Source organism: Paenibacillus dendritiformis (assembly GCF_015845845.1).
Taxonomy (GTDB): Bacteria; Bacillota; Bacilli; order Paenibacillales; family Paenibacillaceae; genus Paenibacillus_B; species Paenibacillus_B dendritiformis_C.
This window is the reverse complement of the sequence record NZ_LDIG01000274.1, coordinates 1-56389: the sequence shown is the minus strand read 5'-3', so window position 1 is coordinate 56389 and position 56389 is coordinate 1. Positions and strand designations below refer to the sequence as shown.

Sequence of the window (56389 nt, the reverse complement as noted above, 5' to 3'; positions counted from 1 at the left end):
CAAGCCGCGTATCCGTTGTCATCGCCGCCTGCCGCACCGCCTCGTTATATTCGTCGAGCCAGGCCTGCGCCCCGGAGGGCGACTCGTACCAAGCCTGGGGATGCCTCCGATAATAATAGGAGGCATCCGATCCCTCGATGATGGAATGAAGCGTGCACAGAATCGGAACGCAGCGGTTCGACTTCAGCGCCTGCACGATGCGCACCAGATTGCTTCGGAATTCTTCCACGGGAACCGTCGGGCGGTTCGGCCCAATCGCGACGTGATCATTCATTCCGAATAATACGGTGCATACATCGGGATGCCGGCCCAGCACATCCTCCTCTATGCGCCGCAGACCTTGCGCGCTCGTATTGCCGGGCACGCCCGCGTTCACGATTTCCATGCGATAGCGCTGGCCCAATAGGTAGAGGAACGTATCCTCCGGCCGCAAAAAGACACCTGCCGTTATACTGTCTCCCAATCCGATAAGCCGCATGATGCCCCTCCTTCTCAGGGCGGAGCGCTCGCTCAGGCACGCCTTCGCATGCCTTCCTCCTTCAGCGAACGCAACCGCGTCTTCGCTTCCCGTTCCGCCGTTATTCCTCGTCCCGTCCCGCGGGGCTGTCCGCCGGCTCCTATGCCTTCTTCTTCGGCTTGCCTGCCAGCCCATATACCTCGTCATAGGCGTCGAAGATAGCCCTCCCGATCGGAGCGGCTCCGTAAGCGCCGAATCCTCCCTCCGGAACGACGACCGCTACGGCGAGCTTCGGCTTATCCTGCGGCGCATAAGCGATGAACACCGCATTGTCGAGCATTTCGCCGTTCACCCCTTGCTGCTGCGAGGTTCCGGTCTTCCGGTAATAAGGATACGGGAAGCCGTCGAAGCCATGCGCAGTCACTTTGGACATGCCTTCCTCGACGATGCGCCAGTATTCATCTTCAATGTTCGTCCGGTTCAGGACTTCACGGCCGAAGGTCCGAATCACCTGTCCGTTCCCATCGGTAATCTTGCTGACGAGTTGCGGCTTAATCCGCTCGCCGCGGTTCGCCAGCGTCGCGGCGTATTGGGCCAACTGAAGCGTCGTATATTTGCCCATCTGCCCGAAGGACGCTCCGGCAAGCGCGGATTGGGCGCTGTTCTGTTCCGCGTCAATGAGGTAATCCTTCCTTCCCGGCTGCTCAAGCGGCAGGCCGCTCCCCGTCAGCACGCCGAGACCGAACGCCTCCATATACTCATCCCAGATCGTCAGGCCATTCCTGCCATTGACAGACGGGAGACTATAAAGCCGCTTGCCGACCATGTCGATCATGAAGGAGTTCGACGACACCTGCAAAGCTCTCGCTGCTCTGATGGGGCCGTAGGACGCATTGCCCGAGTTCCAGATCCGCCGGACTGACCCGGCGCGCCCGATCTCGGCATACCCGTAATCGGAATAAGTCTCGCCCGGCGAGAACAGCTTCTCCTGCAAGCCGATCAAGACGGTCAACGGCTTCATCGTCGAGCCGAGGTAGACGACCGAGCCGGGATGCTTCATGCGCTCGTCATTGTCCTCGTAGGGAGCAGGCACGTCCCGGATCGCCCCGTTCAACAGATAATATTGATATTTTTTATAGTTCTCGGGACTGATCGAGCCGTTCTTCCATACATCCGGATTATAATCCGGCATGCTGGCGATGGCCACGACATGGCCCGTCTCGACTTCCATCGCGACCGCGAACCCGGTGCGGGCGTTCGGCGCACGCTCCGAGCGGTTGGTCGAATCGCGGATTTTCTCCAATGTCCGCATAATCGCTTCCTCGGTCGCTTTTTGAATATCCCGGTGGATCGTCAGATGAATGTCGTTGCCGCGCTGCGGCTTCGTCACTTCCATCGGCCCGATGACGCGGTTGGCCACATTGACAGGGAACTTCTTCACCCCGTTCAGCCCCCGCAGCTCTTCCTGATACATCCGTTCGATGCCGTCGAAACCGACATCCTCATAGTCCAGATACAGCTTTTCCTGCGGCAGCTTGTTCCGGTTGTCGAACATGTCCTGATAGAAGCCCGGCTCCGCGCGCACGCCTTTGAACTTCTTCAGATACCCCACCGTCTGCACCGCCATCGGATTGTAATTGCGCACGCTGTCCTCCACAATATCGATTCCCGGGAACTCCGGCTTATGCTCCAGAAAATAGGCGACCTCCTGCCGGGTCAAGCCGGTCTTGATAATGCGGGGCGTATACGAATAATTGACCCGGGAGGACAAGTCCATCAGCACATGGTAAATGCGGTTGGCCGTCAGCGGCTTCTCCTCCGGTTCGCCGTACTTCCGGAACGCCTCGGCCAGACGCTTCGCCAGCGCATAAGCCTCTGTCCGGTTCTCCTGCTGCGCCTTCGTCAGCTTGCCGCTGGACGGATCGCCATAATTTTTCTCAATATTGAAGTATAACGACTGGGTCGATGTGGAATAAGCGATCGGTTGGCCGGAAGCGTCAAAAATCGTTCCCCGAAGCGGCGCGATCGGAGCCGCCTTATAGCTGAGATCGTATTCCTGCTTCTTGAGGCTCGGACCTTCCACGAACTGCAGAATCGCCAGCCGGACAATAAGCACGCTGAAAATGGCAAAGGTCATAAAAAAGAAAATATTCAAGCGGAAGGAAAATTTGCGTCGGTTCACCAGTTCCCGCTTATCCGGATCATCATGGGGATGAATCACTGGTCGGGTCATCCTTTCTGCCCATGAATTTGTCTTGATACATTATTTTACCACATCCTTATGACTTGATGCCAAAGCACCCGAACCGAAGAAAAACAAAAAAGACGCTGACCGTTCGCAGCGTTGTCCTCAAGGTTCCCCCAAGAAGGCCAACCGCTTATGCGAACGCATCAGCGTCCTCGCATCCTGCGTAATTATGGGATTATTCCGCACCCTGCCCGGCGGACGCATCCGCCTGCTCGTCCTTCAACTCATCCGGCTTCTTCTTCGGCGTGCCGTCCAAGCCATACGCCTCATCATACGCGTCGAACATCGCCCGCGCAATCGGCGCCGCACCGTACGAACCGAAGCCGCCCTCCGGCACGACGACGGCGACGGCCAGCTTCGGCTTCTCCGCCGGGGCATACGCGATGAACACCGCGTTGTCGACCCGTCCTCCGGCGACGTCCATCTGCGACGTCCCCGTCTTGCGGTAGAATGAGTAAGGGAAGCCGTCGAAGCCGTGGACTCTAACCTTCAGCATGCCGTCCTCGACGACATTCCAGTAGGCATCGTCGATTTTCGTCTTGTTCAGCTCCTCGCGGCCGAATGTCTTCACGACTTGGCCGTTGCCGTCGGTAATCTTGCTCACGAGCTGCGGCTTGATGCGCGTGCCGCGGTTCGCCAGCGTGGCGGCATATTGGGCAAGCTGCAAGGTCGTATATTTCCCCTGCTGGCCGAAGGAAGCGTAGACCAGCGCGGATTGCGCGTTATTGCGCTCGGCCTCGAGCAAGTAATCCTTGGCTCCCGCCTGCTCGCGCGGCAGGCCGCTTCCCGTCAGGACGCCGAGCCCGAAGGCGTCCATATACTCATCCCATACCTTCAGCCCGTTGCGCCCGTTGACCGTCGGCATGGAATAGAGCCGCTTCCCGATCATATCGACCATGAAGGCGTTGGAGGACACTTCCAATGCGCGCGAAGCTCCGATGCGTCCGTAGCCGACATTGCCCGAGTTCCACACCTTGGTCTCGTAGCCGACCCGTCCGAACTGGGCGTATCCGCCGTCGTAATAGGTCTCGCCGAGAGCGAACAGCTTCTCCTGGAGACCGATCAGCACCGACAGCGGCTTCATCGTCGAGCCGAGATAGACGACGGAGCCCGGATGCTTCATCCGCTCTTTGTCGTCCTCATAGGGCGCCGGGACGTCGCGGATCGCTCCGTTCATCAAATAGTATTGGTATTGGTCATAATCCTCCGGAGTAATCGACCCGTTCCGCCACACGTTCGGATTGTAATCCGGCATGCTCGCCATCGCGACGATGTTCCCGGTATCGACCTCCATCGCGACCGCATAGCCGGTACGCGCGTGCGGCGCACGCTCCGAGCGGTTCGAAGAGTTCCTGATCCGCTCCAGCGTCTGCATAATGGCATCCTCGGTCGCCTTCTGCACATGGCGATGAATCGTCAGATGGATATCGTTGCCGCGCTGCGGCTTCGTCAGCTCCATCGGCCCGATGATGCGGTTCGCCACATTGACGGGAAACTTCTTCACCCCGTTCAATCCCCGCAGCTCTTCCTGATACATCAGCTCAATGCCGTCGAAGCCGACATCCTCGTAATCAAGATATTGCTTCTCGGACGGCGTCGAGGCGCGATTATTATAAATATCGTTATAATACCCAGGATTGTCGCGCACGCCCTTGAACTTTTTCAAATACCCGACCGTCTGCACCGCCATCGGTTCGTAGTGGCGCACGCTGTCCTCCACGATATCGATGCCCGGGAACTCCGGCTTGTGCTCCAGGAAGTAGGCCACTTCCTTCCGGGTCAGGCCGGTCTTGATGATGCGCGGCGTATACGTGAAATTGACGCGCGCCGACAGATCCATCAGATCATTGTAAATGACGTCGGCCGTCAGCGGCTTGTCTTCGGGATCGCCATACTTCTCGAAGACATCGGCCAACCGCTCAGCCAAGCGTTTCGCCTCTTCCCGGTTCTTCTTCTGCGCGTCGGTCAATTCGGCCTTCTTCGGATCCCCGTAATTTTTCTCAATATTGAAATATAAGGACTGGGTCGAGGTCGAATAGGCGACCTGCGTTCCGGACGCATCATAGATCGAGCCCCGAAGCGGCGGGATCGGCGTCTCCTTGTAACCGAGCTGCGCTTCCTTCTCCTTCAGGCTCGGGCCTTCCACGAACTGCAATATCGCTAACCGCACGATAAGTACGGAGAATACCGCAAATGTAACAAAAAAGAATATATTCAACCGATGCGAAAAATTGCGCCGGTTGAGAACTTCACGCTTTTCCGGATCATGATGAGGATGAGTCACTGCTCTATCAACCTTTCTCCCGCTGTAACTTGCTTCCCAACCATTTTAGCATAGATAGGAATTCCCCTTCAAAGCCCTAAATAGTGGATTAGCCAGCCGCGATCTTGTCCGGCACATGCGTCTTGGCGAAATCCGGCGGGTTGAACCAATCGCCCGAGCTCGCCCAGGTGGCATCCAGCGGAATCCAGCGCTCCTCTTCCGAGAGCCAGACCTCATTCCAGGCGTGGGGGCCATACCCGCCTTGGCCGTTATAGCCGAGCCCGGTCACGACCTTTACCTTCAAATCCGCCGCCCGGGCCATGACCGCATACAGGCGGGCGTAATCGATGCAGACGCCCTGCTTGGTGGCGAACGTATCCTGCGGAGTCTGTTCCTTCCAGACCCGCTTCGTCTCATACTGCTTCGCCTTGTCCCAGTCATACTGAACGCGGCTTCCGATCCAGTCGTACAGCTTGCGCGCCTTCTCCTCATCCGAGCGCGCGCCGGCCGTAATGTCCGCGGCAGCCTGTTCAATGTCGTCCGGGATATGGGAATCGACGACTTCATATTTGCGCTGCATGAGCGCCGTCAGCTCTTCGGCGACCTGGGAAGTAAATACCGGCCATTGGGACGCGATGAAGTCGCCGGCGACGGGTTCGATCAGCTCCTGGGCTGCCAGCCGGTATGCCTCCGAATCGCGGATAATCGCGCTCGCCTTCGTATCCGGCTGCCACGTCACATAAGCGAACAGCACGAGGATGACGAGCAGCGCCCGCGCCATGCCGATGATCCCGCCCAGCACCGCGCCAGCGAGCCAATTCCCGACCGTCTTCAACGGTCCGGCCTGCGCCGCTCCCCGCGGATGCTCAGCCCGTTCCCTGCCGGCCGCCGGCACCAGAGCGCCCAGCGTCCAGCCGGCTATCCAGCGGATTATCATATAAATCAACGCGAACAGCACGGCGAAGCGAAGCAGGGGGAAGTCGCGGATCCCGGTCAGCAGCGTATAGCCGATCTGCTCCCACCACGCCAGCTCCCGCGCCGGAATCGCGATGCTCCATTCGGCCATCTGGCGCTGCACAAGCGGGGACAGCGTCATCGCTATCCAATAGGAAGCCAGCACAGAGACGACGACGGCCGCGGTATCCAGCACAAATGACAAAAGGTGACGAGCCGAGCCGGAAGCCCCTCTCCTCACCCCTAGCAGCACCGAGAGGAGCACGATGACGCCAAGCAATATCGTCACCGCATTCCCGTCTGTCAGCCTCTGCGCGCTCATTGGTTCTGCTTCGCCTTGTCGATGAATTGGCGCAGCGTGTCGTTCAGATCCCATTCGCCGAGCGGCACGCCGCTGAACGACACATTCACCTTGCCGCTGTCCGCCTTCCCTGTCAGCACGAGACTCGGCGTCTTGACGGTGTACGTACCGTCCTTCTCGACCGTATACGTCGCCTTTTTGGCTTCATCGAGCATCGCTTGGGTCGCCTGCTCCTTCAGCTTCTGGACCGTTTCATCCTTCACGTTCGTGACCACCTGATCGATATTATCCCATGTGATGCCGCTGTACACGGCGACCGCGGCGATAATGACCAACACAAGCGCCCATTTGACCATCGTCTTCACGAAGCTCACGATAACGAACAAAACGATAAGCGCAATGAGGAAAATGAGCCAGTTCTGCTTAATAAATTCAAACCACATATCCATCTGATTCACTGATAACCACCCTTTCCACCACGTATTATAGCATCATTCCCATTATTTGTGGCAATCAGCCCCGCCTTCAGCGGCATATCGCATCTTGGGGTACTAAGTTCGTCCCTTCCAACGTACAAGTATAGCATAGCGATTTGGAGGTGACTGAACTTTGCGCTCAGTGCTGTGGCTCTATTTGTTCTTGTTCGTTGCTTTCTTTGATTTGCACGCGCAATACCCGATTCTAACCCCGTTTGCCATCTCAATAGGTGCGGCGCCCTCCTTCATCGGACTGATGATGGGGATGTACTCCTTCACCCATCTGCCGGGCAACCTGCTGGCCGGTTACGGAATCGACCGATTCGGTAGCCGGATTTTTATTGTGTTCAGTCTGATCGGCGCCGGGGTAATCATGATTTTGCAGGCCCATGTCGTCAACCCATGGGAGCTGCTCGTGCTTCGCTCTATCAGCGGGTTCGTGCTCGCCTTCCTGTCACCGGCCTGCTTGTCCCTCCTCGCACGCATGGCCCGGGATCATGTGCATCAAGGGAAGCTGATGGCAGGCAACGGCCTCATTCATACGCTCGCCTCGGTCGTCTCCCCGGCCGCCGGCGCCTATCTCGTCGCCAAAATCGGGTTCGGCATGGCCTTCCAGGCGCTCGGCATTATGCTGCTCATCGTCGGCGTGCTGGCCTGGTTCTTCATTCGGGATATCAGCCAAGATGCCGTTTCTTTGACGCCGCAGGCGGAGGGCGTTCCTTCAGAGCCGATCAAGCAGCCGGAAGCCGTGCCGGTCCCATGGCGCTTTTATTTCATGCCGCTTGCCATCTCGCTGTCCCAGGGCATCCTGTTCTTCGAGCTTCCGCTGATGGCGGACGCGCTCGAATCGATTATGCGGGCCGGCATCCTGTTCTCGGCCGTCAGCTTGGGCGCATTGTTCACGTTGAGCCTGCTGTTCCTGAACCATTATCAACCGTATACGAGGACGTGGATGGGCGCATTCGCTTTGGCGCTGCTCTTTTTCGGACTGGCCATCCATTGGCCGGTGCCGCTGCTGGCGACGCTGTTCCTTATCGGAATGACCAAAGGAATCATTTTGCCCGCGATGTCCTCCCATTTGATTTTATTAAGCGGAGGAACCCGTTTTGGACGGATATTTTCCATCCTGGCGATTTCCTCTTCCATCGGTTCCTTCCTTGGCCCGATGATCGCGGGGCAGATTAGAGATACGATATCCCCTTATTTTATCGCATTCGTCGTTCTCATGATTGCAGTCACGCTGCTGCCGGCGAAGCAAGCTTTTCTGCCGCCTTCACTTCTTCCCGCAACGCGCACGACGACGCGGATATAGAGGCCGCGTCTCGCGCATCCGCCCATTCGGGCGGATCTGGGTATATGCACATGCCCCGAGGCAGGCGCCGACATAGTATAGCATTGTAACAAATGACCCCTCGGGAAAGCGAGGTGAAACGAGATGAGCCACGGTTACAACCCTTGCGGACCTGGTCCTGCGGCTGTGGCCCCCGCAGCGAAGCCTGCTCCTGTTTACCCCGGATTCTGGACATCGACCGGCACCATCCTCGTCCTTTACATCTTGCTCGTCATTATTTTGCGGGCGCCATATTGCTAGCAGTCATTTCTGTTACGCTCTCACCTCATGCGGCTTGCCAATCCCGGCAAGCCTCTTTTGTGCGGTCACGGGAAGCCTCTTGCAGGCGGTTCGCTTCATTGTGGTACATTATAAGTAGAGAAGCATGGCGGTAATGGATACAGCAGGGGGTGGCACTTTTGGATATTGTCATCATCGTGGAAGGAAAGAATGACCGCAGCCGGCTGCGGCGGCTTCTAAGCGAGGAAGTGGGCATCTTGTGCACATTCGGCACCTTGAATACGCTCCGGGCCGAGCAGCTCCGCAAGGAAGCGCAGGACAAGGACGTCTACTTGTTCATGGATAACGACGCATCGGGCAAGCGGATACGCGGCATATTGCGGGACGCGTTCCCGGATGCCGAACATATTTACACGCGCCGCGGCTACGCCGGGGTCGAGGGCACACCGGATGAGTACTTGATTCAGCAGCTTGAAAAGGCAGGGCTGGACGAATATATCATATATCCGGATCCAGCCCCGCCTCTGTGAGCTTCCTATATATAATTAAGCTTTGACGAGACGCGCGACATCTTTGGCGATATTTTCAGGGGAAGCCGTCTCCAGATCATTCGCGTTATAATACTTGCGAATATTGCCGTCCCGATCGACCAAGGTGATGACGTTCAGATGCGTGAAATTCCCGTCCTCGTCCTTAAAGACGCTGGATCCGAACTCCGGCATCATCTTCGCGACATCCTCTTCCTTGCCCCTCAGGAAGTACCAGCCGCTATAGTCGGCATTGTACTTCTCCGACCATTTCTTAATCTCCTCCAACGTATCGCGTTCCGGATCGAAGGAAATCGATACGATGCTCGCCTCGGTGCCGAACATCCCCTTGTCCTGAAGCAGCTTCTGCACTTCAGACAAGCGGTATGTCGTCGGCGGGCAGACATCCGGGCAGTTGGTGAAATAGAAATAGAACAAACGAACCTTGCCGTTCGTGTCCGCCAGCGTCACCGTGCTGCCGTCCACATTTTGCATGCTGAAGTCCGGCGCCTTTTTGTCGGTCATCGGAATGTCCGGTTCCCGCGGCCAATACAGAATGGCCACCACAATCGCAAAGACCGCCACCAGCGCGCCCAGAAAAATCTGAAAAGAATACTTCTTCGCCCACGACATGCTCCGTTCCTCCCCTTGGCTTCCCATGCTATAAGTTGCAGAAATGCGTCCTTACGCTTTCCCCATCGTGTCCAGAATCATGACCAGCATATTCAGCATCAGGACATTAATGGACCAAATGAAGTTCTTCTTCGCCCAGGCATCGGTGTCCTTCGCGCGGAAGCCCGCAATGCAGATGAACAGCCAAATCGCATTGATGACGGTGCCGAGGATGCCATAAATGATGCCGGTATAGCCGTACGAATAGAACAACCACGATACCGGCAGCAGCAAGACGACATACGGGAGCATCTGCCACTTCGTGCGGGTAATGCCCTTCACGACGGGCAGAAGCGGATAGCCGGCTGCGCGGTATTCTTCCACGCGGCGGATGCCGAGCGCCCAGAAATGCGGCGGCTGCCACAGGAACAGCAGCGCGAACAGCAGCGCAGCCCCCATATCAAGCTGGCCCGTGACGGCAACATAGCCGATGACGGGAGGCATCGCTCCGGAAATGCCGCCTACAGACGTGCTCCAGGTGGAAGTGCGCTTGAGCCACAACGTATATATGACAACATAGAAGAACATGCCTGCGATGCCCACGAGTCCCGATAAGGCATTGACGAGGCCGAACAGCACCGCCAGTCCGGCTGCTCCCAGGATGATGGCATAGCCCAGCACGGTATTCGGCTTCAATCGTCCTTCCGGCAGGGCGCGCTTCTTCGTCCGCTCCATCTTCATATCGAAATCCCGATCGAAATAATTGTTGAATACGCATGAGGATGCGAGGACCAGCGTCGTTCCGACAAGCATCCACAGCAATGTAAGCCAAGGAATATCCCATTTGGCCGCTACCCAAAAGCCGGCAAACGCCGCCATCAGGTTCGAGCGGATAATGCCCGGCTTCGTTAATTGAATAAACTCTTTCCATAATCCGACCCGTATCGGCCCCGGCGTCAATGTAACGGAATCGGAAGGCCCCCGATAAGTCATTTGTTTATCCACGCGACCCGTTCCTCCTTGTTGTGTTCAGAGAAAAGCAGAATCTTTTTCTTTCTGCTGTAATTTTTATCATAGCAAATATATCCGAACAATGACAACGTTTCGAGGAATCGTTCATCAATTTGACACCGACTTCAGCCAGTTATTCCTCCGGTACGATCGGAGAGCGCCGGAACTCCCATATATGCAGTTTGTCTGCGCCTCCGGCAATGCATGCGGTGACCGCATCCCATCCTTCCGCCCCCTCTCTTCTGAGCTTCTTCAGCGAGGCATAGTCATCCGCGGTCGTTCCGAGCCACTGCTCGACAAATACATTCGGCTGGTCGGTGCCTTCATACAGCACAACGTCATGCCGATCCTTCAGCAAGCGGCGGATCGCGGTCAAGTACATCTCTCTCGCCTCCGGCAGGATGCGGTATTCCACAAATATAATTCGATCTGTTTGCGTCATCCTCTTCCTCATCCTTTCCTAATTTGAAAATGGCTTTCTAGCGAGCCTTGGGCTTTCACTTAATGATTTCAGGCGGGAAGTTATTGCCTCCCCGTCATATTTTGGTACAATCCTGCTCACAATACAAGCGAGGTGATCGAAGTGGACACAAGCACTCATGTCGTCATGGGAATAGGTCTGGCGGGATTGTCGCAGTGCGACCCGGTCGTCGCTTCCGAGCCGGCTACCGCGGCAGCCGTGCTTTTGGGGGTGATGATTGGATCGCAAGCACCGGACGCGGATACCTTTTTCAAGTGGAAAAGCAATATTTTATACATTCAGCAGCATCGGGGAATCTCCCATTCCCCGCCCATGGCGGTTGCCTGGTCCGTATTGATTGCTGCTGTGGCGATCGGCATTATGCCGGGGGCCTCCTTCCGGCACGTGCTGGCCTGGACGGCGCTGTCCGTCGTTATTCATATCGTCGCCGACCTGTTCAACCCGTATGGAACATTGGCGGCATGGCCGTTCGTGAACCGGTGGATCTGCTTGAATATTATCGCGCTGTTCGACCCGATTATCTTCTCGACCCATCTCGCCGCCATCGCCCTGTGGGTGACCGGGCTTGTCTCTCCCCGCGTCGTCTTTCCGATTCTGTACGGCGTGCTCGTTCTGTACTATGTCTGGCGCATCCGCGCTCATCGCCAAGTCGTGCAAAGGCTGCCGGATCGGGATCCCGAGCGCGAGGAAGGGGAATCGTATACGGTCATGCCTACCGTTGCGCTCGCCCGCTGGAATGTCGTGAAGCAAAGAAGGGACGGCACTTTCCGGCTCGGACACTGGAAGCGGGGGACGGTGACCTGGACCGATACGGCCCGCTGCAGCGACCATCCGTTCGTCGAAGCTTCCCGATCTCATCCTGCCGTGCAGGCGCTGCTGGACACCTCCCGCTTCGTATGCGCCACCCTGGAGCCGACCCGCTACGGCTACGCCGTGCGCTGGGCAGACGTCCGCTACCGCCACCGGAAGCAATTTCCGCTCGTGGCGCTCGTCATGATGAATCGGGAAGGCGATATTCTCGATTATTTCGTCGGCTGGCTGAACAAGCCGGGCAGGGCCAAGCGGTATGGCCTGGAATGGGAGCGAAGCTGAAGGGGACGAATCCTAGGATCCGCCCCCTGTCTTCGATCCTTTCGGATCGTTCCACAGTTGCAGGTCATTGAAAAGCTCCTGCAGCTGGTTGATGGATCGATCGCTGAGACTGTATAGTGTATGGGACTGGTCCGCATTCATAAATGCGCCATATTGTTCATCTTTCGACAACCATACATAATAGTTGGTATTATTGTAATGAATGCGGAAATGGGGCTGCGCCACCTTCGGCACACCCTCGATCGGGCGGGCCGACGATATGGCCTCATCGATGAGTCGGAGATGACTCGGCTCCGTCAAAACGACAAGCAGACGGTCCTCCTCTCCCGATTTCAACGACATGGATTGGACATTGTAAATTTCGACCTCTTCCGGCTCGGGGTTGGCAAGGCTCGTGAGCGTGGACCACGGCCGGCCGGACGTTTCATGTATGTACCACAATACGGAGCAGCCTATAATAAGTGCGCCCAAGACCCATATGCTCAGCCGTTTCACTGCACTCATCGTTAGTCTTAACCGCATGCACTATCCCCTTTTTGAGTAAATGTTCATGATTATGAATCTAATTGTTAGACGACAAAATAGCGGAAAAGTTGTGTTTCCGCTCCATTTTGTCGACATATAAAAGGCTACTCCGCGCGCAGGAGTAGCCATAATCAGTGCATCAATTAACGGTTGCCGCCGGACAGGGATTGCTCGGCGATTTGAACCAGGCGCTTCGTCATGAAGCCCCCGATGGAACCTGTGTCACGGGTCGTGTAGTTACCATAGTACCCGTCTTGTGGAATCGGAATTCCCAATTCCTGTGCAATTTCGAATTTCATTTGTTGCAGGGCTGCAGTGGCTTGAGGAACGACCAAGTTATTCGTGCGGGATTGATTATTAGCCATGAGTAACGCTCCTTTCACATCGGTGGTTCTTGTTGTCGCAAGCTTGCAACCCTATTTTGTCCGATCTACGAAATGTTATACTTCATTCTGAGGCCATTTTTCTTTGAAAAGGAGCGGTAAGCGTGAGTAAAGGATTGGCATTATGGTTCGCGGTTTCTTCCATTGTGCTGTTGACGGCGACAGCCATCACGATCAGCCATAACATATGGCTCAGCATCCTCTTCGCCGTCCTGGCGGTGTTCAATATCGGCTTCGGCTTTATCGTCAAGGCGCGTCAGCGGCGCAAGTCGGCCTGACGCGCGCAGCAGGGCAGGAGCCCGGCAGGCACGCGTGCTCTGCATGGGACTCCTGCCCGCTATCATGGCCGCGGATGCGGCTTATACGACGAATCCCATCCGGCGCTTCACTTCGTCCAACTGCTTCTGGGCGACTTCCTTGGCCTTCTCCGCGCCGCGGCGCAGCGCCTCCAGATGCTCGCCGTTCCGGCGCACCTCTTCATACCGGTTCTGAAGCGGCTCCAGCAGCGCGACGACGCGCTCGCCCAATTCCTTCTTGAAGGCGCCATACATTTGCCCTTCGTACTCGGCCTCGATCTCGGCGACAGACTGTCCGGATGCGTACGAATAGATGCTGAGCAGATTGCTGATCTCGGGCTTGTTCACCGGATCATACTTGACGAGCGCTTCGGAATCCGTTTTGGCCCGGCTAATTTTTTTGCGGATGACATTCGGCGGATCCAGCAGGGAAATATAGCTTCCCGGATTCGGATTGCTTTTGCTCATCTTTTTGGATGCGTCATCCAGCGACATAATTCTCGCCCCGACCTCCGGAATATACGGCTCCGGCATCGTAAAAAATTCGCCGAACCGATGATTGAAGCGGTTCGCGATGTCGCGCGTCAGTTCCAAATGCTGCTTCTGATCGTCCCCTACCGGAACCAGGTCCGCATTGTATAACAAAATGTCGGCGGCCATCAGCGCCGGATAGACGAACAGGCCGGTGCCAACCGATTCTTTGCCTGCCGATTTATCCTTGAACTGGGTCATCCGCTCCAGCTCTCCCATGTAAGTGAGCGTCGTCAGCAACCATCCCAGCTCGGCATGCTGGTGCACCTGCGATTGGAGGAAGATGGCCGACTTGTCCGGGTCAATGCCTGCCGCCAAATAAATCGCCGCTACCGCCTCGGTCTGCTCCCGCAGCGCTTCGGGATTTTGGGGCACCGTAATCGCGTGCAGGTCGACGACCATGAAGAAGCATTCATGCTCATGCTGCAATTTTACGAAATTTTGAATTGCCCCGATGTAGTTGCCCATCGTCAACTGTCCGCTGGGCTGAATGCCGGATAATACCCGTGCCATAGATCATTCACACTCCTCGTCTTTTTTCTCAATGTGTTGAATAAGCAAGCGTTGAGTACACGCAAAAAAGGCCTTCCATCCCGGAAAGGGACGAAAGACCGTGGTGCCACCCTTATTCGTTCGCGCACGTCCTGGCCTATCGCGGCGGGACAGCCTCCGGCTGCCGAGCCCGTCATGCCATGGGGCCGTTAGCGAACCTTTCTTCCTTTAACGCAGGACTTACGGCAAAGCCTACTTCACGATTCGGCTCCGCACTCCAAGGTCCATTCAGTCATCGCAGGAAGCACCGGTTCTCACCAGCCACCGGTTCTCTGAAGCCCGCCGCGAAGCTTACTTGTCCTTATCATCGCTTTGTTCCGGCCGGATGCAACCCATCCGGATCGAGTTAGCCATTAGGATATCGAATATCGCCCCGCTTGTCAATGGGATGTCATTCTTCATATGACTTTGCCCGGTTGATTTGTTATCATTAGAACCATATCGTGCATTTTCGCACAGGCCGTTTCCCGGCGCCGCTAAGCCGGTTGAACGCGAAGCGAACCTGTGTGAACAAGGTGAATGGGAAGCTGTATGGGAAAAGGAGCAATGAACATGGTTCACGTGAACAAAGGGCAATGGAACGGTTATGAGACCGTCATACTCGAAAATGACACCTTGGCAGCTACGCTGCTCCCTGCGCTCGGCTGCAATGTGATCCGGCTGTGGGACAAGAAGGCGCAGCGGGATATTTTGCGCACGCCTGCCGAGAGCGACCTTGATTATTATCTGACCAAGCCTTACCACTTCGGCATTCCGATGCTGATGCCTCCGGGGCGAATCCGCCGGGGCTCGTTCACATATGACGGCGTCCGCTACCAATTCGATCGGAATACGGCGAACGACAATCATATTCACGGGCTGCACCGGCTTCAGCCGTGGACGGTGACCCGGTCCATGGCCGCTGGCGATGCTGCCGAAGTGACAGCCCGATTCCGCACCGCCGACGATGCGAACTGGATGCGGCAATACCCTACGCCGCTGGAGCTGGAGGTCACCTTCCGCCTTCAGGGAGGCACATTGACCCAGGAACTGACGGTCACCAATCAGGGCGAACAGTCGGCTCCGTTCGGGTTCGGCACCCATACCTGGTTCCTGATCGACGGAGAACCGGACCGTTGGACGCTGCAGGTGCCGGTGGCGGGAATATATGAGCTGGACGAGGAATTGATTACGACAGGCAAGACGCTGCCGCTCGGCGAACATAAGGCGCTGCTTGAAGGCATGAATCTGGAAGGCGCCGACTTCGATACGGTCTTCAGCGCCGGCGAAGGCAAGCCGGAGGCATGGTTGACCCGGGATGACGGTTACCGCATCCGCTATGCCGGCAACCAGCCTCACTTCAAGCATTGGGTGCTCTATACCCGCGGCGCCGCCGACGAGATCATTTGCGTCGAGCCGTATACATGGCTGACCGATGCGCCGAACCTGCCGTTCGGCAGCGAGACGACGGGACTGATCGATCTGAAGCCGCAAGCGCCCGTCACCTTGACCCTGGATCTCGAGATTATCCATCCATAACCGTATGCCAGGCTGTTCTTCAGCCTGGCATTATTTACATCCCTCGTCCCCCTCCCCGTCTGCATATTTCAACTCTCTTTCTCCATACTAACAATCACAGGGAGGTGAAACAGCATGCCGAATCAAGGTGGAAGCCGCACCAACAATCTCGTAGTACCTCAAGCGACTGCAGCTCTGCAGCAAATGAAGTTTGAGATCGCTCAAGAGCTGGGTATTCCGATTCCTCAAGACGGATACTATGGCAACTATACGACTCGCGATACAGGATCTATCGGGGGCTTCATCACGAAGCGTCTCGTTCAAATGGCCGAGCAGCAACTGGCAGGCCGTACGACTCGATAAGCTCAGCAGATCTCGAGCATCGTATACCATACTTACGTCAATTGCCTGATAAGAAGCTCTCGCCGACAGGCAGAGAGCTTCTATTGCTGTGTATATTATGATTCAAGCAGGCCCGACGTTACGGACCGGCCCATCAGGAGACGCGTCTATATGCGCGCGTCTCAGGCTTTTCTAACATATGTATCAGATTATAGTTCGATTCGAACCATGTATTGATGAGCAAGGTGTCCTGCTTCATGGCAAAATCAAACACAATCTCTCCGTGCGTCCACTGCTTCTTGTGCTTCAGAACTTCCATCGCCGTCTGCCGGAATTCCGCGACGTGCCGCTTCAGCAATCCTTGGCGCCGCTTGATGACCCCGTTCTGACTTTCCAGCGCATCATGCTTGACGCCGAATTTCCCGATGACATCGTTGCGAATGCACACAATCACCGTGCCTCCTGTCAGTCCAAGCAGTTCCGATTCCAGCTTATCAAAGACCATGCTCAATTGTCTGGCCAATGGTATTCCATAAGAGCCCATGACGAATCACACCTCCTTAAGAATATAGAACCATTTTCAATCGACATTAAAATAGTCCCTTAGACACATTATATAGGAGATATTACCTTTATTCAACAAATAAACACAGCATTTCCCTTCTGCCGCCACCCAGTTCTGCAATTGTAAAACTATGGCGGATTGCTAACAATTACATAGACCGGCCCTAAAGGCGATGCTATAATGTTGTTATATTATGGACGTATTGGGATGAAAGAAGGGGCGGTCATATGAATTGGTTCAATTCCTTGAATTTTAAGCAAAAGCTACTCTTTGGCTGTTATGGCATCGTCGGCTTGTTCGCTCTTACTACGATAGTCCTATTGACGACTCACGCCACGTTGATTCCAGGCCTGATCACCCTTGTCATCCTAGTTGGAATCAGCTATCCCATTATCAATATGCTGGAACGTTCGCTTAATGAACCGATCAAGGACATGTCGAATTCCGCCTTGCAGATTGCCAGAGGCGATTTCTCCCAGACCGTGCAAGTGACGAGCGATGACGCGCTTGGCGAATTGGGGCATTCCTTCAACTCCATGCTGCTCAAGCTCCGCGAAATATTGCAGCAGACGACCGATATTACCCGCCATGTGTCCGATTCCGGACGGGATATGTACCATAAGAACCAGAGCATGAAAATCGCCATGGAACAGGTTGCCGCATCCGCCAATGAGCTGGCCGTCGGCTCTGCCGAGATTTCCGAGGATATCTCTCAAATGTCCGAATCTATCAAGGAAATCGAACAGAAAGTGGAAGCCTATGCCCAGTCCACCCGCGAGATGAACAACCGGTCCGCCACGACGCTGGAGCTGGTGGCCAAGGGCCGCCAGGCGGTGGAGAGCCAGTCCGCCGGCATGGAGCGCAATATCGAGGCGACGGAGCAGGTCGCAGCCACTATCGAGCAGTTGGCCCGGCAAGCTGAAGGCATCTCCAAGATTACCCGCACCATTTCCGAGATTGCCGAGCAGACGAATCTGCTCTCGCTGAACGCCTCCATTGAGGCGGCCCGAGCCGGAGAGCATGGCCGCGGGTTCGCCGTCGTCGCGCAGGAAGTGCGTAATCTGGCGGAGGAGTCCTCCGCGTCCGCGAAGGAAGTCTTTTCGCTCGTCAAGGGCATCGAATCGGGGATGAAGCAGGCGATTGCGAATATCCAGGCCAATGAGGCGGTCGTACAAAGCCAGACCGAGTTGATCCGCGAGACCGAACGGGTCTTCCACGAGATCGTCGAGTCCATCCAGTTCATTACGGAAGAGATCGCCGCCTTCGCGCAGGAGAGCGATCTCATGCTGGAAAGCGCGAAGACGATTACCGGCTCCATCGTGAACATTTCCGCGATTACGCAGCAGGCGGCCGCGGGAACCGAGCAGATGTCGGCGTCGATGAGCGAACAGATCGCTTCCGTTCAGGCTACTGTCGAGTCGACCGAGCAACTGCAGCAAAAGGTGACCCAATTGCAGCGAACGATCCAAGTGTTCAAAATGTAAGTCCTGCGGGACATTTCCCATAGTCAACCATACAGGCGGCCGAAAATTCGGCCGCCTGCTTCATTTTATAAATCTATTCTAATAGGTTCTTGCCTCCGGAGATGCGGCTTGCATACGCTCAGCGCGCTCGCGCCGAAAGGCCCAGATGCCGAAGCCGATAGCGCTTACGCTCGCGCATACGACCCCATACAGATACATCCCGGTTCCGCCGTACGCTTCCTGAAGCGCTCCGCCGCTCATTCCCCCTGCGAGGCCGGCAAGGCCGAGGAACACCATGCCGAGCAGCGCCTGGGCAGTCGCCGCAAGCTTCCGGGGAAGCAGCGATGCCACGAATTCGATGGACAGCACCCACAAAGCGGCATACGTAACAGCCTGCCCTCCTTGCATGGCGATGACAACCCAAGGATCCTTCACAAAAGCGTACAGCAGCCATCGGATCGCATACAGCGCGCATACGATCGCGAACAACCTCAGCATCCGCTTCCGGGATACCCATCTCGCCATGACCGCGAAGCCAATGACCTCGGCCACCCCGGCGACCGACCAGGCCCAGGACATCTGGGCGGAGGTCGCTCCCAGGTCGCTCAGATGAAGCGACAGCAGCGCATCATTCATCCGATGCGGCATCGCCACAATGAAGACGAGCAGCAGGAACACCAGCAAGGCAGGCACCGACAGCGCCTTGCGCAAGACCATGAGATTGACCGCGGTCTCGGGCTCCTTCGCATCGGCCGGCGCCTCCCGCAGGAACCCGATGCCGATAAGCAAACTGATCCATATCGGCGCATACATCCACATGAGCGAATCGACGCCGCCCCAGGCATCGAACATTTTTCCGAGGACAAGGCCGGTCACGGTGAACCCTACCGATCCCCATAGGCGGATGCCGCTGTAGGACTGGCCCGCGGCGACCGCCGTCTTCACTGTCAAGGAATCGAGCAGAGAGACGGCCGGCAGGAAGAAAATATACAGCGCCAGCAGGCTGGACGCGGCCGCCACTCTCTCCGAAGACAGGAACAGGCAGGCGGCGGCCGCGCCTTGCGCGATCCAGCATGCGAACAGCAGCGGCCGGACGGCCTTCAGCCGATCGCTGAGAACGCCGGCCAATGGCTGCACGAACATCGCCAGAAATGGCCCGAGCATAAGAAGCGTCCCCGCTTCCCATGCATGAAATCCCCGCTCTGTCAGCAAGAGGGGCAAATAGGGAATCAGCAGCGCATTCGTCGAATAGAACACGGCATGGAATCCCTTCAAAAGGCGATTGGATGTCACGAATATGTCGTTCCTTTCCCGGATACGCTTATTCTGTCATCTGCAAGAAGAGCTCCACATCCTTGAGCGTTACATTAATGGCCGATTGCCAGAAATCCGGCTTCGTCAGATCGACGCCAAGATGCTTGCTCGCCAGGTCCTCCACCGTCATGACCGCCGTATCGCGCAGCAGCGCGTCGTATTTCGCCGCGAACGATTCGCCTTCTTCCAGCGCGCGCGCATACAAGCCGGTGCTGAACAAGTAGCCGAACGTATACGGGAAGTTGTAGAACGGCACATGCGTGAAATAGAAGTGCATTTTGGAAGCCCAGAAATGCGGATGCAGCGAACCGAGCGCACCGCAGTAGGCTTCTTGCTGCGCTTCCTCCATCAATGCGCAGATTTGATCGCTCGACAGCAGTCCGGCCTTCCGTTTCTCATAGAAGCGGGTCTCGAACAGGAAGCGCGCATGGATGTTCATGTAGAAAGCAATCGACCGCTGAATCTTGTCTTCGAGCAGTCCCAGCTTCTCCTGGTCATCCTTCGCGCCCTTTACGGCCGAATCGGCTACGATCATTTCGGCGAAGGTAGAGGCGGTCTCCGCCACGTTCATCGCATAGCGCTGGGCGAAGGCCGGCAGTCCTTCCATCACGTGCTGATGATAACCGTGCCCCAATTCATGCGCCAGCGTCGATACGTTGGACGGCGTGCCCGCATACGTCATGAAGATGCGCGTCTGGTTGCTGACCGGCAAGGAGGTGCAGAAGCCGCCCGGCCGCTTCCCAGGGCGGTCCTCCGCCTCAATCCAGCGGTTCTCGAACGCGCGCACCGCGAAGTCCGCCATCCGCGGGCTGAACTTGCGGAACTGCTCGACGATGGTCTCCGCGCCATCATCATAGCTGATAGTCGTCTGGCTTCCGCCAATCGGAGCGTCCACATCGCACCAGCTCAGCTTCTCTACGCCGAGAAGCTTCGCCTTCCGCTCCAAATATTGTACGAACTTCGGCTTATTGCGCACAATGGTATCCCACATCGCATCCAAGGTCGCTTGCGACATCCGGTTTTTGGCGAGCGGCTCCTTCAGCACATTGTCCCAGCCGCGGCGCTCGTACAGCTTCAGTCGGAAGCCCGCGATGTGATTCAGCGCGTCGGCGCAGAAATCGGCCTTATCGCTCCATTCCTGCTCCCACAGCTTGAACATCTCTTCGCGGACACGGCGATCCGGATGCGAGAGCTTGTTATGAGCCTGTCCTGCCGATAATTGCCGGGTCTCGCCGTTCTCCTCATAATTGATGCGCACATGGGAGACGATGGTATTGTACATTTCGGCCCAGCCATGATAACCGTCCACCGCCAGATCGCCAGCGAGCGCTTCCAGTTCCGGCCCCAGCTTCTCCTTGGCTATTTCGCGGCGTTCGTTCAGATTGAAGGCCACCCCTTCAATCTCCGGCAGCGCCAGGAACCGGGACCACAGCTCATCCGGCATTCCGCGGAGCAGCTCATCGTACAATGCGTCGATGGTGACCAGCTGCGCCGACAGCGCCGACTTGCGTCCCGTCAATTGGACTGCCTTCTTGTCATGAAGGTTCTGGGCGGTCAAACAACTGATAAAGGCGCCCGCCTCCTGCATCCGGCGGTTCAGATCCTGCAGCCGGGCGGTCATGTCCGCCAGCGTCGGGATGCTGTCCTGACCAAGCGGAGACGATATCTCCTTCAGCTCCCGGTTCAACAGATCCAAATCCTGCTCGATGGCGGCAAATGATTGTTGAAGCGCTTCCGAATCGGACCCTCCGGGAAAGATCGATTCCAGATCCCATGTCGGATTTAACGGATGTTGCATAATTGCGGACACACCTTTCTTTTCTTGGAATAAAAAAATAAATGCAACAATTTGAGTTTTGCATGTTGAGCGTGTATAACTAAACTATATCAAAAAATTAAGCAACCCGCATAGAAAGGATGGCGACTTATGAGACCTTTGCCAATATCTGCGGATACCGCCGTCAAGCTGTCCCAGGCGCTGGGCGTTCCCATTGAACAGCTCATGCATATGCCGCAGCCTATTCTGATGAAGAAGCTGGCCGAACTGGCGGCCGCCGAAGCGGAGAAGGAACCGGCCGAACCGGCGGCCGATTCCGATGGGGAGCGTTCGCAATGATACCGTTCGAGAATACGGTTCCTTATGACATCATTATGGGAGATATGTATATTCCGGAGTGCCCTTTTTGCCATGCGGACAATGTGCTTGTATCACTCAAGCCGAAGGAGCTGCCCGACATTCGCGACGGGAAAAAACGGCTGCTCGTCATGCCCTGCTGCCATAACCAGTTCGTCGTCCTCGATGCCGATCGCGACTATTTGCTGGCGGATCGGAAGATTCGCTAGCTCCCGTTTCTCCGTCCTCCGTCAGATCGGCGTGCTCTCCGGGTGTTCCTTCCCTTCCGCTGCTTCCTGCATCTCCTCGCGCATCTGCTGCCACTGTTCGCGCGCGGCCCGAATCATTGCCGCATCCATAATCCGCTTGTCCTGGATGATGCGAGTGAAGTATTTGCCCGCTTCATTATACTCGCCAAGCCGGCGGTGCAGCTCGCCTATCATATACATGAGCCGCGCATCGTTCTGATCCTGCCATTCATACTCATACACCGATATATAAGCCTCCAGCGCGAAGCGCAAATAGCGCTGCTCCTCCGCCGCCATCCCGCGGTAGCGGAACAGCCAGGCGATATGGTGCAGCAGGCCGGCTACGACGCGCTTGTGCTCGCCGATGGTCTGCGCCGTCAGCAAGGCCAACTGGTACGTCTCCATTGCCTGCTCCCACGTCCGTTCGCCTCCGTACTCTTTGCGCGTCCATTGGGAAGCGACACGCTCCCGGAACGCCTGGCGCTGGGCCTGATTCCAGTTCTTGATCGAGTTCTCGGTCGATGCGCAGCCGCAGTTCGGACATACCCGGACGACATAATAATCCGGATTCAGCCGGTCCTCCGCATAATGGGGACAAAAATCACTGTCGATCTGGGAAGGCTTTTTGAAGCGTGAACGTACACGCGAGATCTCGAATGATTCCGCGCAAAACGGACATTCCATTCTACTTGTAAACAGCGGTTCTATCTCTGCCAAAATCTCCTCTCCTTACGCGTTCTTTCTCTGTCTGGGATGCCGCGCCTGCCGGTTCGGCAAGACGCTACGTTTGTTCCTCTTCATCCGGCGTATTCACGAAGTGATGCGCCGGGCCGGAGAGCCGGGTCATCACCATCTCCCGAAGCTCCGGCTCCAATCCGATCTCCGTCAGCGCTTCGCGCATGCAGCCGAGCCACGCTTCGGCCCGGGCAGGCGTCACCGGGAACGGCAAATGCCGCGCCCGCATCATCGGATGGCCGTAAGCATCGGAATATAAAGAGGGTCCGCCGAAGAACTGCGACAAAAACATGAACTGCTTTTCCATAACCGGGAAAATATCTTCGGGAAACAAAGGACCCAGCAGCGGGTGAGCCTGGACTTTGGGATAAAAGGTTTCCACGATGCGGCGAATCGAGTCCGCTCCGCCAATCGCATCATAAATTGTACTGTAGCGTTGCATTCGTTCCATAGCACAGCTCCTGTCTTACGGGGCCAGCCGCAGCATCTGTCACGCGGCGCTGCAAGTCCGGCCTCCGGTTAATTTGAGTAGTTGCTTGCTCCCCCCCACTTTATTATAAAAAGGGGGCCTTTTCAATGTGATGCTTCACGTTCCGGTAAAAAACAAAAAAACGCTGAAACCTTCAGCGCTTGCGTAAAATGATTAACTTTCCCAATCTTCTTCCGGTGGTCCCATCAACGACTCTCGAATGACGTAGACGAAAGCGCAAACCAGGATGCCAGCAATAATGCTCATCCGTATCACCCCTAACGAACGCGTTCCATCTCTCTATACTTGTATTTTATCATAATTATTTTCAAAATAATACGAAAACATGCAAGCGTTTTCTTTACATTTTGATTACAGAAATATTGCGAAACGAAGGCATGGCGCGGCTTCACGCCTGTCATGATTGTCCCTTTCCTCTCATAAACTTGAAAGTATGGAGTGCTCAACGGCGTGACAGGAAAGGAGAGTGCTTTGTATGAACCGCAGGACAAGCCGCACCCTTCTCATGCTCGTTATCGCGGGAGTATTGAGCGCTTTTGCGGCCCTGATGGCCATTTACCCGTCTGCCGCTCTCAGCTCGGCGGTGCGCGGGCTAGCGATATGGTGGGACGTCCTGTTCCCTTCCCTGCTCCCTTTTTTCATCATTTCTGAAGCGCTGCTCGGCTTCGGCATCGTGCATTTTATCGGCGCGCTGCTCGATCCGGTCATGCGTCCGCTGTTCCGCGTCCCGGGCATCGGCGGCTTCGTCGTCGCCATGGGCTATGCGTCCGGCTACCCTGTCGGGGCGAAGCTGACGACGAGGCTGCGGGCGGACCGGCTCGTTACCCGCGAGGAGGGAGAGCGGCTTATCGCCTTCACCTCCACCTCCGACCCGATATTCCTGATCGGCGCCGTAGCCGTAGGCTTTTTCGGCAATGCCAGTCTCGCCCTCATCCTCGCGGTCGCCCATTATGGCGCCGGATTGATTATCGGCATCATAATGCGTTACCATGCGTCCGCATCGCCGATGACCCCTTCGCCAAGCGCCATCCGAGAGTTCGAAGGCTCCTTGTTCCGGCGCGCGTTCCAGGCGATGCATCAGGCGAGACGGCAGGACGGGCGCTCGCTCGGCACGCTGCTGCGGGATGCGATCGGCTCCTCGCTCCGGTTGATGACCGTGGTCGGCGGGCTCGTCGTCTTTTTCTCCGTCTTGATGGAAATGCTCGCCTGCATCGGCGTCATGAATATCATTGACAGCCTGCTTCAGTCGGCCCTGGCGATGTTCCACTTGTCTCCTTCGCTTGCGCCGGCCTTCTCCGGCGGCTTGTTCGAGGTCACCCTTGGCGCCAAAGGAGCCGGGGCGGCCGATGCGGCCGGACTTCGCTCGCAGGTGGCGGCGGCAGCCTGGATCTTGTCCTGGGCAGGACTGTCCGTTCACGCTCAGATCGCGAGCATCATGAATGAATGCGATATGCGGTACCTGCCTTTTCTTGCAGCTCGGGTGCTCCACAGCCTGTTGGCAGCGGCGGCGGCCTATTTCCTCTTCCCGGTGCTGGCGCCGTACGGCGCGGAAGCGGCAATCTGGCTCCCCTCGCAGATGTGGACCGAAGCCTATGCCCCTTGGGAGACCGCGTGGCAAGCTTTGCGCGGCGGCTTGTGGACGCTGCTGGCGGTATGCTGCCTGCTCTTTGCCGCCTCCCTCCTCTGCGTTGCCTGGCAGAGGGCGCGGAGATAGCGGATAGAGGGATTCTTGTCGAAAACACGATTGTAATCCGGCCGCGGAACGTATAAGATGGAGTTGATATGTTCCAACAATACCGTTCGACAAAGGAGTCAACGCCTTGAAATATGCAGTATTGAACCGGGGAGACGAATTGTCCGTCTCTTTGACGGAGACGTTTCATCGTTTGGCTGAGGCGCGTGGACTGGCACGAGATGACGAAGAACCGGAGATCGTTCTGTCCATCGGCGGGGACGGCACGATGCTGCAAGCCTTTCACCGCTATATCGACCGGATCGACCATACCGCCTTCGTCGGGATTCATACGGGGCATCTTGGCTTTTATGCCGACTGGAAGCCGGATGAGATCGAACTGCTCGTCCACATGATGGCGGAGAACCGTTCCAAGGATCAGATCAACCCCCGGATCGTCAGATACCCGCTCATCGAGCTTGAGCTTGACAGGGAGGACACGGGGAAGAAGACTTATATCGCCTTAAATGAATTTACGCTGAAATGCACGGACAATACATTGGTCGCTCAGATCGACATCAATGATGAATTATTTGAAATGTTCCGCGGAGACGGAATCTGCGTATCGACGCCGTCGGGGAGCACCGCCTACAATAAGAGCTTGGGCGGGGCGATGGTTCACCCTTCCATCCCGTCCATCCAACTGGCTGAGATCGCATCGATTAACAACCGGGTATACCGGACACTCGGCTCATCCTTGATACTGCCGAAGCATCACCATTTCGATATCCGGCCGCGGCAAGGGCAGAACCTGCTGTTGTCTATCGATCATATCAATATCCGGCTGTCTCATCTGCGCTCGATTCGCTGCCGGGTGGCGGATCAGCGCGTCACCTTCGTGCGCTATCGGCCGTTCCCCTTCTGGAAGCGCGTCCGTGAAGCCTTCCTCGGATACGATGAGAACGGCTGCTACCCGACGAATTAGACAGCCCAAAAAACAACACCTCCCGCTTCGCAACCTGCGATAAGGGAGGTGTTCGTGTTTATGCGCGATCAGGATCGGTTGTCCTTCGGGGGACGCGGCTCTTTCGCGGATACCTTCGCGATATCCGATCGCTTGGCTTCATTGGAATGATGGCCCCGGTTCTTGTGGCGATGGCGCGGACGCGGCTTGCGCTCCTGCATCGCCGGCTTCGCCTGAGGCTCGGCATCGGATTCCGGGGTCGGGACTTTCGGCTGAAGCGAGATGCCATGCTTCGTCGCGGCATCCTCCCTATTATCCGGTGCGGCCCCTTGCTGCGTCTCCTCTCCATCCCCATTCTCCACGGACTGGCGGTGGCGCGGATCTTTGCTGCTCAGCTTCTCCACGATGAAATAAGCGCATCCGAAATTGCAGTATTCGTTAATATAATCTACAATGCCGGAAGAATTCGTGTCCTTCGTCGACTTCGGATGATTATCCCGGAAGAAGCCTTTCAGCCGCAGCTGATTGTATCCCCAGTCGCCTACGATATAATCATACCGTTCCAGCACTTCGCTGTACCGGTCGCGAAATGCCTCCGGATTCCACGCGTTCTTATGCTCCTGAATCAATTCATATGTCTGGCCGCTAATATGGAACATGCCCGTTATTCCTCCTTCCCGTAACCCCGGATTGCGTCAGAGCCATGACCTGCTTACGCAACTAACTTGTTAGCTGCCGGTCGCTTGCGACGTGGACATGGCCTGATGGGCCGATTTCACTTGTTCATGCGCATGATACGAGCTGCGAACGAGCGGTCCTGACTCGACATGGCTGAAACCCCGCTTCATCCCCTCTTGCTTCAGCTCGGCGAATTGATCCGGATGATAGTATTTGGCGACATCCAAATGCTTCGGCGACGGCTGCAAATATTGTCCCAACGTCAAAATATCGCAATCTACCGCCCGCAAGTCATCCATGGCCTGCAAAATTTCGTCCCATTCCTCGCCAACGCCGAGCATAATGCTCGACTTGGTCGGAATCCCCGGCTGCATCTCCTTCGCCCGCCGCAGCAGCTCCAGGGAACGGGAATATTTCGCCTTGGCCCGCACCCGGTCGGACATCCGCTCTACCGTCTCGATATTGTGGTTCAAAATATCCGGCTTCGCGTCCATCACGACGCGCAGCGCGTCCCAATTCCCCATAAAATCGGGAATAAGCACTTCTACACTGCAAAATGGCATGCGCCGGCGAATCGCTCGAATCGTCTCCGCAAAGATGGAGGCCCCTCCGTCGTTCAGATCATCCCTCGCTACGGAAGTAACGACGCAATGGCGCAAGCCCATGCGCTCGGCCGCTTCCGCAACACGTTCCGGCTCCTGCAGATCCAGCTCGGTCGGCATGCCGGTATTAACCGCACAGAAGCGGCAAGCACGTGTACAGATATCACCCAGAATCATAAATGTCGCGGTGCGGTTGGCCCAGCATTCGTAAATGTTCGGACACCGCGCTTCCTCGCATACGGTATGAAGCGTTTTTGAGCGCATCATATCTTTGATTTCGGAATAATTTTCTCCTGTGGTCAGTTTGATGCGTATCCAGTCTGGTTTCTGCTCTTTCGTTTTCATCGAGTCATTACCTTCTTTCTCCGTTCGCTTTACGTGACCTCAATTTAGTATTATACCATGAGCCCTCCAAATTCCATACCTGCATGTCCCAGGTTCGGATAAAAAGCCCGTTCGTGCACATTCTAACATTACATCTGCATTTCGGACAGGCATAAGGAGGGAATTTACGAATGAAGCAAGCTGCCATATTGTGGGCCGGCTTGGCGCTATGGGCCGTCATCTGCCCCACCTTGGACGCCTCGTCGGCAGGCAACAAAGATATACTCCATTCGCTCGCGTCTTCAGTCCCCGAATCCGTCTCGACGTCGCCGAAGACCGACACGGCGAATATATGGCGGGAACGGCGTGATTTATACGAAAAGATGGGAACGTTGACCGGCATTCCCTGGTACCGGCTTGCGGCCATCGATCAATACGAACGGACATTGACGAAAGCCAAGCCGAAGCAGCGGCAGCATCCGGAGCGGTTGACCGGCGTATTTATCGAGCCTCCGAAGTGGGTCGGCATGATGAATCCGGATTGGGAAGATCAGAATCCGGTCTCCATCTCGATGTTCAAGGGGATGGGCCGGGACGCCTCCGGAGACGGACGGGCCGATATGAACAATGATACCGACTTGCTGTACAGCGTAGCCGCCATTGTCGGCTCCTACGGCTTGAGCGATGACGATTTCGGCACCGGCCTGTGGAATTATTACGCCAACCCGCGCGCCGTGCAGCGCGTGAAGCAGTTCGCCCGTCTCTATGAACATTTCGATCGGCTTCAATTGTTCGACACGGCTTTCCCGCTTCCCGTGACCGCCGATTATTCCTACCGCAGCACCTGGGGGATGGGGCGGCATTACGGAGGGTTCCGCATTCACGAAGGAACCGATATATTTGCCGGCTACGGCGTTCCCGTGCGCAGCACCTGCTACGGCATCATCGAGATCAAGGGCTGGAACCGCTACGGCGGCTGGCGAATCGGCATCCGCGACATCAACAACAATTACCATTACTACGCCCACTTGTCCGGATACCACAAAAACATAAAAATCGGCGACATCGTTACCCCCGGACAGACGATCGGCTGGGTCGGCAGCTCCGGCTACGGGCCTCCCGGCACCTCCGGCAAATTCCCGCCGCATCTCCACTTCGGCATCTACCGGGATCGCGGGCTGGTGGAATATTCCTACGATCCGTATCCGCTCCTTCGCCAGTGGGAGCTGGCCGACAAGAGAAAGCTGAAGGAGCGGCGCCGCACCTCTTCGCTTCCCCCGAAGGCTCCCGCTGCCGTACCGGAGAACAATGTGAAAGGCAGCGGCGCGAACATTGTCCGATAAGCTCGCAGTTAGCTGATAATATATAGCACGAGCCGTGCGCTTCCCCTCAGAAAAGCGATTCCGCTGCAGGATCGCTTTTTTCTTTTTTTATGCCTCTGACCTATTATTCAGTCCTTATAACCACACTCCCATTCATTCAGGAAGTATATGCAAACCGTGGAATGTTCTAGCACTGTATATTGTACACCCGCTTTTTCGAACTGCTTTTTGCCCGCTTTATATGTTCAAGCCCTTTTCCTGACCGACAGGGAGAAGCCGATGCAATCGGCCGCTTCCTCTCACACTCTCGTTGCAAAGCAAAAGCAAGAACCGAGGCAGGCTGCCTCGGTTCTTCATGCTTCTTTACGGCTGTGCCGCAGATAGCGGCGGCTCCGTTTCGCTGGATGGTTCGCCTGGCGGCGGAATCGTCTCGGTTTGAGCCGGCACGCTAAGGTTGTCGTTATCCGTGGAGTTGACGGCGCCGGATGGCGGCAGGACCGGCAAGGAGAGGGCGGGCGCTTTGTCCCGGTTATTCCCGACGGGCTGCCCCTTGCCATCGTAATAGTACATGGGCACGTCGCCGACGACGAGCAGATACGAGACCGGAATTTCCGTCTCCACCACTTCTGGCTCCAGATCGAACGGGATGACAATGGCTACTTCCTCAATGACTTTGATATAAACCTCCACTAACACCATATTGATGCCCACATCCATCGGCCGTGTGCTCAATTCGACCTTAGCTGCGCCCTGCGGTTCCATCCGGAAAGGGACCCTTGGACCGAAGGAGGCGATGAGCGGGCTTCCCAACGCTTGCCCGAGCGGAATATGCTCCTTCAATTCCTTGACCTGCTGCAGCGTCCGCTGCACGATATCGACCGTCTCGGACGTTATACGCATATGTTCGTTATAATTCAAGACGAAGCTCGTCACTTTGCCGCGTGAATCCGTCTTCCATTCAATCAGCTTATCCAGCTCCCGGCCCCGCATTACCTGATCGGTAATCGCTCTGTTAATCGCTTGCGTCGCGATTTGCTTCACCCGAATTTTGGCGAGATGCATGAGCGGCCCTTTCACATGCTTATCTACATACACGAAGAGCTGCATCGTCAGGAGCGTCATAATCAAGAGCGCAATGAACACATATTTGCGCTTGCGGCGCGGCTTGGACGGCTTTCCCCCTTGCCAGGCGGGGCCTTGGGGGGCCTTGCTGCCCTGGCTTCCGCCCCAGACTCTGCGGGGACGCCATCCCGAAGGCCTGCGCTTTTGAATCGAGATGCGCGGCAGACGCCACCGTGTCGCTCGGAATCCGCGGGAACGCCATCTGGCCATACTTCTCCGCTCCCCCTTTCCGTCCTCGGATATCTTGGTTGGCCTGTACGATTCCAGTCTATGCGGCCATCACCCAAAAAAGAAGGACACCCTCATGCGGCGGAGAGAGTAGAAGCGGCGGAGATATAGCCTATAAGAGAAATATTTGTTCCAAATTATTTTACGCTTTCCAACTGCGCTGTCACCTTTTCAATCATTTTCACCAAAGAAGCCAGTTCCCGGGAAGATGCCGCCTGCGCTCTCGCATGGGCGGACGATTGCTCCGAATTATGCCGGACAGCCGACAATCTCGCTTGAATGTGGTCGAGCTTGTCCTCGATTGTATTCAGCGATTCCTTGGTGCGGCCGGCCAGCTTCCGCACTTCCTCCGCGACCACTTGGAAGCCTCTCCCGTGTTCTCCCGCCCTTGCCGCTTCGACGGCTGCGTTCAATCCGAGCAAATGCGTCTGATCGGCAACCTCTCTCATTACCGATCCGATATGATGAATCGCCGTGACTTCCTGAGCCAAATACTCGACGTTATGATGCGTCTGCTCTTGGAAATCGGCCGTCTGCGCGGCTGCGGCCGAGACCGCTTCGCTGCTGCCGCTCAACTGAACCAGCATGGCAGCCAAGTCTTGAATCGCGGTAGCGCCCAAGCAGAAAGCAAAAAGGCCGGTGCGCCATACACTCAACCTTTTATAAAATTCGGTATTTTTTCACAGCCCCTACATCCACGGTGAATTCCATCTTCTTCAAAAAGTCAACGGATGTCATCCGGCGTGCCAGCCAAGCATAAAAAAGATGGCAGAAAAAACCTCGTAGATTCAAGGTCTTCTGCCACCTCATTGACCGTTTATATCGCATAATGCCGCTGCCGCATCGCCTCGTAGAGCAGCACGGTCGTCGCCATGGCGACATTCAGCGATTCGGCTTGGCCGCGCATCGGGATAATCAAGGTGTCGTCAACGAGAGCTTGTACGGCCGGGGATACGCCTTGGCCCTCATTGCCGACGACAAGCCAGAGCGGCTGCCGGTAATCGTAGCCGTAGCAGGAATGCGAAGCCTGCAGACTCGTGCTTGCCAGCCTCATCCCGTTCGCCTTCGCTTCGGGGAGCAGGGACAGCAGGTCGGCCTCGACGACCGGGAGGTGAAAGAGCGAGCCCATCGTCGAGCGGACCGTCTTGGCGTTGTACACGTCCACCGTGCCTCTGCCGAGGACGATCCCTGTCGCCCCGACCGCGTCGGCCGAGCGGATGATCGTGCCCAGATTGCCGGGATCCTGCACCCCGTCTACCGCCACCACGAGCGGCATGTCCGCGCCGAAGAGAGCGCCCGGCTCAAGAGCCGGCTTGCGCACGACCGCGATGACCGGCTGCGGAGTCTCCGTCTCGCTCAGCTTGCGGATAATGGCATCCGTGACGCCGATCCATTCCGGCTGTCCGCCGCCTGCCGCCGCGGGTTGCGGCGCATCCGCATACGGCACCAGCTCCCCGGGAATATCGCGAGCTTCATCGCACAGGACAGCCTCTACCGGGGCCCCGGAGGCAAGCGCTTCCTGCACGAGATGGATGCCTTCCACGAGGAAGCATCCTTCCTGCTTGCGGCCTTTGCGTTCCCGCAGCGACGCCCATCGCTTGACGCGGGGATTTTGAACGGAAGTAATCGTTTCAGTGCGTTTCATCATGATTCGGCATACGCCAGTTCCAGGTTTTTCAGATGATTATTCTGCCCCACGATAACCAAAATATCCCCATCCTGTATCCGGTCTTCCGCATACGGCGAAATATTCGTCTTGCCGTTGTTCTTGATCGCCATGACGTTGCAGCCGAAGCGGGCGCGGATATCCAATTCCTTCAGGTTCTTGCCTATCATCAGCGAGGAAGCCCGCATCTCCACAATCGAATGGTCCTCCGACAGCTCGATATAGTCCAGAATATTCGGCGAAATCAAATGATGCGCGACCCTTGCTCCCATATCCCGCTCCGGGAATACCACTTTATCGGCGCCGATTTTGCTCAATACTTTGCCGTGCAGCTCGTTCTGCGCCTTGACGACAATCATCGGCACGCCCAGATCCTTCAAAATCAGCGTCGTCAGAATGCTGGATTGAATATCTTGTCCGATCGCCACGACGACGACATCGAAGTTGCGGATGCCGAGGGCGCGGAGCGCATCTTCATCCGTCGAGTCCGCCGACACGGCATGCGTGACGATATTCGCCACTTCCTGTATCTTCTGCTCACTGGAGTCGATGGCCAGCACCTCGAAATTCATATTGCTCAAATTTTGCGCGACGCTGGAGCCAAACCGTCCCATGCCGATAATCGCAAATTGCTTTTTAGCCGTCATACTATCACCTTCCCCATTCATCCGACACTGCTTATTCTATCTCAATTATACCACGCCCATCCAGCGAGATAAAAGGATGCCTCCGTCCGCCCGTATGAGGGTCACCCAATTGGGGAACGTTATACGCGAAGTGCCGGTTCGCCGTCTGTCAGTCGATAGTGTATCCCGATGGATGTCTGGCTTTTGTGCCAAATCATCCCTCAGGGTGGCGCTGCGATGGGGATAGATACGTAACCGGCACTGAAAGGAAGGAGGAAGCTGCCAATGGGCGTCACGCTGAACTTGCGTCAGGCGATTATGCAGAAGGTGTCCAATAAGCCGGATAAAGATGTCATTGACATGATCGAAGGCTCTATCGATTATGATGAGCGGGCGCTTCCCGGTCTTGGCGTTCTGTTCGAAGTAATCTGGAAGGAAAGCGACAGCGAGCTGCGTCAACAGATGGTGGATACGCTGCAGCATAAGCTGCATCAAGACGATCAGCCCCGCGCCTGATGGAATGCAAAAACGCGGATCTGCCGGATTCCCCGAGACGGATTCGTGTTTTTGCGCTGCGTTCTGATCGTTGCGGTCGAAGTCTTCAACTTTTTACAGAGAGGAATTTATAAATAGAGACTTTACTTTAACGCGGCGTCAAGCGTTACAATACATCTGAAAGGAGCTGGCCTATGAAAATTCAGGAAGCTGCCGATCGGCTCGGCTTGACGACGCGCGCGATCCGTTTTTATGAGCAGAAGGGCTTGCTGTCCCCTGCCAAGCAGGAGGACAATGGCTACCGCGTCTTCCGGGAGGAGGATATCGAGCGTCTGCGCATGATAGCCGCGCTGCGCGAGCTGAATCTGCCGCTCGATCAGATTCGGGAATGCCTTGACGGAGCGCTGGAGGGGCGTTTGGCGGCGCTGCGCCCTTATCTCAACCAGCAAATGCAGCAGTTGGCCTTGCAGTATACGGAGCTCCAGCGTCTGCTGGGGATGCTGCGCCGTCTATTGGACATGGATGAGACCGAACAGGAGGGGGAAAAGATTGTGAGTCAATTACATCATATCGGGGAACAGTCGCAGCGCTATGAGAAGCTGCGCGCGGAGTGGCGCGATCGTTGGAATTTCGACGCGCAGGCAAGCCGCTACGATGAAGCCGTAGCGAACAATACCGATTCCTTGCGGGTTCATGCCGATTACGACAGCATATTGGATCGGGTGACGCGGGAGGCTGCGCCCCGGCCGGGAGAAAACGGCCTGGAGCTCGGCGTCGGCACGGGCAATCTGGCCGGACGCTTCCTTCGCGAAGGGGCGGCCATGACGGGCATCGATCAGTCCGACGCCATGCTTGAGCAATGCCGCGGGAAATACCCGGCCATTCGTCTGCTGAAGGGCAATCTGATGGCCATTCCGCTGGCGGACGTCGCCTTTGATTTCATCGTATCGACCTACGCGCTGCATCATCTCACCGATGATCAGAAGGAGATTGCTTTCGAGGAAATGGGACGGCTGCTTCGCCCCGGCGGACGGATCGTCATCGCGGATCTGATGTTCACGGATAACGAGCACCGTGCCGCATTCCTTGACGAGTTGAACGCCCGCGGCGACAAGGCCTCCGTCGAGGCGGTGCTCGATGAATACTTCGCCGACCGTTCCCGGCTCATCCGCTGGCTGGAACGGCACCGCTACGAGGTGAGAGCCGAGCAGTTGAACCATCTTATGCACCTGCTCGTCATCCGCAAGCCGACATGAGAATTCAGCCATCATCCGCTTATCAACAGAACCCCCTCATCATCTTGAATGAGGGGGTTCGATTATTGTTAAAGCTTGAATGCGAATCGGTTACGGCGCCGTCTCCAGGAAATTCAACTCCGGCATCTTGTCCATGGCGGTGCGCATCGCATATTCATTTTCGAACAAGGCGACGAAGTTGCCGGACTTGTCTTTGACAAGCTGCGAATTGATGCGGAATTTGGACGGATCGATATTCGGCCCCGTCACCCATCTCGCGAATTGATACGGCAGCCTCATCAACTGCACGTCGACCCCGTACTCCGCCTTCATCCGGTACTCGAACACCTCGAACTGAAGCTGGCCGACGACGCCCAGTATCGTCTCCTCGAAGACGCTGGCGGAATGGAACACCTGAATCGTTCCCTCCTCGGTGAGCTGGTCGACGCCCTTCTGATACTGCTTATGCTTGAGCGCGTTTTTGACCGTGACGCGGGCGAAGATTTCCGGGGAGAAGATCGGAAGCTCATCGAACGTGACGGCCCCTCCCTGGCTCAAGCTGTCCCCGATGCGGAAAATGCCCGGATCGAACAGCCCGATAATATCGCCCGGGTAGGCTTCCGTTACGATATCCCGGTCCTGGGCAAGGAATTGCTGCGGCTGCGACAGCTTGATTTCTTTACCGACGCGCACATGCTTGACGCTCATCCCCCGCTCGAACTTCCCGGAACAGATGCGCAGGAACGCAATCCGGTCGCGGTGGGCCGGGTTCATGTTCGCCTGAATTTTGAACACGTAGCCGGTGAACTTCTCATTCGTCGGCTCGATCGGGCCTTCCGTCGATTGGCGTGAAGCCGGCTTCGGCGCCAACTGGAGGAAGTTCTCAAGGAAGGTCTGCACGCCGAAGTTATTGATCGCGCTGCCGAAAAAGACCGGCGTCAGCTCGCCCCGCTTCACTTTCTCATAATCGAATTCGTCTCCGGCTACGTCCAGCAGCTCCAGCTCCTCGCACAGCTGGTCATGCAGATGCTCTCCCGCGATTTCCCGGATGGCCGGATCGCGGTAATCGTCCACCTTCTGCACCTTAATGACGGAATGATCGTCGCCCTGGAACAGCTCCACCTGCTTCTTCATGCGGTCATACACGCCGCAGAGCTGGCGTCCCATGCCGATCGGCCAGTTCATCGGCACCGAACGGATGCCCAGCACCTGCTCGATCTCTTCCATAAGCTCGAACGGATTCCGTCCTTCGCGGTCCAGCTTGTTGATGAACGTGAAGATCGGGATGCCCCGCTTCGCGCAGACCTGGAACAGCTTGATCGTCTGGTTCTCGACGCCCTTCGCCACGTCGATCAGCATAACCGCGCTGTCGGCGGCCGTCAATGTCCGGTACGTGTCCTCGCTGAAATCCTGGTGGCCCGGGGTATCGAGGATATTTACCCGATGGCCGTTATAGTCGAACTGCATGACGGACGACGTAACCGAGATGCCGCGCTGCTTTTCGATTTCCATCCAGTCGCTCGTCGCATGCTTGCTCGCTTTGCGGGCTTTGACGGTTCCCGCGAGGCGGATCGCTCCCCCGAACAGAAGCAGCTTCTCCGTCAAGGTCGTCTTCCCGGCGTCCGGGTGGGAGATAATCGCGAAGGTGCGCCGCTTCTCTACTTCTTGCTTCAATACTTCAGATAATGATTTGCTCATTAGACATAGCCCTCTCATCTAAAATCACGTATTCGTTATTGTATCACAAAACAGGGATGCCCATAAATGGACAATGCACACATCTTTTGCGATCTCGGCAAAAATATTTTCATGAGAACAGCGGGCAGCTCATCTATCGGGGACATCGCACGCCGGCCGCCGGGGGCTGTACGTCATCGGCATGCCGTGGCAGCAGGCGCGCAGCTCGGCCCTCCTCTGCGGAGCCGGACGAGATGCGCGGCGGCTTGCAGACGAGCTTCTCCGCGACTGACCTTCCCGATGCCCCTTCTTCATACGGCACAAGCCGCCTGCATCTCCTCTGCGGAGATACGGGCGGCTTGTTCGATTTTCTCATGCTGCTCTTCTATAACAATGTTATGCCTTGCGCTAATTCCTTACTGCTGACCGCTTAAGGCGCGTACGGACAGCGTAACCGTCCGCTTCGGCCCGGAAGCCCCTTCCTCTTCGAGGATAACCCAGTTCGCGGCCAGCGCGGAGCGGAGCGCCTCCAGGTCCGCTTCAGACAGCGTCAGCCCGGTATATTTCCCTTCGCCCCGGGTGAAATCGACGCCTTCCTCGATGCCGAAGCGCGTTTCCAGCCAGATTTTCAATCCGTTCATCGTATTGAACGTAATGCGGTAACCTTCCGCTACGGCTTGTTCCAACGGTTCGCCATGCTCGGCGGCATACGTCAGAAAATCATCGTACGTATACCATTCCTCGTTCAGGTTCGTCAGCTCGCTGACATCGCCGGAGCGAATGATGCCCAGCAACTGCTCGTCCGTAAAGCCTTTGCGCCGAGCACGCTCCAGCAGAATCGCCGTATTTTGCGACAATCGCGCTTCATTCCCCATTGTCCTTGCCTCCTTGCCGGGGCAACCGTATAAATCGGCCCCTCCCCACATATTTCCTTTATATCACATTTCTCCGCTCCAAGCCTAGCGGAACCGGTTATTTCTCTTCATATAAATGGCACGCCGCAAAATGTCCCGGCGCGATCTCCTTCCACTCCGGCTCCTGCTGGCGGCACCGATCCGTGGCGAACGGACAGCGCGATGCGAAGCGGCAGCCCGCCGCTCCCGCCAACGGGCTCGGCAGATCGCCCTCCAGCATCGCCGCGGCGCCGCTGGCCGCATTCGGATCCGGCACCGGGATTGCCGCAAGCAGCGCTTGCGTATACGGATGGGCCGGATGATTGTACAATTCATCGCTCGGTGCCAGCTCGACCAGCTTGCCCAGGTACATGACGCCGATGCGGTCGGAAATATGGCGCACCATCGACAAATCATGCGCAATGAACAAGTAAGTCAATCCGAATTCCGCCTGCAGGTCCTCCAGCATATTCACCACCTGCGCCTGCACGGACACGTCCAGGGCCGAGATCGGCTCGTCGCACAGGATGAACTCCGGTTTGACGGACAAGGCGCGCGCGATGCTGATCCGCTGCCGCTGGCCGCCGCTGAATTCATGCGGATACCGTTCCGCATGCTCGGGCTTCAGCCCGACCTTGTTCAGCAGCTCCAGCACCGTCTCCCGCCGCTCGGCCTTCGTGCCGAAGCCGTGAATCTCCATCGGCTCGCTAATGAGCTGCGTCACGTTCATGCCCGGATTCAACGAAGAATACGGATCCTGGAAAATCGTCTGCATCCGCTTGCGGAACGGCTTCAGCTCCCGTTCGCTCAGATGAGCCAGATCGGTGCCGTCGAACCGGATCTCGCCCGCGGTCACATCATACAGTCGGACGATGGAGCGGCCGGTCGTCGACTTGCCGCAGCCGGATTCCCCTACGAGCCCGAACGTCTCTCCGCGCCGAATCTGGAAGCTGACATCATCGACCGCCTTCAGCGTCTGCTTGTTTTTTCCGAACAGCCCTTTCGAGGTATAGAAATACTTTTTCAAGCCGCGCACATCCAGCAGCGTCTGATCCGGCTTACTCATGCTGCTCCACCTCCTCCGGTTTGGCCGCCTCCAGCGTAACGCTTGGAGTATCCTGCTGCAGCCAGCAGAGCGCGCGGTGGCCCGTCTCCGTCACGGCATAAGGCGGAAGCTGCCGGCATTGCTCCATCGCATGCGGGCAGCGATCCTGGAACGGACAGCCCTCCGGCGGATGCAGCAGATTCGGGGGCGTGCCTTCAATGCTGTAGAGCCGCTCCCGCTCCCCATTCGCCACCTTCGGAATCGAGCGCAGCAGCCCTTGCGTATACGGGTGCATCGGCCGCTCGAAAATATCATGGACCGTGCCCTCCTCCATAATGAGGCCGCCATACATGACGACGACACGGGTGCATACTTGAGCCACGACGCCCAGGTCATGGGTGATCAGCAGGATGGCCGTGTTCGTCGTGTCCCGGAGCTGCTTCATCAGGCCGAGAATCTGGGCCTGGATAGTTACGTCCAGCGCCGTCGTCGGCTCGTCGGCGATAAGAATCTCCGGCTGGCAGGAGAGCGCCATCGCGATCATCGCCCGTTGGCGCATCCCGCCGCTGAATTCATGCGGGTATTGATCGATCCGCTCTTCCGGCGAAGGGATCCCGACCTTGCGGAGCAGCTCGATCGCCTCGGCGCGGGCCGCCTGCTTGCTCAGCTTCTTATGCCGCTGCAGCACCTCGATGATCTGGGCCCCGACCTTGACGACCGGGTTCAACGATGTCATCGGATCCTGGAAAATCATCGCGATGCGGTTGCCGCGAATCTGCCGCAGCCGCTTCTCCGGCAGGGCCAGCATATTCTCGCCCCGGTACAGGACTTCGCCGCCGCGGATGACGCCAGGAGGCGGAATCAGGCCCATAAGCGACTTGGCTGTCACGCTCTTGCCGCTTCCCGATTCGCCGACGATGCCGATGACCTCGCCCTCGCGCACATCGAAGCTGACGCCGCGGACGGACTGCACTTCGCCATCCTGGGTCATGAACGATGTTCTCAATTGTCGGACGGACAGCAATTCAGTCATTGGTCCCACTCCCGTTCTCTGTGAATTCCATAGCCGTATCCCCTCTGTCTCCCATCGTCATCTCTTGTTCGCCTTCGGCTCGAACGCGACCCGGAATACGTCGCCCAGCACGTTGAAGGAGAGGACCGTCAGCAGGATGAACAAGCCCGGGAACAAGGCCAGATAAGGCGCTTCCCCGATAAATCCTTGCGCATTGTTCAGCATGCTGCCCCAGGACGAATTCGGCTGCTGGATGCCCAGGCCGAGGAAGCTGAGCGAGGATTCCATCAGGATCGCCGAGGCGATGTTAATGGTCGCGGCCACGATAATCGTAGACATAATATTGGGCACAATATGCTTTAAAATAATAGCGAGTGTATTCTGTCCCGAGACCCGGGCATAGAGCACATATTCCCGCTCCTTGACCGAGAGCGTCTCCGCCCTCACAATGCGGGCGATGTTCATCCAGCTGAGCATGCCGATAATGAGAATAATCGTCGTAATGCCCGGCTTCAAATACGCATTTAGAATCAGCATCAAGAAAAAAGACGGAATCGACATCAAAATGTCGACGATCCGCATCAGCACATTATCGATCCAGCCGCCAAAATAGCCGCTCACCGTACCGACGGCGGTGCCGACAATTACGGCTATCGCCATCGCCAGGAAGCCGACGCTGAGCGAGACGCGCCCGCCGTACAGCGCCCGCGCCAAGTAATCGCGGCCGTAATCATCCGTGCCGAACCAATGCGCGGCGCTTGGCGGCAGCAGCCGCTCCGTCACGACGATCTTGTTCGGATCGTAAGGCACCAGGAAGGCGAAGATCGAGGCGAGCGCAAAGACGGCAAGGAGAATGATCGCGGCGATGGCGGCCTTTTGCTCTTTCACTTGGGTAAGTACGTTACGCCATTTCATTCGGTTCATCACAATCACCTCATCGTCTTAATGCGCGGATCGACTACGCCATACAGAACGTCCGCGGCCAGATTCCCGATCACGAGCATGACCGACGAGAACATCGTTATCCCCATAATGACGGGATAATCCAAGGCGAACACGGCGGTAATCCCGAGCGAGCCCATGCCGGGCCAGGAGAACACCGACTCGGTGATGAACGCCCCGGCGATCAATTCCGGGAAGGACATCCCGAGAATCGTAATAATCGGGAGCAGCACGTTTTTGAGCACATGGCGCCGCAGCACGGTGCCTTGCGTCGAGCCGTATGCATATTGAATCTGCACATAATCCTCTTCGAGCTGCGAGATCGTATTCGACCGGATATAGCGCATATAGACGGAGACGTTCATGAAGCACAGCACTGTGCACGGCAGGATGCCGTGCTTCAGCACATCCCACGCCGAATCGACGCCAATTGTCCGCATGCCCATGCTCGGAAGCCAGTTGAGCTTGACGGCGAACAGATAGATCAGCATAATCCCGAACCAGAAGCTCGGGATCGAGATTCCGATATACGATACAAGCCCGAGGGCGCGATCGACCGGGCGGTTTTTCCGGGAAGCCGCGTACATGCTAAGCGGCACCGAGATAAGCAAAGACAGCAAGAGAGCCGCCCCCATTAAGCCCATCGTGGCCGGAAGACGCTCCACGATAAGCGTCAGCACAGGCCGGTGATTGGACAGGGAGTAGCCCAGGTTGCCCATGAACACATTTTTCAGCCAGATCCAATACTGCATGTAGAGCGGAAGGTTCAAGCCGAGACTTTCCCGTATCCGTTCCACGTCCTCCTTGTTCATATCGGGCGTCACGAACGAATTGACCGGATCTCCCGGAGCCAGCTTAATCAGCGCGAACGACACGATAGAAATGAAGAATAATAGCGGTATGGCTTGAAGAACGCGTCGCACGATATATTTCTGCACAAAGGTTCCCTCCGAAAGAGCGCTTGAAACGATAACGTTTCAAGCGCCCGCGAATTCTCGATTCAATTCCCGCTACCTAATGATGATCGGTTCCGAGAGGTTACTTCATATAAATTTTGGACAAATCCTCGAACATGACAACCGGCTTCGGAACGGCTTCTTCCAACCCGCCGTAACGCTTGTCTACCGCCACGATCGCTTTGCCGTACGCGATAGGGTATACGGTCATCTCGTCGGCAACCGTCTGCTGAATCTGCTTGTACAGCTCGCCGCGCTTCGTTTTGTCCATTTCCACAGCCGCCTGGTTCCAGAGGGCATCGAAGTCCGGATTTTTATAATGAGCATAGTTGTAAGCCGCGTCGCTCATATAGAGCGATTTGTACGCGTCCGGCTCGTAGCCCATGATGTAGCCGCCGAACGAAATATCATAGCTCGTATTGTTCATGTCGAGCGACATATTGCCGAAGGCCGCGATATCAAGCGCCATCAGTTCCACGTCGATGCCGACTTCCTTCAATTGCTGCTGAATATACAGCGCTTTGCTGGTCTGCGGCTTGTTCGAGTTCACATACGCGAGACGCAGCTTCAGATTGCTGACCCCGGCTTGCTGGAGCAGTTCCTTCGCTTTTTCGATATTGTAGTCGTAGGTGGCGACATCCGACGTCTGGTACAGCGTGTCCGGCGTGAAAATCGAAGCGGCCGGTTCCGCGAATTCCGTCGATCCGAAGGCGGCCGTAATCATTTCTTCCTTATTCAAAGCGTACGCAATCGCTTGGCGCACTTCCTTCTTCTTCATCACATCGACGTTCTGATTGAACACCATGTAAATAAGGCGGCCTTCCGGATACGTCACCAGATTGAATTTCCCGGTGTTGTCCAGCTTTGCATAGTCAACGGAGTCGATCAGGCGCATTTGCAGCTCTCCGTTCTGCAGGGCCAGATTGGCGGCGTTCGAATCCTTCGCCACGCGGTAGGTTACCGAATCCAGGTACGCCTTGCCGGCAAAATAATCGTCGAACCGTTCCAGCGTCACATATTCGCCTGCGCGGTATTCCTTGAATTTGAACGGACCGGATCCGATAGGATGGTCGTTCTTGCTGCTCTTCTCCAGATCCGGTTCACCCTCGAACACATGCTTCGGAATCGGCTTGAAATTTGCCAACACGCCTTCGAACGAAGCCGATGGCTGCGGAAGCACGAACTCGACCGTCAGATCATCCACTTTTTTCGCCGTCAGCGGCTTGCCGCTGAAGACATAGGTAGCCCGATCCGAGCTGTGCTGCTTCTCATCCAAAATGCTGTTCATCGTAAACACGACATCGTCCGCCGTCAACGGCTGCCCGTCATGCCATTTCAAGCCTGGGCGCAGCTTAAGCGTATATGTCAGCGAGTCCTCGGAAGGAGTCAGGCTTTCCGCCAGGACAAATTTCTTCTCGCCGTTGTCGATATGATATAAAGGAGCGAACAACGATTGGTTAATGGTCAATGTGACCCGGTCCCCGGCATAGACCGGATTCATCACCCTCGGATCTTCCTGAACGGCGATAATGATGCTGCCGCCGCTCTTCGGCTCTCCTCCCGTATCAGTACCGGAAGCCGTATCCGGAGCCGGCGTCTGGCTGCCGCCGCAGGCGCTGACCGCCGCAACGACGATAGATAGTAAGAGTGCGAGCCATAACTTGTTGCGTTTCATGTCGATTCCCCCCGAAAATTGTAACACACTTTATATTTTATAGTATAACTATCTTTTAAGAGAACACAATCTTTTTTTCCGAGTGATTTTATAGGAATATCATATTTTAATCTTGTAATCGGAAAAAGTCAGCAGCGGCCGCAGCGCTGAATTGCTTAAAAAAACTGTGCTCCCGTCGGGAGCACAGCCTTCTCCTGTTGTTCAATTACTTATTCCATACGACCTGGCTTTCTTCTTGCCCGTTCACCGGCCACCACTGGAAGCCGTCCTCGGCCAACAGCTTGTCCGCTTGCTCCGGTCCCCAAGACCCTGCCGGATACAGGTGAAGATCTTCGCTGGATGCCTTCCAGGCCCCGGCGATCTTGTCCACGAACGACCAGGCGGACGCCACTTCATCCCAGCGAGTGAAATATGTGGAGTCGCCGCGCGCCGCGTCGAAGATAAGCCGTTCATAGGCCTCCGGCGTATTGATGCCGACCATGCAGCTCTGGCAGAAATCCATCGCGAGCGGCTGCACGCCCGCGTCGGCCCCCGGCTTCTTGCCGTTGATTTTGACATAGATGCCTTCCATCGGGTTCACCCGAATGACGAGCAGATTCGGCTCAAGCTTATGCTTTTGCGACAAATATACATTCATCGGCATATTTTTGAACTCAACGACGACCTCGGTCGTTTTGACCGGAAGCCGTTTGCCGGTGCGAATATAGAAAGGAACGCCTGCCCAGCGAAAATTGTCCACAAAAAGACGGGCGGCGAAGTACGTTTCCGTGACGGAAGCCGGATTCACTTTCTCTTCTTCCCGGTATGCCGGCAGCGGCTTGCCGTTCAACGCGCCTGCCGCATATTGGCCGCGCACGACATTCCGCTTCACCTCGTCGGCATTCGCGAATTGGCGGAGGGAGCGAAGCACCTTCACCTTCTCGTCGCGAATATCTTCCGGATGGAGCCGGCTTGGCGCTTCCATCGCAATCATCGTAAGCATCTGCAGCATATGGTTCTGGGCCATATCGCGCAGCGCTCCGGCATGATCGTAATAGCCGCCGCGCTCTTCGACGCCGACCGTCTCGGCCAGGGTTATCTGAATATTGGCGATGTGCTTATTGTTCCACAATGGCTCAAAGAAGGCATTCGCGAATCGAATCACCTCGATGTTCTGGACCATCTCTTTGCCCAAATAGTGATCGATGCGGTAAATCTCTTCTTCCTTGAACACATGGCTCAATTCTTCGTTCAATTTCTGAGCCGACGGCAAATCATAGCCGAACGGCTTCTCGATGACCAGTCGATGCCAGCCTTCGCTGTCGAGCATTCCGCCCTCACGCAGATTCATCGAGACGCTGCCGAACAGTTCCGGCGCCAGCGCCAAGTAGAACAGGCGGTTGCCCGGGATATGGAATTCCCGTTCAATATGCTCGGTCTGTACCCGTAATTCCTTGAAGCCTTCCACATTGTTGATGTCAAGCGGTTTATATTCGAAATGCTTCGCAAAGCGGCTCCAAACTTCATCGTTCGGAATCGGATAACGACAAAATTCTTCAATGGACGCGCGCACATCATCGCGAAACTCATCATTCGTACGTCCACGGCGGGCCAAGCCGATGACAGCAAACCGCTCACCTAATTTGCCTTCGTGATATAAGCTGTAAATGGCAGGAAACAATTTGCGGCGTGCCAAATCACCGGTCGCGCCGAATATAAAAAAGACGGCGCCTTCAGCCAGTTGGGATTCTTGGTTATGCATCACAGTCATCTCTCTCCATCATCCTTACACTCTGTTATAGACTTGACATCACACATTTCGAATGTGATGACATTTTAGCATACTTGTCAGATTGACGCCACGGGTTAGCGAAAAAGGTCGAATCAATATTCCCCCGCAATCAGCGGCGTGCCAAAGGACAGCCGCGTCTCTCCCCGTTCCCGATCTTCGTGCGCCGCAACCTGGAGATTGGCCTGCCGCCCCTTCATGGCGACGCCGGCTCCCATATAGTCCGTCTCATACGTTACGCTGATCGTGCGATCGTCCTCATACCGGTCGAGCGGCACGGCTGTCCCCCATTCCGCCAACGCCCGCTCGGCCGCGGCGAAGCCGTCGGACAAGGAAGCCCCTGTTGCCGTACGGACGGTCGCGTTCCAATCGGCCCCGATTTCCGCTTCTCCAAGCCGGCGCAGCAGCCGCTCCGCTTCTTCCGCCGAGCGGGCCATGCCTCCTTTGGCCTCCGCAGACAATTTGACCGTATAGTAAACCTGCCCGTCGTTCTCCTGGAACAACAGAACATCTCCTTGATAGGGTGCCGTATTATACGTCCCGCGATACACTTCTCTTCCCCGCTCTCTGCTGGGCTCGAGGGCGGCTGCAATCCCCGCTTCCCGCCGCCAGCGCTCTGCCTCGGCCGGAAGTCCGCCCTTGGCGGAAAAATTGCCTTGGACCGTTATCGTGGAGCTGAACTGCCGATCGCCGCTCAACTCTGCCAGCACCCATAGCATTTGCATCCGCTTCGCCACCTCTAACCTCTCCGGCGCAATCGGGGATGGGGCCGGCTTCCACGCATCGCTGCCCCAGGCGACAGCGACGGCGCCGCACAGCGCCAACAGCAGCAATCCAAGGGCCGGAGCCTTCGTTCTGCGAACCAATCTCACGGTATCCGCCTCCTTATTCCTATGGATAATGAATTCACCGATAGGGAGCACACTCCATGCTGCAAAATTAGGCGCTTCTCTCCTAGGTCAATGTCCATGCGCCAATGTCCTCCAATGAATAGACTGATGACAGAACATTCCCGCTATAGAAGGAGGTATGTAACGTGATTCCTATTCCATTGGATGAAGAAGTCATCCGATCGCATTGCGGGCGGATCGTATGCGCCGTGACCCATGATGGCCGCCGGTTCATCGGGCGCCTCAGCCTTTGCCGGGACGGCAAAATCATACTGAACGAAGAAGAAGTTCCCGAAGAGGTACAACCAATTATTGAGGAAGAATGCGAACCCAAGAAAAAGCGGCCCAAGCGGCGGGGCAAACGCGTCAAGCGGCCATGCAAGCCTGTAAAGCGTCCCTGCAAGCCATGCAGCGGGAAGAAGAAGGGCAGCGTAACGTCGCTTCAGTCATACGGAGCCTTTCCTGCTCCGTATCCGGCCCCGCACCCGGGCCTCTACAGCCGCAGACGGATTGAACTCGACTTGTCGCTGATCGCTCTCTTGTTTCTTGTGTTCATTTAACACTCATTCTGCTTTTCCTCCCCGAATTCCTGCCGCTCCGCATCGAGTTGTTGCCGGACAACGCGATAACGCCCGTGCTTCCACGCACGCCCAGTATGCAGACAGAACCGGGTATCGGAACCCGGTTCTTTTTTCGCGCTTTATTGGCGTTTCTTTTCGGTTGCTCTCTTCAGCCGGGCACAAAAAAACCCGGCCTGTCAGGTCGGGTCAACCGTTATTCAGCCAGGCCGTTCTTGTAAGCGTAAATGGCGGCTTGCGTGCGATCCTCCACGCCCAGCTTGGCAAGGATATTCGTGACGTGGAATTTTACGGTCTTGATTCCGATGAACAGGTCATCGGCGATATCTTGGTTGGATTTTCCTTGAGCAAGCAATCGCAGCACGTCCATTTCCCTGTCGGTCAGTTGTTCATGCGCGGCTTGCGTCGGCTTCGGCTGGCGGAAGCGGTTCATCATTTTCGATGCGACCTGCGATTCGAGAACGGATTGTCCCCGTGCAGCCGCCCGGATGGCTTCGGCAATTTCCGATGCCCGCGAAGTCTTGAGCAGGTAACTGAACGCCCCCGCTTCAATGACGGGGTACATTTTCTCGTCATCCAGGTAACTGGTCAGGACAATGACCTTGCAGTCGGGATACAGGCTCAGCAGCTTGCGCGTCGTCTCAATGCCGTCCATCCCCTCCATCACCAGATCCATCAGCACGACATCCGGCTTGTACTCTTGCGCCAAGCGGATTCCTTCTTCGCCGTTGCTCGCCTCGCCAACGACTTCGATGCCATCCTCGGTGCTCAATACGGCTGCCAATCCGATCCGCACCATCTCATGGTCATCTACGAGCAATACTTTGATATCTGTGTCCATAATCAGGCATCTTCACCTCCTGGGCCATCGCTGCCCTCTTCGTCCTTCAGCCCGCTCTCTTCATTGACAACGGGGACGCGTATTTCAATGCGGGTGCCCTTGTTCGGCGCCGTAATGAATTGCACCGAGCCCCCGATTTCATTGATTCGCTCCTGCATCGTGCGCAAGCCGTAGCTCGCTTGCTTTTTGTCATCCCATTCGAAGCCGACCCCATTATCGCGAATGAATAAACGCACATAATCGCCTCGATCCTGAAGCTTGATTTCCATGCGGGTTGCCTTGGAATGGCGGAGCGTATTCGATAACGCTTCCTGCACGATGCGGAATAAATGATTCTCGACGCCCTTCAGCAGCATAATATGCTCATCCATCTCATATTGAATCTGAATGGGCACCTTCGCTTCAAGCTCCCGAATCAGTTCGGCGACACCTTGGGTCAGGCCCTTGCCTTCCAGATGAACCGGCCGGAGATGGAGCAGCAGCGCTCTCATTTCCGATTGAGCGACCGAGGCCATTTCCTCGATGAGCTCCACCTGCCTCACCGCTCGCTCAAAATCTTTGTCCACCGTCCGCCGAACGGCCGTCGCCGTCATCGAGATGGCGAATAATTGTTGGCTCACGGCGTCATGCAGCTCCCGCGCCAAGCGTTGACGCTCTTCCATAATGGCCGATATCCGGGCCTGTTCGGCCAACTGGGCGTTATTGGTGGACAACCGCTGCAGCGAGGTCACCTGTTCCTCCCAGCGCTTGCTTACCCTGCCCAATTGTTCGGCCAGTTGGCCGATCTCGTCGTCCCCCAGGTCCGGCATCGGCCGGGAGAGATTGCCCTTCTCCAAGAGCAGCATCGATTCGCGCAGCAGCTCAATCCGCCGTTTCATGCGAAAGCCTTGGAAAAAACCGAAAATCGCCGCGATAATGGCTACGACGATTAAGACAGACAGCGTCGATTTTACGCCGGCCATCCAGGTTTCGAACGGTTTGACATATCCATAGGATTGCATTAAATAAACGATGACGAAAAACAGGACAAAGGAAAGGAGAAGCGTCTCGCCCATCAAGCGCACAACCATATTTTTCATCTGTTTTTTCGGTTCCATTGCCGGCTTGCATCTCCTTTCAGCAGCATCTTCTCCGCATTACGCGTGCAATCGGATATCAATATCTCCTACGATGTAAGAGATGCGGAGTTTCACCCGCTGCTCCGATCGTTCATAATTCGGCGAAGTATAAGTCCATTTGTTGAGCAAGCCGGTCTCCCGGTGCTGGCCCGCATTGATCTGTCCGAACAGGACGGAAGCTTCCACAGAGACTCCGATATCGTCCGGAACCGAAATATCCATATCTCCCAGCACGCCCTGGAACAAGAGCGTCGTCTCGGGCTCATCCATCATCGCGAGCGACAAGTCGATATCGCTTTCTCCGATGACATGCCACAAGCTCTGGCTGCGCAAATGGAACGGCTCCCGATCCCATTTCAGATTGGCGGTCAGGTCGGGACGCTTCTGCATCCATTCATACTTTTGTTCATGGCGGGTCCGTGAATAAAAAATACCGAGCGAGATGAGAATAATGCCGACAAACAGCATCAGATGCTCCAACAAGAGGATAGCTCCCCCGATACCAAGCAAAGTATAGCCGAGACGAAGCTCCTCGGATCTTACTTTGTGAATGCCGAGGTACAGCATGAACAGGGCGACAAAGGTTCCGAAGCTAATCCATTTGCCAATAAGAATGAAGAGACCCGCGATAATGAGCAAATATGCAAGTAAACGATTGTTCCCCTTTATCATGACGCACCTCCTGTCGCTCAGAATCCATAAGACGTTGTGCCGAATCATCTCACAACGAAACTTAACGGCGATGCGGGGGCATCGCCGTAAGCTCCTTAGTTAGCATATCATAACCGCGGGCAAGTCCCAAGAGGTTATTCGCTGCGATTTAATTTTTGCTTCAAAGCTTCCAATTGCTCATCGACCTTCATTTGCTTCTCTACATCAACCGGCGGTTGGTAGGTCGTAGCGGCATATCCGCCGTATGGCACGCGAATGACTTCCGCTTCCGCTTCAAGCTGCATAATCTTCTCTTCCATGCGTTGGAAGCCGCGGGAAGCTTCGCCCGATTCGATGCTGTGCACGCTTGTGATGGAAGCCATTTGCTTGCGGGCTTTGGCCATTTGGGCACGAGCAGCCAGCTCGTTGCGCTTGTTGCGCAGCTTGTAGAACTCGTCCTTCATCGAATGCAGCTGCTGCATCAGCTCGTCGGCTTGCGCTTTCGCTTGGGCATGCAGTTCGGCATACTCGGTAACTTTTTGATCGAAGTACAGTTTCTCTTCCAAATATTTGCGGGCCGCATCTTCATGGCCGGATACAAGAGCGCGCTCTGCTTGGGCTTCGCGGTCGGCCACCATCCGAATCGCTTCGTCATAGCGATGCTTGATGCGGCGCTCGCTGGCCATTTGCTTCGCCACCGTCACTTCGGCTTCGCGAATCTCCTGCTCCATGTCTCGCAGGTACTGGTTAAGCATGACTACCGGATCTTCCACCTTGTCCAACATTTCATGAATCGACGCTTTCGTCATATCTTTAATTCGTTTGAATACTCCCATTTTACTTATCCCCTTTCTCGTATTTCGCAATTTTCTCGCGAAGTTCCTGAAGTTCTTTGCGCATGGCTTTTCTTTCAATATCATCCATCATCGAATCGATGGAGGAATCATATTGACTTTTGCTTCCGTTCGGCTTTGTTCCGTAGGATCCATAGCTGCTGTAATCGTTCCGGCCGTTGTTATAACCGTTCCAGCCATTGTACCCTCCGCCGGAATAGCCGCCGTCATTTCCGTAATATCCGTTCGAATTCTGATACGGTCCGCCGTAATTATACGGTCCGTAGGTCGTGAAGGGCTCTTTCGGAACCACAAGCGCTACGATGAAATAGACGGGTATCAGGGAGAATGCCGTGAAGAACACGCCCAGGACGAACAGTACGCGAAGCAGCGTTGCATCCATATTCAACCATTCAGCGATTCCGCCGAGTACACCGCAGAACTTCCGGTCACGAACCGAACGGTACAATTTTTTGTTCATGGTTCATGTCACTCCTTCGCAGTGTCCAATTTCTTGCGCAGACGTTCCATTTCACGCTGCAGGGCAATGTCTCTTTCGGGATTGCCTCCATAAGGCGATGTTCCGTTTGCGCGTCGCACCTCTTGCAGGCTTGTATTTTCCCACTCCATATCGGAGACGCGATCCTCCAGCCGGCGGAACATGCCGTCCACCTGCCCGTAGCCGTATTGACCGAAGCGCTGGTTCATTTGCTGCTGGAGCCGTATGTTCTGCATGCGAGCGAAATAATACTGCCGCTTGTCGTAGACCGTCTGATATTCGCTCTTCAATATGTTCAGCTGTTCCTCCAGCTCCAGAATGGCCTGCTTGCTTCGATTGTAAAGATCCTCGTATTGCCGCGCCTTCTCGTCATGCATCAATTTTTCTTGGAGCGCGATTTTGGCGGCGAACTCCTCTCCCGCCTTCAAGGCCAGCATCGCTTGCTGCTCGCGGCGCTCTCTCATTTCATTGGCTTGGTTCATCTGATGTCTCATCTGATTCGCATGCACGACATACTGTTGATATAAGCGGTCCGCTTCGGCGATGTCCTGGCGAGTGCGCATCAGGAATTGGTCGATTAACCGGACAGGGTCTTCCGCTTTATCCAGCCGCTCATTGAGCGTCGCCAGTGTAATGTCGCGAACCCTTTTTAAAATATTGCTCATGCCTCTCTGTCCCTCCTTCATCCAAATACGTTGCTGCCGGCTGTTCAGTAATGATGGCCGCTTCGTTTGTTATTCAGCATTGAGATACCGAACACAATCATTCCGATGGCGATGAAAATGCCGATGAGCCAGGATAGCTTGCCGATTAATGTGATGGAGCCCAATATGATGAAGATCCATCCGAAGAACGAATTCCCTGCCTTGACTCCATAATAACCGAGTACAATCAGCAGAATCGGGAACAAGTAGCCAAACCAGCTTCCCAAGTGAACTCCAAACTTGCTGAGCAGGATGAATGCCCCCAATGCTATCAAGATAATAGCGAACGAGTTGCCTTTTTTCATTTGCATTCGGTTTGTCACCACCTTTCATTGTGCCTTGCTTATGTCTTTATTTTAGGAGATTCTCCTTTTGCTCAAAACAGGCCGGGGGCGGTTTTTCGTACTGGACTCAGGTCGGGGGGACAGACCGTCCCAAGGTCAACCGGGACTGGACTGGAGGGAAGGGAAATTGAAACTCCATGCCTGCTTCAGCGTATATATATTCATAAGAAGCTTTCCGAATTATCAGGCCTGACTCTGGCAGGCGAGAGGAGCAATGCATGGAAACGTTATTTTGGGGTCTGTTCATCTTCGGTATTTTATATTCCGTCGTTACCTTGATATTCGGGGAAATATTAAGCCATGCTTTCGATGCGGTTTTCGGAGACGGGCTGCCTTTTCTGCAGCCGACGGTGCTCGTAAGCGGCCTGACGGCTTTCGGCGCACTCGGCATCCTGCTGAACCGCTATACGGGTTGGCAATCCATGCTCATCCTGGTGGTCGCTATCGCCGGCGCGCTCGTCGTATGCCTTCTGATGTATTTCCTCTATATTCGCCCGATGCACAATACAGAGAGCTCTACCGGCTTCTCCATTCAGGACCTGGTTGGCAAAGTCGGAGAAGTCAGCATTTCGATTCCTTCCGTTGGATACGGGGAAGTGACTTTGCGGATTGGAGCCGGCTTGACGAATCAAATTGCCGCTTCCTTCGACAAAGACAACATCCCTGCCGGAACGACCGTTGTCGTCATCAACGTCGTTGAAGACACGTTATATGTATCCCCTCTCACCCAAGAAATGCTCAGCCTCCAGCAGAACTGATGAAGTTGTATGCTCAAGACTTACGGTTTCACTACAAATTTACATAGAAAAGGGAGCTGTATGCCATGGAATTCAATGAAGCGATCATGGTGCCGGTAATTGTAATCGGCGTCATCCTCGTGCTGGGCCTCGCATTCTGGGCCCGCTACAAGACGGTCAGCCCGGATGAGGCGATGATCGTGACCGGAACCTATCTCGGTTCCAAAAATGTCAGCGCCGATGAAACGGGGCGCAAGATGAAAATTGTCCGCGGTGGCGGCGCATTTATTTTACCGGTCTTTCAACAGTCGCAATTCTTGTCCTTATTATCACATAAGCTTGATGTAACGACACCGGAAGTATATACCGAACAAGGCGTTCCCGTGATGACCGACGCTGTCGCGATTATCAAGGTCGGCAGCTCGGTTGAAGACATCGCGACCGCAGCCGAGCAATTCCTCGGCAAGCCGACGGATGCGCTCAAGAGCGAAGCGCAGGAGGTCTTGGAAGGCCATCTGCGGGCCATTCTCGGCTCGATGACCGTCGAGGAAGTATACCGCAACCGCGATCGTTTCGCGCAGGAAGTGCAGGCCGTGGCCGCCAAAGACTTAAAAAAGATGGGACTCCAAATCGTCTCCTTCACCATCAAGGACGTGCGCGACAAGCACGGGTACTTGGATGCGCTCGGGAAGCCGCGGATTGCAGCCGTGAAGCGCGACGCGGAGATTGCGGAGGCCGAGGCGATGAGAGACTCGCGTATTCAAAAAGCGAATGCCGAGGAGCAGGGGATGAAGGCGGAGCTGCTGCGCGATACGAATATCGCCGAAGCGGCCAAGGAAAAGGAATTGAAGATTGCTTCCTTTAAAAAGGAACAGGATATGGCCCGAGCGGAAGCCGACCAAGCTTACTACGTGCAGGAGGCCCGTTCCAAGCAAAGCGTCGTCGAGGAGCAAATGCGCGTCGAGCTCGTTCGGAAAGAGCGGGAAATCGACCTCGAAGCCAAAGAAATTTTGCGTCGCGAGAAGCAGTATGACGCCGAAGTGAAGAAGAAAGCGGACGCCGAGCGTTACGCGGTCGTGCAGTCGGCGGAAGCTGATAAATCGAAGCGCGTGCTCGAAGCCGATGCGATGCAATATCGAATCGAAGCGGAAGCGAAGGCGATGGCGGAGCAAAAGCGTCTCGCCGGCTTGGCGGAAGCGGATGCCGAACGGGCGCGAGGAACCGCGGAAGCCGAAGTTATCCGGCTGCGCGGTCTGGCGGAAGCCGAAGCAAAACAGAAGCTAGCCGAAGCGTTCGAGAAGTTCGGCGAAGCCGCGGTGCTCGACATCGTCATGAAGATGCTGCCTGAATTGGCCGGCAAGATTGCAGAGCCGCTGCAGCAGATCGATAAGCTGACGGTCGTCGATACCGGCAACGGAGAAGGGGCGGCCCGCGTCAGCAACTATGTCACGCAACTGATGGCGACGGCCCCGCAGATGCTGAAGGACGTATCCGGACTGGATGTCGAGAAAATGATTCAGCGCCTGACGAATGGATCGGGTTCGGCACAGCCGAAGCGTTCTCCAGTTCCAACGGAAGCTCCATCCGCAGTAGCAGGAGGCACCGAGACTCCGAAGGCAGAATAAACCGATTATTGTACGAATAGAACATCTATCCTATACAGCATAATAAAGAAGCCTTGCCGAAATTGTTAGGGCAAGGCTTCTTGTTCTATATAGGTTGTCCTCTATCGGGTTGCGCTGCCCACTGTCTGGATAGCGTTTCTACGCCGTCAGCGGCCGCAAACCGTCTTCCCCCTCTATCAGCGAGACAATTAGACAAACCGGAGTATGTATCCTCCAAGAGACAGGATGAGCAATGGACGGCTTTGACGTCTGCCGTACAACATAGAGTCAGGTATTTTTTAGACATAAAAAAAACACCCTTCAGGTGTCTTGGTGTTAAAACTGGTGCCGGTGAGAGGACTCGAACCTCCACGGTTTCCCTCACGATTTTGAGTCGCGCGCGTCTGCCATTCCGCCACACCGGCATATGAAGTTAATCTGGCGTGCCCTAAGAGATTCGAACTCCTGACCTTTTGATTCGTAGTCAAACGCTCTATCCGGCTGAGCTAAGGGCACATAACATCCAGAAAGAATAAGTTGGAGGCGCCACCCAGATTCGAACTGGGGAATAAAGCTTTTGCAGAGCTTTGCCTTACCACTTGGCTATGGCGCCATCTGGAGCGGACAACGGGATTCGAACCCGCGACCCTCGCCTTGGCAAGGCGATACTCTACCACTGAGCTATGTCCGCGTAAATGGCTGGGGATATAGGATTCGAACCTATGCATGACGGAGTCAAAGTCCGTTGCCTTACCGCTTGGCTAATCCCCAAAGGTATGGGGCGATCGAGGGGAATCGAACCCCCGAGTGTCGGAGCCACAATCCGATGCGTTAACCACTTCGCCACGACCGCCACATTATGCAATTGTTAGATTGGCAGGGGCAGCAGGAATTGAACCCACACTAACGGTTTTGGAGACCGCTGTTCTACCTTTAAACTATGCCCCTATGTATGGTGGAGGATGATGGATTCGAACCACCGAACCCGTAAGGGAACAGATTTACAGTCTGCTGCGTTTGGCCACTTCGCTAATCCTCCACGATGGTGCCGGCGATAGGAGTCGAACCCACGACCTACTGATTACAAGTCAGCCGCTCTACCAACTGAGCTACACCGGCACAAGCCTCTTATGGTGGCTCGGGACGGAATCGAACCGCCGACACGAGGATTTTCAGTCCTCTGCTCTACCGACTGAGCTACCGAGCCTAATAACATTAAGCATAATGGCGGAGCTGACGGGATTCGAACCCGCGTTCTCCTGCGTGACAGGCAGGCATGTTAGGCCTCTACACCACAGCTCCAGATTGGTTGCGGGGACAGGATTTGAACCTGCGACCTTCGGGTTATGAGCCCGACGAGCTACCGAACTGCTCCACCCCGCGATATATGGTGGACGCTGACGGGATCGAACCGCCGACCCTCTGCTTGTAAGGCAGATGCTCTCCCAGCTGAGCTAAGCGTCCATATTGTAGCGACTAATATATCTTAACAGATTGTTAGGGTCAATTTCAACCCTCAATTTTTACCAGCCGCAAGGCATAATTGGTGACCCGTACGGGATTCGAACCCGTGTTACCGCCGTGAAAGGGCGGTGTCTTAACCGCTTGACCAACGGGCCACGCTGGCGGAGAGAGAGGGATTCGAACCCTCGAGACGCTTGTGACGCCTACACGATTTCCAATCGTGCTCCTTCGGCCAAACTCGGACATCTCTCCATGGCTCCCCGAACAGGACTCGAACCTGTGACAACTCGGTTAACAGCCGAGTGCTCTACCGACTGAGCTATCGGGGAATATATAAGGCATTATACCTTAAAAACTGAATGCGAAAGTAAAATCATCAAACCATCCGGGGTCCCCGAAAAGTAATCGGTGTTGCTGCAACGCTTCACGTCACTTTTTGGGGTGAATTTAGGATAAGCCCTCGACCGATTAGTATTGGTCAGCTCCATGCATTGCTGCACTTCCACCTCCAACCTATCTACCTCGTCGTCTTCAAGGGGTCTTACCAATGTGGGAAATCTCATCTTGAGGGGGGCTTCACGCTTAGATGCTTTCAGCGCTTATCCCTTCCGTACTTGGCTACCCAGCTATGCCTCTGGCGAAACAACTGGTACACCAGCGGTACGTCCATCCCGGTCCTCTCGTACTAAGGACAGCTCCTCTCAAATTTCCTACGCCCGCGACAGATAGGGACCGAACTGTCTCACGACGTTCTGAACCCAGCTCGCGTACCGCTTTAATGGGCGAACAGCCCAACCCTTGGGACCTACTTCAGCCCCAGGATGCGATGAGCCGACATCGAGGTGCCAAACCTCCCCGTCGATGTGGACTCTTGGGGGAGATAAGCCTGTTATCCCCAGGGTAGCTTTTATCCGTTGAGCGATGGCCCTTCCATGCGGTACCACCGGATCACTAAGCCCGACTTTCGTCCCTGCTCGACTTGTAGGTCTCGCAGTCAAGCTCCCTTCTGCCTTTGCACTCTTCGAATGATTTCCAACCATTCTGAGGGAACCTTGGGGCGCCTCCGTTACTCTTTAGGAGGCGACCGCCCCAGTCAAACTGCCCGCCTGACACTGTCCCCGAACCGGTTTCACGGTCCCTGGTTAGAACTCCGATACGATCAGGGTGGTATCCCAACGGCGCCTCCACCGAAGCTGGCGCTCCGGCTTCCCAGGCTCCCACCTATCCTGTACAGACCGTACCAAAGTCCAATATCAAGCTGCAGTAAAGCTCCATGGGGTCTTTCCGTCTTGTCGCGGGTAACCTGCATCTTCACAGGTATTAAAATTTCACCGGATCTCTCGTTGAGACAGCGCCCAAGTCGTTACGCCATTCGTGCGGGTCAGAATTTACCTGACAAGGAATTTCGCTACCTTAGGACCGTTATAGTTACGGCCGCCGTTTACTGGGGCTTCGGTTCATAGCTTCGCCTTACGGCTAACCACTCCCCTTAACCTTCCAGCACCGGGCAGGCGTCAGCCCGTATACTTCGCCTTACGGCTTCGCACAGACCTGTGTTTTTGCTAAACAGTCGCTCGGGCCTATTCACTGCGGCCCCCTCGGGCTATTCACCCTACCGGGGCACCCCTTCTCCCAAAGTTACGGGGTCATTTTGCCGAGTTCCTTAACGAGAGTTCTTCCGCGCGCCTTAGAATTCTCTTCTCGCCTACCTGTGTCGGTTTGCGGTACGGGCACCTTTACCTGGCTAGAGGCTTTTCTTGGCAGCATGAAATCAAGACCTTCGGTACTGTAATTTTCCCTCCCCGTCACAGCCCAGCCTTACGGTCAGCGGATTTGCCTACTGACCAGCCTCACTGCTTGGACGAGCATCCATCTGCTCGCGTCCCTATCCTTCTGCGTCCCCCCATTGCTCATAACGGCTACGGTGGTACAGGAATTTCAACCTGTTGTCCTTCGACTACGCCTTTCGGCCTCGCCTTAGGTCCCGACTTACCCTGGGCGGACGAGCCTTCCCCAGGAACCCTTAGGCTTTCGGCGGACTGGATTCTCACCAGTCTTTTCGTTACTCATACCGGCATTCTCACTTGTGTACAGTCCAGCAGTCCTTCCGGTCTGCCTTCCACCCGGTACACAACGCTCCCCTACCACTGCATCGACTTCACTCCAGCTTCGAAGTAT

General features: G+C 55.8%; 55 protein-coding genes, 16 tRNA genes, 1 rRNA gene, 1 pseudogene and 1 other annotated feature (1 of these 74 cut by a window edge). Of the genes and pseudogenes, 18 read left to right on the top strand and 55 right to left on the bottom strand.

The window, feature by feature from the left end:
• From ABD76_RS27010 to ABD76_RS26990, 5 genes are all read right to left on the bottom strand, one after another.
• Nucleotides 1-478, bottom strand: the 5' portion of a protein-coding gene (locus ABD76_RS27010; protein ID WP_197259997.1) for an SGNH/GDSL hydrolase family protein. The gene continues 173 nt to the left of window position 1, outside the view; 478 of the gene's 651 nt are visible here — the first part of the coding sequence; the start codon lies at nucleotides 476-478; its stop codon lies off the left edge, out of view.
• 139 nt (nucleotides 479-617) lie between these two features.
• Nucleotides 618-2678, bottom strand: coding sequence for a penicillin-binding transpeptidase domain-containing protein (locus ABD76_RS27005; RefSeq protein ID WP_197259996.1), 2061 nt, complete (start codon nucleotides 2676-2678; stop codon nucleotides 618-620).
• Between the two features lie 202 nt (nucleotides 2679-2880).
• Nucleotides 2881-4989, bottom strand: a complete 2109-nt coding sequence (locus ABD76_RS27000; protein WP_197259995.1) for a penicillin-binding transpeptidase domain-containing protein — start codon at nucleotides 4987-4989, stop codon at nucleotides 2881-2883.
• A gap of 88 nt (nucleotides 4990-5077) precedes the next feature.
• On the bottom strand, nucleotides 5078-6244 hold the full coding sequence (locus ABD76_RS26995; protein ID WP_197259994.1) for a transglutaminase domain-containing protein: 1167 nt from the start codon (nucleotides 6242-6244) through the stop codon (nucleotides 5078-5080).
• Nucleotides 6241-6681 (bottom strand): ATPase, encoded by a 441-nt coding sequence (locus tag ABD76_RS26990; protein ID WP_197259993.1) that lies wholly within the window; start codon nucleotides 6679-6681, stop codon nucleotides 6241-6243. The genes ABD76_RS26995 and ABD76_RS26990 overlap by 4 nt, the downstream gene beginning before the upstream one ends.
• Before the next feature lie 151 nt (nucleotides 6682-6832).
• On the opposite strand from ABD76_RS26990, the gene ABD76_RS26985 reads away from it, so the two are divergent.
• The 3 genes from ABD76_RS26985 to ABD76_RS26980 all read left to right on the top strand — a co-directional run bounded on the left by ABD76_RS26985 (nucleotide 6833) and on the right by ABD76_RS26980 (nucleotide 8799).
• A complete protein-coding gene (locus tag ABD76_RS26985) occupies nucleotides 6833-8011 on the top strand; it encodes an MFS transporter (protein ID WP_197259992.1) in 1179 nt (392 codons plus the stop codon).
• Between the two features lie 165 nt (nucleotides 8012-8176).
• Nucleotides 8177-8290: a sporulation protein YjcZ gene (locus tag ABD76_RS30565; RefSeq protein ID WP_338125207.1), complete on the top strand. Its 114-nt coding sequence runs from the start codon at nucleotides 8177-8179 to the stop codon at nucleotides 8288-8290.
• A 158-nt stretch (nucleotides 8291-8448) separates the two neighbouring features.
• Nucleotides 8449-8799 carry a ribonuclease M5 gene (locus ABD76_RS26980; protein ID WP_197259991.1) on the top strand — a complete coding sequence of 117 codons (351 nt, stop codon included), beginning with the start codon at nucleotides 8449-8451 and terminating at the stop codon, nucleotides 8797-8799.
• A 15-nt stretch (nucleotides 8800-8814) separates the two neighbouring features.
• Here ABD76_RS26980 and ABD76_RS26975 read toward each other — a convergent pair whose 3' ends face one another.
• From ABD76_RS26975 to ABD76_RS26965, 3 genes are all read right to left on the bottom strand, one after another.
• Nucleotides 8815-9429, bottom strand: coding sequence for an SCO family protein (locus tag ABD76_RS26975; protein ID WP_197259990.1), 615 nt, complete (start codon nucleotides 9427-9429; stop codon nucleotides 8815-8817).
• A 51-nt stretch (nucleotides 9430-9480) separates the two neighbouring features.
• Nucleotides 9481-10413: a heme o synthase gene (gene cyoE / locus ABD76_RS26970; RefSeq protein ID WP_197259989.1), complete on the bottom strand. Its 933-nt coding sequence runs from the start codon at nucleotides 10411-10413 to the stop codon at nucleotides 9481-9483.
• Between the two features lie 139 nt (nucleotides 10414-10552).
• A complete protein-coding gene (locus ABD76_RS26965) occupies nucleotides 10553-10861 on the bottom strand; it encodes a hypothetical protein (RefSeq protein ID WP_197259988.1) in 309 nt (102 codons plus the stop codon).
• Nucleotides 10862-11002: 141 nt separating this feature from the next.
• On the opposite strand from ABD76_RS26965, the gene ABD76_RS26960 reads away from it, so the two are divergent.
• Complete coding sequence (locus tag ABD76_RS26960) at nucleotides 11003-11992, top strand: metal-dependent hydrolase (RefSeq protein WP_197259987.1); 990 nt, start codon at nucleotides 11003-11005, stop codon at nucleotides 11990-11992.
• Nucleotides 11993-12004: 12 nt separating this feature from the next.
• Here the strand turns inward: ABD76_RS26960 and ABD76_RS26955 are convergent, their stop codons facing one another.
• Together ABD76_RS26955 and ABD76_RS26950 are read right to left on the bottom strand one after the other, a co-directional pair.
• The gene (locus ABD76_RS26955) at nucleotides 12005-12433 is read right to left on the bottom strand and encodes a YhfM domain-containing protein (RefSeq protein ID WP_242069833.1); all 429 of its coding nucleotides are present in this window, start codon (nucleotides 12431-12433) and stop codon (nucleotides 12005-12007) included.
• Nucleotides 12434-12660: 227 nt separating this feature from the next.
• Nucleotides 12661-12882: an alpha/beta-type small acid-soluble spore protein gene (locus ABD76_RS26950; RefSeq protein ID WP_197259985.1), complete on the bottom strand. Its 222-nt coding sequence runs from the start codon at nucleotides 12880-12882 to the stop codon at nucleotides 12661-12663.
• Nucleotides 12883-13004: 122 nt separating this feature from the next.
• Here ABD76_RS26950 and ABD76_RS26945 point away from each other — a divergent pair, with 122 nt between their 5' ends.
• The gene (locus tag ABD76_RS26945; RefSeq protein WP_197259984.1) at nucleotides 13005-13178 is read left to right on the top strand and encodes a DUF5325 family protein; all 174 of its coding nucleotides are present in this window, start codon (nucleotides 13005-13007) and stop codon (nucleotides 13176-13178) included.
• An 81-nt stretch (nucleotides 13179-13259) separates the two neighbouring features.
• Here the strand turns inward: ABD76_RS26945 and trpS are convergent, their stop codons facing one another.
• Nucleotides 13260-14240 carry a tryptophan--tRNA ligase gene (gene trpS, locus ABD76_RS26940; protein ID WP_197259983.1) on the bottom strand — a complete coding sequence of 327 codons (981 nt, stop codon included), beginning with the start codon at nucleotides 14238-14240 and terminating at the stop codon, nucleotides 13260-13262.
• 83 nt (nucleotides 14241-14323) lie between these two features.
• Nucleotides 14324-14596, bottom strand: a binding site (T-box leader).
• 235 nt (nucleotides 14597-14831) lie between these two features.
• On the opposite strand from trpS, the gene ABD76_RS26935 reads away from it, so the two are divergent.
• Complete coding sequence (locus tag ABD76_RS26935; protein WP_197259982.1) at nucleotides 14832-15797, top strand: aldose 1-epimerase; 966 nt, start codon at nucleotides 14832-14834, stop codon at nucleotides 15795-15797.
• A gap of 114 nt (nucleotides 15798-15911) precedes the next feature.
• A complete protein-coding gene (locus ABD76_RS26930) occupies nucleotides 15912-16139 on the top strand; it encodes an alpha/beta-type small acid-soluble spore protein (protein WP_197259981.1) in 228 nt (75 codons plus the stop codon).
• A gap of 133 nt (nucleotides 16140-16272) precedes the next feature.
• On the opposite strand, the gene ABD76_RS26925 is transcribed toward ABD76_RS26930, so the two are convergent.
• Nucleotides 16273-16662, bottom strand: coding sequence for an O-methyltransferase (locus ABD76_RS26925; RefSeq protein ID WP_197259980.1), 390 nt, complete (start codon nucleotides 16660-16662; stop codon nucleotides 16273-16275).
• 248 nt (nucleotides 16663-16910) lie between these two features.
• Here ABD76_RS26925 and ABD76_RS26920 point away from each other — a divergent pair, with 248 nt between their 5' ends.
• On the top strand, nucleotides 16911-18167 hold the full coding sequence (locus tag ABD76_RS26920; protein ID WP_197259979.1) for a methyl-accepting chemotaxis protein: 1257 nt from the start codon (nucleotides 16911-16913) through the stop codon (nucleotides 18165-18167).
• 78 nt (nucleotides 18168-18245) lie between these two features.
• On the opposite strand, the gene ABD76_RS26915 is transcribed toward ABD76_RS26920, so the two are convergent.
• Together ABD76_RS26915 and ABD76_RS26910 are read right to left on the bottom strand one after the other, a co-directional pair.
• A complete protein-coding gene (locus tag ABD76_RS26915) occupies nucleotides 18246-19439 on the bottom strand; it encodes an MFS transporter (RefSeq protein WP_197259978.1) in 1194 nt (397 codons plus the stop codon).
• 28 nt (nucleotides 19440-19467) lie between these two features.
• Entirely contained in the window at nucleotides 19468-21258 is a 1791-nt protein-coding gene (locus ABD76_RS26910; protein WP_197259977.1) for a M3 family oligoendopeptidase, read from the bottom strand.
• 129 nt (nucleotides 21259-21387) lie between these two features.
• Here ABD76_RS26910 and ABD76_RS26905 point away from each other — a divergent pair, with 129 nt between their 5' ends.
• Nucleotides 21388-21576 (top strand): YycC family protein, encoded by a 189-nt coding sequence (locus ABD76_RS26905; RefSeq protein ID WP_197259976.1) that lies wholly within the window; start codon nucleotides 21388-21390, stop codon nucleotides 21574-21576.
• Nucleotides 21573-21803 (top strand): hypothetical protein, encoded by a 231-nt coding sequence (locus ABD76_RS26900; RefSeq protein WP_197259975.1) that lies wholly within the window; start codon nucleotides 21573-21575, stop codon nucleotides 21801-21803. The genes ABD76_RS26905 and ABD76_RS26900 overlap by 4 nt, the downstream gene beginning before the upstream one ends.
• 21 nt (nucleotides 21804-21824) lie before the next feature.
• Here ABD76_RS26900 and ABD76_RS26895 read toward each other — a convergent pair whose 3' ends face one another.
• Both ABD76_RS26895 and ABD76_RS26890 read right to left on the bottom strand, forming a co-directional pair.
• Nucleotides 21825-22538, bottom strand: coding sequence for a DUF2225 domain-containing protein (locus tag ABD76_RS26895; protein WP_242069832.1), 714 nt, complete (start codon nucleotides 22536-22538; stop codon nucleotides 21825-21827).
• A gap of 64 nt (nucleotides 22539-22602) precedes the next feature.
• Nucleotides 22603-22998, bottom strand: coding sequence for a globin domain-containing protein (locus tag ABD76_RS26890; protein WP_197260072.1), 396 nt, complete (start codon nucleotides 22996-22998; stop codon nucleotides 22603-22605).
• A gap of 523 nt (nucleotides 22999-23521) precedes the next feature.
• Here ABD76_RS26890 and ylbJ point away from each other — a divergent pair.
• Both ylbJ and ABD76_RS26880 read left to right on the top strand, forming a co-directional pair.
• Complete coding sequence (ylbJ, locus tag ABD76_RS26885) at nucleotides 23522-24760, top strand: sporulation integral membrane protein YlbJ (RefSeq protein WP_197259974.1); 1239 nt, start codon at nucleotides 23522-23524, stop codon at nucleotides 24758-24760.
• 106 nt (nucleotides 24761-24866) lie between these two features.
• A complete protein-coding gene (locus ABD76_RS26880; RefSeq protein WP_197259973.1) occupies nucleotides 24867-25703 on the top strand; it encodes an NAD kinase in 837 nt (278 codons plus the stop codon).
• Nucleotides 25704-25771: 68 nt separating this feature from the next.
• Here the strand turns inward: ABD76_RS26880 and ABD76_RS26875 are convergent, their stop codons facing one another.
• Entirely contained in the window at nucleotides 25772-26341 is a 570-nt protein-coding gene (locus tag ABD76_RS26875; protein ID WP_197259972.1) for a YutD family protein, read from the bottom strand.
• 69 nt (nucleotides 26342-26410) lie between these two features.
• Nucleotides 26411-27316: pseudogene (lipA, locus tag ABD76_RS26870) on the bottom strand (lipoyl synthase); the annotation flags it as partial.
• Nucleotides 27317-27477: 161 nt separating this feature from the next.
• Here lipA and ABD76_RS26865 point away from each other — a divergent pair.
• On the top strand, nucleotides 27478-28629 hold the full coding sequence (locus tag ABD76_RS26865; RefSeq protein WP_197259970.1) for a M23 family metallopeptidase: 1152 nt from the start codon (nucleotides 27478-27480) through the stop codon (nucleotides 28627-28629).
• A 342-nt stretch (nucleotides 28630-28971) separates the two neighbouring features.
• Here the strand turns inward: ABD76_RS26865 and yunB are convergent, their stop codons facing one another.
• From yunB to ABD76_RS26845, 4 genes are all read right to left on the bottom strand, one after another.
• Nucleotides 28972-29940 (bottom strand): sporulation protein YunB, encoded by a 969-nt coding sequence (yunB, locus tag ABD76_RS26860; RefSeq protein WP_197259969.1) that lies wholly within the window; start codon nucleotides 29938-29940, stop codon nucleotides 28972-28974.
• Nucleotides 29941-30095: 155 nt separating this feature from the next.
• Nucleotides 30096-30614 carry a methyl-accepting chemotaxis protein gene (locus ABD76_RS26855; RefSeq protein WP_275100874.1) on the bottom strand — a complete coding sequence of 173 codons (519 nt, stop codon included), beginning with the start codon at nucleotides 30612-30614 and terminating at the stop codon, nucleotides 30096-30098.
• A gap of 161 nt (nucleotides 30615-30775) precedes the next feature.
• A complete protein-coding gene (locus tag ABD76_RS26850; protein ID WP_197259968.1) occupies nucleotides 30776-31606 on the bottom strand; it encodes a TrmH family RNA methyltransferase in 831 nt (276 codons plus the stop codon).
• A complete protein-coding gene (locus tag ABD76_RS26845) occupies nucleotides 31603-32271 on the bottom strand; it encodes a potassium channel family protein (RefSeq protein ID WP_197259967.1) in 669 nt (222 codons plus the stop codon). The genes ABD76_RS26850 and ABD76_RS26845 overlap by 4 nt, the downstream gene beginning before the upstream one ends.
• A gap of 264 nt (nucleotides 32272-32535) precedes the next feature.
• On the opposite strand from ABD76_RS26845, the gene sspI reads away from it, so the two are divergent.
• A complete protein-coding gene (sspI, locus tag ABD76_RS26840) occupies nucleotides 32536-32766 on the top strand; it encodes a small acid-soluble spore protein SspI (RefSeq protein ID WP_197259966.1) in 231 nt (76 codons plus the stop codon).
• 173 nt (nucleotides 32767-32939) lie between these two features.
• Entirely contained in the window at nucleotides 32940-34001 is a 1062-nt protein-coding gene (locus ABD76_RS26835; RefSeq protein WP_197259965.1) for a MerR family transcriptional regulator, read from the top strand.
• A 90-nt stretch (nucleotides 34002-34091) separates the two neighbouring features.
• On the opposite strand, the gene ABD76_RS26830 is transcribed toward ABD76_RS26835, so the two are convergent.
• From ABD76_RS26830 to ABD76_RS26790, 9 genes are all read right to left on the bottom strand, one after another.
• Nucleotides 34092-35678, bottom strand: coding sequence for a peptide chain release factor 3 (locus ABD76_RS26830; protein ID WP_197259964.1), 1587 nt, complete (start codon nucleotides 35676-35678; stop codon nucleotides 34092-34094).
• Between the two features lie 395 nt (nucleotides 35679-36073).
• Nucleotides 36074-36532, bottom strand: coding sequence for a hypothetical protein (locus tag ABD76_RS26825; RefSeq protein WP_197259963.1), 459 nt, complete (start codon nucleotides 36530-36532; stop codon nucleotides 36074-36076).
• Between the two features lie 97 nt (nucleotides 36533-36629).
• On the bottom strand, nucleotides 36630-37616 hold the full coding sequence (locus ABD76_RS26820) for an ABC transporter ATP-binding protein (protein ID WP_197259962.1): 987 nt from the start codon (nucleotides 37614-37616) through the stop codon (nucleotides 36630-36632).
• Nucleotides 37609-38628 carry an ABC transporter ATP-binding protein gene (locus ABD76_RS26815; protein WP_197259961.1) on the bottom strand — a complete coding sequence of 340 codons (1020 nt, stop codon included), beginning with the start codon at nucleotides 38626-38628 and terminating at the stop codon, nucleotides 37609-37611. Before ABD76_RS26815 ends, ABD76_RS26820 begins: the two co-directional genes overlap by 8 nt.
• Nucleotides 38629-38685: 57 nt before the next feature.
• Nucleotides 38686-39531 (bottom strand): ABC transporter permease, encoded by an 846-nt coding sequence (locus tag ABD76_RS26810; protein WP_133382555.1) that lies wholly within the window; start codon nucleotides 39529-39531, stop codon nucleotides 38686-38688.
• Nucleotides 39532-39536: 5 nt separating this feature from the next.
• Nucleotides 39537-40487: an ABC transporter permease subunit gene (locus ABD76_RS26805; RefSeq protein WP_197259960.1), complete on the bottom strand. Its 951-nt coding sequence runs from the start codon at nucleotides 40485-40487 to the stop codon at nucleotides 39537-39539.
• Between the two features lie 100 nt (nucleotides 40488-40587).
• Entirely contained in the window at nucleotides 40588-42180 is a 1593-nt protein-coding gene (locus tag ABD76_RS26800) for an ABC transporter substrate-binding protein (RefSeq protein ID WP_197259959.1), read from the bottom strand.
• Between the two features lie 205 nt (nucleotides 42181-42385).
• Entirely contained in the window at nucleotides 42386-43930 is a 1545-nt protein-coding gene (zwf, locus tag ABD76_RS26795) for a glucose-6-phosphate dehydrogenase (protein ID WP_197259958.1), read from the bottom strand.
• Nucleotides 43931-44043: 113 nt separating this feature from the next.
• Nucleotides 44044-44820, bottom strand: a complete 777-nt coding sequence (locus ABD76_RS26790) for a YwmB family TATA-box binding protein (protein ID WP_197259957.1) — start codon at nucleotides 44818-44820, stop codon at nucleotides 44044-44046.
• Between the two features lie 164 nt (nucleotides 44821-44984).
• Here ABD76_RS26790 and ABD76_RS26785 point away from each other — a divergent pair, with 164 nt between their 5' ends.
• Nucleotides 44985-45398, top strand: a complete 414-nt coding sequence (locus ABD76_RS26785; RefSeq protein WP_197259956.1) for a hypothetical protein — start codon at nucleotides 44985-44987, stop codon at nucleotides 45396-45398.
• 214 nt (nucleotides 45399-45612) lie between these two features.
• On the opposite strand, the gene ABD76_RS26780 is transcribed toward ABD76_RS26785, so the two are convergent.
• From ABD76_RS26780 to ABD76_RS26750, 7 genes are all read right to left on the bottom strand, one after another.
• The gene (locus tag ABD76_RS26780) at nucleotides 45613-46257 is read right to left on the bottom strand and encodes a response regulator transcription factor (protein ID WP_168182228.1); all 645 of its coding nucleotides are present in this window, start codon (nucleotides 46255-46257) and stop codon (nucleotides 45613-45615) included.
• Nucleotides 46258-46259: 2 nt separating this feature from the next.
• A complete protein-coding gene (locus ABD76_RS26775) occupies nucleotides 46260-47354 on the bottom strand; it encodes a sensor histidine kinase (RefSeq protein ID WP_197259955.1) in 1095 nt (364 codons plus the stop codon).
• Between the two features lie 39 nt (nucleotides 47355-47393).
• Nucleotides 47394-48047, bottom strand: coding sequence for a cell wall-active antibiotics response protein LiaF (gene liaF, locus ABD76_RS26770; protein ID WP_197259954.1), 654 nt, complete (start codon nucleotides 48045-48047; stop codon nucleotides 47394-47396).
• A gap of 134 nt (nucleotides 48048-48181) precedes the next feature.
• Nucleotides 48182-48862: a PspA/IM30 family protein gene (locus ABD76_RS26765; protein WP_168182225.1), complete on the bottom strand. Its 681-nt coding sequence runs from the start codon at nucleotides 48860-48862 to the stop codon at nucleotides 48182-48184.
• 1 nt (nucleotide 48863) lies between these two features.
• Nucleotides 48864-49340: a PspC domain-containing protein gene (locus ABD76_RS26760; protein ID WP_197259953.1), complete on the bottom strand. Its 477-nt coding sequence runs from the start codon at nucleotides 49338-49340 to the stop codon at nucleotides 48864-48866.
• An 8-nt stretch (nucleotides 49341-49348) separates the two neighbouring features.
• The gene (locus tag ABD76_RS26755) at nucleotides 49349-50023 is read right to left on the bottom strand and encodes a PspA/IM30 family protein (RefSeq protein ID WP_197259952.1); all 675 of its coding nucleotides are present in this window, start codon (nucleotides 50021-50023) and stop codon (nucleotides 49349-49351) included.
• A 44-nt stretch (nucleotides 50024-50067) separates the two neighbouring features.
• A complete protein-coding gene (locus ABD76_RS26750; RefSeq protein ID WP_006675756.1) occupies nucleotides 50068-50373 on the bottom strand; it encodes a LiaF transmembrane domain-containing protein in 306 nt (101 codons plus the stop codon).
• Between the two features lie 251 nt (nucleotides 50374-50624).
• On the opposite strand from ABD76_RS26750, the gene ABD76_RS26745 reads away from it, so the two are divergent.
• Together ABD76_RS26745 and ABD76_RS26740 are read left to right on the top strand one after the other, a co-directional pair.
• Nucleotides 50625-51164 carry an NfeD family protein gene (locus ABD76_RS26745; protein ID WP_197259951.1) on the top strand — a complete coding sequence of 180 codons (540 nt, stop codon included), beginning with the start codon at nucleotides 50625-50627 and terminating at the stop codon, nucleotides 51162-51164.
• Nucleotides 51165-51229: 65 nt separating this feature from the next.
• Nucleotides 51230-52768, top strand: a complete 1539-nt coding sequence (locus ABD76_RS26740; protein WP_197259950.1) for a flotillin family protein — start codon at nucleotides 51230-51232, stop codon at nucleotides 52766-52768.
• 322 nt (nucleotides 52769-53090) lie between these two features.
• Here the strand turns inward: ABD76_RS26740 and ABD76_RS26735 are convergent.
• The 17 genes from ABD76_RS26735 to ABD76_RS26655 form a co-directional block, all read right to left on the bottom strand.
• A tRNA-Leu gene (locus ABD76_RS26735) sits at nucleotides 53091-53172 on the bottom strand.
• A 14-nt stretch (nucleotides 53173-53186) separates the two neighbouring features.
• Nucleotides 53187-53263: transfer RNA gene (locus ABD76_RS26730), tRNA-Arg, on the bottom strand.
• 22 nt (nucleotides 53264-53285) lie between these two features.
• Nucleotides 53286-53360 (bottom strand) — tRNA-Cys (locus ABD76_RS26725).
• Between the two features lie 3 nt (nucleotides 53361-53363).
• Nucleotides 53364-53438 (bottom strand) — tRNA-Gly (locus tag ABD76_RS26720).
• A 5-nt stretch (nucleotides 53439-53443) separates the two neighbouring features.
• Nucleotides 53444-53518, bottom strand: a tRNA-Gln gene (locus ABD76_RS26715).
• A 6-nt stretch (nucleotides 53519-53524) separates the two neighbouring features.
• Nucleotides 53525-53600: transfer RNA gene (locus ABD76_RS26710), tRNA-His, on the bottom strand.
• Between the two features lie 21 nt (nucleotides 53601-53621).
• Nucleotides 53622-53695, bottom strand: a tRNA-Trp gene (locus tag ABD76_RS26705).
• A gap of 5 nt (nucleotides 53696-53700) precedes the next feature.
• A tRNA-Tyr gene (locus ABD76_RS26700) sits at nucleotides 53701-53786 on the bottom strand.
• A 4-nt stretch (nucleotides 53787-53790) separates the two neighbouring features.
• Nucleotides 53791-53866: transfer RNA gene (locus ABD76_RS26695), tRNA-Thr, on the bottom strand.
• Between the two features lie 12 nt (nucleotides 53867-53878).
• Nucleotides 53879-53954 (bottom strand) — tRNA-Phe (locus ABD76_RS26690).
• An 18-nt stretch (nucleotides 53955-53972) separates the two neighbouring features.
• Nucleotides 53973-54049 (bottom strand) — tRNA-Asp (locus ABD76_RS26685).
• A 4-nt stretch (nucleotides 54050-54053) separates the two neighbouring features.
• Nucleotides 54054-54130 (bottom strand) — tRNA-Met (locus ABD76_RS26680).
• Nucleotides 54131-54135: 5 nt separating this feature from the next.
• Nucleotides 54136-54211 (bottom strand) — tRNA-Val (locus ABD76_RS26675).
• 80 nt (nucleotides 54212-54291) lie between these two features.
• Nucleotides 54292-54366 (bottom strand) — tRNA-Glu (locus tag ABD76_RS26670).
• 4 nt (nucleotides 54367-54370) lie between these two features.
• Nucleotides 54371-54463 (bottom strand) — tRNA-Ser (locus ABD76_RS26665).
• Nucleotide 54464: 1 nt separating this feature from the next.
• Nucleotides 54465-54540: transfer RNA gene (locus ABD76_RS26660), tRNA-Asn, on the bottom strand.
• A 119-nt stretch (nucleotides 54541-54659) separates the two neighbouring features.
• Nucleotides 54660-56389 (bottom strand): 23S ribosomal RNA (locus ABD76_RS26655); the annotation flags it as partial.

Excerpts from the sequence above, each read along its gene's own strand:
- ABD76_RS26995 (WP_197259994.1), bottom strand. The coding sequence starts at position 6,244 with ATGAGCGCGCAGAGGCTGACAGACGGGAATGCGGTGACGATATTGCTT.
- ABD76_RS26975 (WP_197259990.1), bottom strand. The coding sequence starts at position 9,429 with ATGTCGTGGGCGAAGAAGTATTCTTTTCAGATTTTTCTGGGCGCGCTG.
- ABD76_RS26965 (WP_197259988.1), bottom strand. The coding sequence starts at position 10,861 with ATGACGCAAACAGATCGAATTATATTTGTGGAATACCGCATCCTGCCG.
- ABD76_RS26950 (WP_197259985.1), bottom strand. The coding sequence starts at position 12,882 with ATGGCTAATAATCAATCCCGCACGAATAACTTGGTCGTTCCTCAAGCC.
- trpS (WP_197259983.1), bottom strand. The coding sequence starts at position 14,240 with ATGGCACGGGTATTATCCGGCATTCAGCCCAGCGGACAGTTGACGATG.
- ABD76_RS26935 (WP_197259982.1), top strand. The coding sequence starts at position 14,832 with ATGGTTCACGTGAACAAAGGGCAATGGAACGGTTATGAGACCGTCATA.
- ABD76_RS26930 (WP_197259981.1), top strand. The coding sequence starts at position 15,912 with ATGCCGAATCAAGGTGGAAGCCGCACCAACAATCTCGTAGTACCTCAA.
- ABD76_RS26925 (WP_197259980.1), bottom strand. The coding sequence starts at position 16,662 with ATGGGCTCTTATGGAATACCATTGGCCAGACAATTGAGCATGGTCTTT.
- ABD76_RS26920 (WP_197259979.1), top strand. The coding sequence starts at position 16,911 with ATGAATTGGTTCAATTCCTTGAATTTTAAGCAAAAGCTACTCTTTGGC.
- ABD76_RS26910 (WP_197259977.1), bottom strand. The coding sequence starts at position 21,258 with ATGCAACATCCGTTAAATCCGACATGGGATCTGGAATCGATCTTTCCC.
- ABD76_RS26905 (WP_197259976.1), top strand. The coding sequence starts at position 21,388 with ATGAGACCTTTGCCAATATCTGCGGATACCGCCGTCAAGCTGTCCCAG.
- ABD76_RS26900 (WP_197259975.1), top strand. The coding sequence starts at position 21,573 with ATGATACCGTTCGAGAATACGGTTCCTTATGACATCATTATGGGAGAT.
- ABD76_RS26890 (WP_197260072.1), bottom strand. The coding sequence starts at position 22,998 with ATGCAACGCTACAGTACAATTTATGATGCGATTGGCGGAGCGGACTCG.
- ylbJ (WP_197259974.1), top strand. The coding sequence starts at position 23,522 with ATGAACCGCAGGACAAGCCGCACCCTTCTCATGCTCGTTATCGCGGGA.
- ABD76_RS26875 (WP_197259972.1), bottom strand. The coding sequence starts at position 26,341 with ATGTTCCATATTAGCGGCCAGACATATGAATTGATTCAGGAGCATAAG.
- ABD76_RS26865 (WP_197259970.1), top strand. The coding sequence starts at position 27,478 with ATGAAGCAAGCTGCCATATTGTGGGCCGGCTTGGCGCTATGGGCCGTC.
- yunB (WP_197259969.1), bottom strand. The coding sequence starts at position 29,940 with ATGGCCAGATGGCGTTCCCGCGGATTCCGAGCGACACGGTGGCGTCTG.
- ABD76_RS26850 (WP_197259968.1), bottom strand. The coding sequence starts at position 31,606 with ATGATGAAACGCACTGAAACGATTACTTCCGTTCAAAATCCCCGCGTC.
- ABD76_RS26845 (WP_197259967.1), bottom strand. The coding sequence starts at position 32,271 with ATGACGGCTAAAAAGCAATTTGCGATTATCGGCATGGGACGGTTTGGC.
- sspI (WP_197259966.1), top strand. The coding sequence starts at position 32,536 with ATGGGCGTCACGCTGAACTTGCGTCAGGCGATTATGCAGAAGGTGTCC.
- ABD76_RS26835 (WP_197259965.1), top strand. The coding sequence starts at position 32,940 with ATGAAAATTCAGGAAGCTGCCGATCGGCTCGGCTTGACGACGCGCGCG.
- ABD76_RS26830 (WP_197259964.1), bottom strand. The coding sequence starts at position 35,678 with ATGAGCAAATCATTATCTGAAGTATTGAAGCAAGAAGTAGAGAAGCGG.
- ABD76_RS26825 (WP_197259963.1), bottom strand. The coding sequence starts at position 36,532 with ATGGGGAATGAAGCGCGATTGTCGCAAAATACGGCGATTCTGCTGGAG.
- ABD76_RS26820 (WP_197259962.1), bottom strand. The coding sequence starts at position 37,616 with ATGAGTAAGCCGGATCAGACGCTGCTGGATGTGCGCGGCTTGAAAAAG.
- ABD76_RS26815 (WP_197259961.1), bottom strand. The coding sequence starts at position 38,628 with ATGACTGAATTGCTGTCCGTCCGACAATTGAGAACATCGTTCATGACC.
- ABD76_RS26810 (WP_133382555.1), bottom strand. The coding sequence starts at position 39,531 with ATGAACCGAATGAAATGGCGTAACGTACTTACCCAAGTGAAAGAGCAA.
- ABD76_RS26800 (WP_197259959.1), bottom strand. The coding sequence starts at position 42,180 with ATGAAACGCAACAAGTTATGGCTCGCACTCTTACTATCTATCGTCGTT.
- zwf (WP_197259958.1), bottom strand. The coding sequence starts at position 43,930 with ATGACTGTGATGCATAACCAAGAATCCCAACTGGCTGAAGGCGCCGTC.
- ABD76_RS26780 (WP_168182228.1), bottom strand. The coding sequence starts at position 46,257 with ATGGACACAGATATCAAAGTATTGCTCGTAGATGACCATGAGATGGTG.
- ABD76_RS26775 (WP_197259955.1), bottom strand. The coding sequence starts at position 47,354 with ATGGAACCGAAAAAACAGATGAAAAATATGGTTGTGCGCTTGATGGGC.
- liaF (WP_197259954.1), bottom strand. The coding sequence starts at position 48,047 with ATGATAAAGGGGAACAATCGTTTACTTGCATATTTGCTCATTATCGCG.
- ABD76_RS26765 (WP_168182225.1), bottom strand. The coding sequence starts at position 48,862 with ATGGGAGTATTCAAACGAATTAAAGATATGACGAAAGCGTCGATTCAT.
- ABD76_RS26760 (WP_197259953.1), bottom strand. The coding sequence starts at position 49,340 with ATGAACAAAAAATTGTACCGTTCGGTTCGTGACCGGAAGTTCTGCGGT.
- ABD76_RS26755 (WP_197259952.1), bottom strand. The coding sequence starts at position 50,023 with ATGAGCAATATTTTAAAAAGGGTTCGCGACATTACACTGGCGACGCTC.
- ABD76_RS26750 (WP_006675756.1), bottom strand. The coding sequence starts at position 50,373 with ATGCAAATGAAAAAAGGCAACTCGTTCGCTATTATCTTGATAGCATTG.
- ABD76_RS26745 (WP_197259951.1), top strand. The coding sequence starts at position 50,625 with ATGGAAACGTTATTTTGGGGTCTGTTCATCTTCGGTATTTTATATTCC.
- ABD76_RS26740 (WP_197259950.1), top strand. The coding sequence starts at position 51,230 with ATGGAATTCAATGAAGCGATCATGGTGCCGGTAATTGTAATCGGCGTC.